Below are 55,891 nucleotides of genomic sequence, written 5' to 3' on the forward strand. Positions count from 1 at the left end.
GGCTGATGTTGCAGGGCCTCGAGGAGATCGAGACCGCCGCGACGCTGCACGCGATCAACCGCGGCTGCCGGCTCGTGTTCGCGGTCGGACTCGTGCTGCTCGGGTTCGGTGGAATCGGCGCGTTCGTCGGGTACATTCTGAGCCTCGCGATTACGGCCATTGGCGGACTGGTCGTGATCTACGTGCGGTTCTACCGGGAACACGAGGGATCGGCCGCGGCCGTCGACGGCCTCCGGCGCCGGATCGGGGAGTACTCGATCCCGCTGACCGCCACGAGTACGGCGAACGTGCTCGACAAACAGGTCGATACGATCCTCGTCGGCTACTTCATGACCCCGGTCGCCGTCTCCTACTACGTCCTCAGCAAGCAGATCGTCCAGTTCGTCGAGACGCCGGTCACCGCGCTCGGCTTCACGCTCTCGCCGACCTTCGGCGCACAGAAGGCCGACGGGAACGTCGAACGTGCCGCTCGTATCTACGAGACCGCGCTGACAAACTCGCTGCTCCTCTACATTCCCGTCGCGGCCGGCGTCATCCTCGTCGCCGAGCCGACCCTCGATCTGGTGTTCGGCGACGAGTACGCGGGAGCCGTCCCCGTCCTCCAGATTCTGGGCCTGTACGCGGTCCTGCAAGCGATCACGAAGATCACCAGTAACGGACTGGACTTCCTCGGTCGCGCACGCGAACGCGCCATCGTCAAGGGCGTCACCGCCGGCCTGAACGTCGTCCTCAACGTGCTCCTCATTCCGACGATGGGCGTCGTTGGGGCCGCGGTGGCGACGGTGATCACGTACTCGCTGTACACGTTCGCGAACGTCTACATCATCCACCAGGAGTTCGAGCTTCGGATCGGGTACCTCGCCCGGCACATCTCCCGAACCGTCGCTGTCACGGGCGTGATGGCGATGGTCGTCTTCGCCACCGTCGACTTCGTCGACGGCTTCCTGTCGCTGGCGCTGGTCGTCGGCCTCGGCGTCGCCGTCTGGAGTTCGCTTTCGATTCTCACGGGACTGCTGGACATCAACCGACTCGCCGCAATGCTCTGATCCATGTCACAGACACCACTCGAAACCGAGTTCGAACGATCCCGCGCCGCGGGGTCGGAACTGTTCGTCTGCCCGGACTGCTCGAGCCCGCTCTCCGTTCGCCCGCTCGAGTGTCGCCACTGCGCGTTCGAGGGGCGGATTCGAAACGGCATCCTCTCGCTTCGCTCGGCCACGACGCCGCCCGACCGGTCGCGGCGCCCGTTCGATGCCGACCTGCTCGAGCCGATCGCGGTCCGGACCGAGCGGACGTCGATCCGGGACGCGACGGCCACGTTGCGCGAGGACGAGGCCGATCACTCGCAGCTGCTCTCGGCGCTGTACGGGAGCGGACGCGACGCGTGGCGGACGTTTGCCGCCGAGGAGATCCGGGGGCGGTGTCTGGACGTCAACGCCGGGTTCGGCCGTCGATCCATGCTCCTGGCTGAACTCGCAGAGACGGTCTACGCCATCGAGCCGTCCCTGTCGTCGATCCGCATCGCGGCGGCCCGCGACGACTTCGAGAGCGGCGACCGCGTCGTCCCGATTCACACGACCGAGGATCGGCTGCCGTTCGCCGACGGCTCGTTCGACACGATCGTGGCCGACTTCACCGGTCGGCGGCCCCAGACGCTGGTTCCGCGGCTCGGTCTACTGGGCGACCTGCTCGCCGACGACGGGACGCTGCTCTTTCTGGCCGACGGTGCGACGACTCGGCTGGGACTGTCGGGCGGACTGGGTTCGTCGGCCGACGGACCGGCCTCGGGGCGCGACCTCCGCGGCGCGCTCCGCGGCACTCCCGACGGGTATCGGTCGCTGCTGTCCGCGGCCGGCCTCGCGTTCGACGACGTCGCCCTGTATTCGCTGTTCCCCACGGCGACGCGACCGCTGTACGTCTTCGACGTCGAGAGCGAGCACGCGGTCCGGAAGCTCTCCGAGATCGTGCTCGCGGAGCGCGGCCGCCTCGCGCAGGTCGCGAAGCCGTTCGTCTCGATCGGCGGGAAGACCGGCCTGCTCCGACGCGCCTACCCGAGCTACCTCGCGGTCTGCCGCAGTAGCGCCGACGCGTCGCCGGCACCGTTCGACGCGTCGGATCCGCTGCTGATTTCGGGTCGCTCGCGGTCCGTCGTGCTCGAGACCTCGAGCGACGGCGTCGACGGCGTGTGGAAGATTCCGAACCGGAACGACCACGTCTCGCTGACCGACAGGGAGCACTCGATCGTCGACCGGCTTCGGTCGAGCGACGCGCCGATCGTGGAGACGTTGCCGGCGGGAACCACGGTCGAAACCGGGTTCGGGCCGGCCCGGCGCGAGGAACCCGTTCCGGGGACTCCGCTCGCGGCCGAGCTGGACGGCGATCTCGACTCGTTCGACCGCGTGCTCCGAATCGGGTTCGAGTGGCTGACCGAGTTCCAGCGACAGTTCGGCGGCGAATTCGTCGAGCGATCGCCGGCCGCCGTCCGCGACGAGCTCCGGTTCGAGCCGACCGGGATCGAGCCGCCGGCGGTGAACGAGCCCGTCGAGACGTTCGAGACACCCGTTCACGGCGATTACCTCGCCGGAAACGTGCACGCACACGACGGCGAGGTGACGGGCGTCATCGACTGGGAGTACGGCGCGACCGACGCCTCGCCGATAATCGACGCCGGGTTCTTCGCACTCGACACGGCGACGCGAACGTTCGACGACTTCGAAACCGGGTTCGAGCGCGTCTTCTGTGACGACACCGAGTACGCCGACCGTGCGCGATCGATCGTCCGGCAGTACTGCGACGACCTCGGGCTGCCGTATCGAACGTTCGAACTCTACCTGCCGAGCGTCTATCTCCACCGCCTCGAGTTGGACTGGCGGTTCGGTGCCGCCAGTACCTACACGTCTCGAATGCACGAGCGAACGGCAGCCGTCGAGATCGTCTTCGACCGCCGGGAGTCGATCGACATCGCCTGAGTCGCCCGGCTCGAGTACCGATGCGGACGGAGTCGGTCGCGGGTAATTGGCTCTTACCTCGCGGTTCTTCGTTTCGTCGGATACGTTCCGGCGTAGAACGCACGCCGATTAGAATAAAAAGTACTGGGATAGATTCGATGAGTTCTCGAAAGATAGTCACGAAAAAGCGATAATCAGTTTATTTTATGGATTTTAAGGCGGAAAGCTTATGCCAGTAAGTAGGAGTTACCTGAATGCATGGCACGCGACTTTCCGGTATCGGATGACGGTGATTCCCGTGATAACAGCGCTGAAAACGCTGCTGACGGGAGTAATAGCTCATTACTCGACCGACGATCGTATCTGAAACTGGCCGGCACGGCGACGGTCGCGGCGACCGCCACCGGTGCTGCGAGCGCCGCCGGCGAGGAGTACGAAGTCATCGAAGCAGACAACAGCAATTACTTCCTCGACGACGGCGAGGTATTCGAAAACAAGATTATCGATTTCTCGAACGGGAACTGGTTTACCATCATCGCGAACGCGACGAACTGGACGATCCGGAACGTCGGATTCCGGGGCGTTCACGATCACGACCACAACGCGATCGTCGCTCGCGACGACTCCGGTGGAACGAGCACGATCGAGAACGTCTACCTCGGTGACGGCTGCGTTCGGCCGAGTACCTACAGCTCCCACGGGCAGTGTGGTATTTTCGTCCACCGCGACCACAGCGGCCACCTCGACATTCGCAACGTCTACACCGAAGACTGGCCGAACAACGGGATCTACGCCAGCGCGGCGGCCTACGACACGCCCGGGACGGTCACGATCGAGAACTGCTTCGGGAAGAACAACTACGTCGCCTCGCTTCGCGTCTCCGACGGCGGGAAGGTAATCGATAGCGTCGCGTACAACGACGGGAACGGCCGATACACCGGTCGCCCGTTCTGGGGCTGGGGCGACCAGGAGGTCATCGGCTGTGACCTCGACGGCGGTCCGTACGCCGGCGGCGACGCGATCTTCGGCCGCAGCGGCTCCAACACGTCCGTCGAGGACACTCGTCACACCGGCTACAACATGTCCGGCTCCGGAGGATACACCGAGGGCGCGAACGTCAGCACCAGCGGGACTCCCGACCACTCCGTCCCCGACGGCGTGCCGACCTCTCCCGAGGCGGCCGCAGGCGGCAGTTCGAACACCGACGTGCCCCCGCAGGACGAGTCGAGCGACGACACCGAGGAGCCGTCGCTCGCGAACACGATCGTCTTCGACGGGAACGGCACCGCCGACACCACGAGCTACGAGTTCGTCGTGAGCGAGGCGGTCGAGGCCAGCACCGACGAAGGTGCGACGATCGACGCGGCCGCGTCGGTCGACGGCGACCGCGCCAGCGGGACCGTCGCCGACTACCTCGACGCGTTCCGCTTCGACGGCCAACTCGAGCGCCTGACGGTCGACGGCGACGCGACCGTCCGCGTCAACGGCGTCGAAATCGATCCCGACGACATCGACGACGTGCTACAGGACGTCGTGCTCGTCGACGGGAGCCCCGAGGACGTGACTCGCTACGAATTCACCGTCAGCGGCGAGGCCGAGCGGAGCGGGTACGACGGCGCGTCGATCGACGACGAGGACGTCATCGAGGACGGGACCGTCCACGGCGTCGTCGCCGACTGGAAGGACGCCTTCCGCTACAGCGGCGAGATCGAGGAAATGACCCTCGACGGCCCCGGAACCGTCTCCGTCAACGGTGAACAGGTCGACCCATCGGACTTCGGCGTCGATCTCCCCCACGAACTCGAGGTGCGAGGTCCCGGCGTCCCGGTCGGCTTCGAGATCACGGTCGACGGCACGATCGAGTTCGACGGCGACGATAGACCGGAAGACGAGGCGACGACGATCTCGGGCTCGACGGTGCAGAGCACCGTCACCAGCGACACCCTCCGGTTCCGGTTCTCCGGCGCGCTGACCGACATCACGATGACCGGCGGCAAGGCCACGGTGACGGTCGACGGCGAGGAGGTCGACCTCGACGAGTACGGCGACCCCGAGCTGCTCCGCCACGCGCTCGTGATCGACGGAACCGACGCCTCCGGTCCGAGCACGTACTCGTTCCGCGTGGACGGGAAGGTCATCAAGTCGGAGTACCGAGACGCGTCGATCGACGACGGGGACGTCCTCGAGGACACGACGGTCCGCGGCGGCGTCGGCGGCTGGCTCGACGCCTACTGGTTCGAGGGCGACGTCGAGGACTTCACGCTCCTCGGCGACGCGGCAGTCGACATCCAGTACAACGCGCGCAAACAGTGATTCGGTCGCGGTTTCGGTGACCGTCTCGGTTCGTCTCCATCGTACGAGTCCTCTTTCTGCCGATTCTCGCCCCGTGAGAAGCTGATACGTCACGATTCTAGACCGGTGCCGATCGCTCTCGACGCGTCTCTCCCGGCCCGTCGTCCGGGCGTCCCCAGCCGGAGACGCCGCTCCGGTCGGACGGGGAGTTCGCCGTCGAACGGCAGGTTCCGCCGCCGGTCGATCGGGTCCCGTTTCCGAAACGACGGCTCGAGTCCCCGGCGGATCGCCGGGAGCGCAGCGCCGGTCGAAGTCGATAGCGAGCGGGGTCAGTCGGTGGCCAGCGCGGCGTCCCGAAACGGTCGGTATCTTCGTCGTTGGGTCACAGCTCCGTGACGGCGGTAGATTCGTCGACTCGCCGTTCCGGGGCCCGGCCGGACGCGCCACCGATCGGACGCGGCCACCGCCGACTCGCGGCCGCGATCGCTGTCGTCCGACCCGGCGGCTGGCGGTCTCGAGTCGCTTCGAGACCGACTCCCGCCTTTCGACGAGTGGACCGTCGCCGCCTCGAGGCCGCAACGGGCCGGCTCGACCGAACGCCGGGCACGGATTCCCTGGTGGCGTCGCCGTGGCGTACTCGGTTGCGAACTGTGGTGCCGTGTGCCGCGAGGCGACTATCGTCCGTCCGAGGTCGTCACTCGGCGGCGAACTCGGCGAGACGGACGGGCCGAGTGTCGTCACTCGGCGAAACGAAAACAGTGCCGGCAGAACGAGTACCGTAAACGGTCGCGTGCGGCGGTGGCCGCGCGACGAGCGTCGCGCGGGGAGGGACGCGTCAGCGGGGGACCGCGGTGTGCGGCGGGGAGGGGTGGAGAGCGTGCGTCAGCGGGATCGCGTCGGTCGCGTCGGTCGCGAGTTAGTTCTGCGAACCGGCCGCCGCTTCCTCGGGGCTGGTCGGGACGCCGTCGGGCATGAAGGCGTCGGGGTCGGTTCCGACGCCCTCGCCGAGTTGCACGGTCGAACCCGCGTGTTCGGCGATGCCGGCCTGTTCGTCGTAGTCGGTTTCCGTGACGACGACCTCCGTCGCGTTCCCGTTCGCACCGGCGTCGATGGCGGTGTTCTGGCCGTTCATCTCGATCTGGCAGCCCTCGACCTCGATCGTGCCGGGGGCCCACGCCCAGATACCGCGGCCGACGTAGCCCTCGCTGGCGTCGACGTAGACGCTGGAGTTCGTGACCTTGCTCCCCTCGGTACCCAGTCGGAAGTGCGAGACGTAACAGTTCGCGGCGAAGCTGCTGTCGATGTGGATCGTCCCGCCGCCCTTGTTGCCGGGCGCGGAGCCGTAGATCGCGTTGTCCGCGAAGTTCTGGATGTTGACGTTCTCGAAGTCGATGTGACCGTTGTGATCCGGGGCGACCCAGAACGCGGTCTGCCCGTGACCGTTCGGGTTGCCGTTGCCCGTGCTCGAGCCGTCGCCGAGATAGACGTTCTCGACGGTGCTGGTTCCGTTGCCCGTGTCGGAGATTCCGAACGTGGCGGTGCCGGTCCCGGCGGTGTTCTTCCCCTTGAAGCCGATGTTTCGGATCGTCCAGTCGCTACTGTGAGCGGTGACGATGATGTCCTGACCGGTCGTCATGTCGATGAGCTTGTTCTCCCAGGTTTCACCGGCGTCGAGGGAGATCGTCTGCCCCTCGGCTTCGATGACCTCGTAGTCGTCCTCGGCCGCTGCAGCGCCGGCGCCGCCGAGCGCGGTCGCAGCGGTCGCCACCGCGGCGAGCGAGCGAACGTAGTTTCGGCGGGTTAATCCGGTGTTGCGGCCTGTAGTCGGAGCGGATTCCGTCTCGGACGTACGGGGGTTCTGCGCCATACACTTGCGTAACATCGGCTTGTGCTCATAAACTTTTTCTTGCACTTGCGCTTTAAATTTACAGACTATATTTCTAACACTACAAAAAAGGGCACAATCTATGCGAATTCATTCACGAATATACGAACGTGTCGGCGGCGAAGAGGCGGACCGTAATACCGTATTTTCCGAGGAAACCAGGCAATATCGCGCGACGGAGCGCGTTCGACGCGCGATTCGACGCTGGTCGTCCACGCGCTCGAGCCAGGGGCGGAGCACTGTTTCGACTCCGACAGCCACGTGTTTCCCCGCTCGTAATACGCTATTACCCGGCGGGACGGCGGCTCACCGCCCGACTTGGTTCCCGTCCTCGAGTGGGCGATTCGTGTGGCGTCTCTCCCGGGTATTTTGTCGGTGCCATCCGGACACGATTCGCGGTGGTGGCGCTTCGCGCGTTCGACCGTCCGCGGAACGCCAGATCGATCCGAATTCGTGCGGACGAGCCGTCGAATCGGACGCGGTCGTCCGGCGACGAGCCGTTTCGACCGAAGCCGAACAAACGGTGCGACGCGAACGGCCGGGGCCGATCGGCGATCAGGCGTCGCTGACGGCGTACATCTCGAACTCGTCGTTCGAGATGACCTTGTTCGTGCCCCGGTCGGTATCGAGCCCCTCGAACGCGGCTCGCCGGTAGTTCAGTTCCTTGTAGACGGCGAACTCCTTGGTCTTGTCCCACTCGGTGACGACGAAGTAGTACTCGTCGGTGGGATAGGCGCCGCTGTAGTTGCCGTCCGAGAACCGAGTGGCGTTGACCGTCCCGGTCGACGCCGACGCGCCGCCGATGGTATCACCGCCGCCGGAGATCCCGTTGATCCCGTGATCGTACCGGTACGGATCGTATCCCATGCCCGCGTAGGGGGTCCCGTCGGCGCCGTGCTCCAACCCGTCTTCGTAGCCGCTCATCATCTCGGGCGTCACGTGCTGGCCCGGATTGTAGATCAGCGGCGACGCGAACACCGTCATCAGGCCCAGCACGAGACAGGTTCCGAGCACCAGCGCCGTGATCGCGTTCGCGCCGGGTCTCGAGATCGTCCGCGAGAGCCCGCCCGCGAGCTGTGCCAGCGCGACGCCGGCGAGGATCGTGATGAGCACGTAAATGAAGCCGATCTGTCGGAACGCCATCGTCGGGGTCCCGACGAAGTAGACCGCGAACAGGCCGCCGAGCGGAATGAGCCCGAGCGCCAGATAGTTGACGAGCGACCGGGCTTCACCGTCGAGACTCGTCCGACCGAGCCAGAGCGCCAGTACGAACAGGCCGACGACGAGACCGATGATCGCCGCGTCGAGAAACAGCTTCACGAACAGTTCGCTGAGACTGCCGCCGATGTCGGTCAGCGACGTCCCCCGCTGGTTGACCTCGGTCCCGGCACCGATGTCCTGTGCGAGCAGGCCGTACACGAGCCCCGACGCGGCGTTCCTGAACCGTTCGTTGCCCAGCGCCCAGAGTCCGAACATTCCACCAAGTGTGATCGTGTGCGCGTACGTCGTCGGGTGCTCGAGCATCGGATGGTCGTCGAACCGTCGACGGGCGAGGTACTGGACGCCGCTGATCGCGCCGACGAGGATGACGACGTTGAACATCTGCTGGGGGTGGACCAGCAGGAGCGCGAGCGCGGTCAGATAGACGAGCGCGCTGAACGGCGAGAGGCCGAGCGGGAGTCGCTCGGCCGTCGCCCGACGCCGGAGGTAGGCGACGATCGCGAAGACCACGGGCGGAACGAGAAACAGCGCGTTCGAGTTGGTGTGGATGCCCATGAACGTCGCGATGTTGTTGACTGGCAACACCATCCAGGAGACGATCGCGGCGAGCCCGACCGCCGCGCCGCCGCCGGCCACGTCGCGGACGACCAGCGGAACGAAGAGCAGAAACGGAACGAAGAGGACGACCATCCCGATCAGGAGTCCGCGCTCGATCGGGACCCCGCCGACGAAGTGGAGGACCGTCGCGATCGCGTGCAGCCCCGGATAGAACAGCTCGTGCGGGGCGGTTCCGCCGTTGACGATGTCCCGCGTCCAGCCGAGATGCGTGAGCGCGTCGCCCATTCCGGCGAACCGATAGTTCCGGATCACGGGGAGGCTCACGATGGCCGTGACCGTCGTCGCCCCCAGCGCGATTCCGAACACCTGCTGGCGGCCGCGACAGGAGAGCGATGTCCCGACCGCGATCGCGAGCGCGATCGCGAACCCGAGCCAGGTAGTCGTCGGCGGCCCGGCGTACGCCGACGCCTCGTAGGCGGTCGCCGGATTCGCCCTCGCCACCAGAATACCCGCTGCGAGCGCGAGAAATCCGATCGCGACCGTCACGTTGAGCGTCGATCGTCTCATGCGCTCTCACCGGACGCGTACGGACCAGTCTCGATGCCCATGTGTTGCTCCACTCGTCGGCCCTGTCGGGGTTTGTTATACGGAACCTACCCGCGAAACCACCAGCAGGGACCGGTTACGCGCCCGTCAGACCGACCGCCGAATCGAGCCCGATTACCGTCACGCTTCCCGCTCGAGTTGGCGAGTCGATCGCCGATCACACACGGACGGCGATTCCGAGGATAGTCCAGGATCGAGTATGCGTCCCCTATCGGCTCCGAACGGTCGTCTATGAATCGCTTTCTCGATTTCCGATCGATCAACGGTTCTGCCGGTTTTTGTAGCCGGTCGTGATCCGATCGTCCAACGAGGAATCCCGCTCGCATGTCATCGATCATCATCGACCGAATTGCAGTCGACGACGGAACCCTCGAGTGTTCGGTTCGGCCTTCGCCCGACCTCGAGCGGTTCTTCACGGACGAATCGTTCCGTACCAGTTACGACACGTCGATCGCGGACGTGCCGGAGGGTGTGCTCGCGATCCCCGTCCTCGCGCAGGTCTGTCCGGTCGCGTGGGCCAACGGGGCCGACGTCTACGTCGACGAGGTCGACGCGACGTTCGCTCGGGCGCTCGAGGACGTGAAAGCGTCGCTGTGCGAGATGCACGACTTCCTCGAGGGGGGGACACTCTACGCGCGGCGGACGATCGAGCCCGAGCCCGAGCCGAGCGACGAGAGCGGATTGCTCTTTACCGGCGGCGTCGACTCGACGTGTTCGTACGTCCGCCACCGCGAGGAGTCGCCGGCGCTGGTCAGCATCCGGGGCTGGACGATCAGCCCGGACCCCGCCGACGACGAGAAGTGGGACGCCCTCAGGACGCGCGTCGCCGACTTCGCCGACGACCACGGCTGCGAGACCGAGTTCGTCGACTCGAACATGCTCTCGTTCCTCGATCACCCCATGCTGTTGGCCCACTACAAGCGCTACGTCGACGGCGGCTGGTACAGCTCCGTCGGCCACGGGCTGGGGCTGCTCGGCCTCTGCGCGCCCGCGGCCTACGCGCGCGGGATGGAAGACCTCTACGTCGCCGCGACTCACTGGGAGGGGATCGACCTCGAGTGGGGGTCCCGCCCCGATATCGACGAGCACGTCCGGTGGGCCGGCACGCGGTGTCACCACGACGCCTACGAACTCACTCGCCAGGAGCGCCTCGACGTCATCGCCGACTACGTCCGCAGCGAGGACCCGACGCTCCAGCTCCAGACCTGTAACGACCAGATGGCGGGCAACTGCGGCGAATGTGAAAAGTGTTACCGCACTGCAGTCGGGCTCCGCCTCTCGGGGCTCGAGCCGGCCGAGCACGGCTATCCGTTCTCGGACGCGGACTACCCGCGACTCCGGCGCTCGCTCGAGCGCGGCGACTGGGTCCTCGGGCAAGACGAGCGCTACATGTGGGCGGACATCCGCGATCGCGCTCGCCGGACGGAGCCGGCCACGCCGGCCGAACGGACGTTCTTCGAGTGGCTCGAGGCCGCGGATCTGGACGAGCTCATCTCCGCGTCGGCGCCGCCGCTCAGCCATCGCCTCCTCCGGGCCGGCGCGAGAAACGCCCCCACGACCGTCTACAACGTCGCTTACCCGGCCTGGATCACGGCGAAGGCCGGCCTTCGTCGCGTGCGCTCCGATCGCTAGCACCTCTCGGCGACCCGTCCCGGTGGTCCCCCCACCGTCTTCCGCCCGGCACGCTTTTGCCGCCCTATGTTAACGGATACCAATATGGTGCGATGGACGTAGCATTCGACGATCTGGCTTCGGTCCTGCTCGAGCACGCCCAGGACAAACTCGCGATCGTCGACGAGGCGGGCGCGTACGTCTACGTCAACGAGGCGAGCCGCGCGCTCCTCGGATACGAGCCGGAGCGACTCGTCGGCGAGCACGGCCTCGACTACGTCCATCCGGAGGACAGGCGGACGGTCGCGGAGCGGTTCGAGCGGATCGGCGGGGCGTGCGCGTCGTCGGCGACGGTCCGGTATCGCCACGCGACCCGAAGCGGCGGGTGGGTCTGGCTGGAAAGTCGGTTCACGGCCCTGCCGGACGAGACCCTCGACGGCTACGTCGTCAGTTCGCGAGACATCACGGAGCTGGTGACCGCGGAGCGGGATCGCCGCGACGCCGAAAGTCGGCTTCGGACGATCGCCGGGGCGGTCGGCGATGTCCTGTGGATATTCGACGGCGACTGGAGCGAACTCCTGTTCGTCAACCCGGCCTACGAGGACGTCTTCGGGCAGTCCGTCGCGGAACTCGAGGCGGAGCCGCGGGGATTTCTGGCGGTCGTCCATCCCGACGACGTCTCCCGCGTCCGGAGGGCGATGGACCGCGCGTCGGCCGGCGAAGCCATCGACGTCGAGTACCGCGTCGACCCGGACGCGGACTACGGCCGCTGGGTCTGGGTCCGGGCCGAGCCGATCGTCGAGGACGGCGACGTCGTCCGGATCGTCGGCTTCTCGCGCGATATCACCGGCCGGCGGCGGCGGGAACGGCAACTCGCGGTCATGGACAACCTCCTTCGGCACAACCTGCGGAACGATCTGGCCGTCATCCTCGGCAACGCCGAGTGTATCGCCGGGGAGACCGGCGACCCGTCTCGCGGGCGCGCGGAGACCATCCGCCGACAGGGCCGAGAACTCCTCGAGAGCGCCGACAAGCAACGCGAGATCATCGACCTCCTCACGGCTCGACCGATTCCGTCGTCGATCGATCTCGCTGCCATCGTCGCCGACGCGGTCGAGACGATCGAGGAGCGACATCCCGACGCAGCGATCGAAACGACGTGTCCGGAGTCGGCGATCGCGCGGGGCCTCCACGAGATCGAGTCGGCCGTGACTGAACTGCTCGAGAACGCCGTGCGCCACGGAACGGACGATCCGCCGGCGCTGTCGGTCGCCGTGCGCGCCGACCGGGAGACGGTCGCGGTCGAAATTCGGGATCGGTGTCCGCCGATCCCGGAGGTCGAGTTTCGCGTCCTGACCGGCGACTGGGAGATGAACGACGTCTATCACACGTCCGGCCTCGGACTGTGGCTCGTCTACTGGATCGTCGACCTCTCGGACGGCGACATCTCGTTCGACCGATCGGAGACGGGGAACACGATTACCGTGACGCTCCCGCGAGAACAGTCGTAGGGTCGGGACGCGTCGTCGTTACTCCATGTAGCCGAGCCCCTTCAGCCGATCTTCGACGTCGTCGAAGTCCTCGTCCACCGTCTCGCTGTTCTCGATCTGCGTGACCGACGTGCGCTCGACCTTGGTCTCCGCGGGCGTCCCCGCCTCGTCGAAGGCGTCGAACAGCACGCGCCCGTCGGCGTTTTCCGGCACCGGTTCGCCGATCCCGTGAAGCAGGGTCGGGGCGATATCGACCACTCGAGCGCCCCGCAGCGTCGCGCCGGGCGCGACCGAGGGGCCGCGACAGAGGACGATCCCCTCGCTGCGGTGGCTCGCGTCGTACGTTCCGGTGTCGCCGAGCACCGTGTCCGACATCCCGCTTCGGGACTCGTACGCCCCCCGCCCGCCGACGACCAGGTCCGGCGACCGGTCGTCCGTCGGGAACAGGTCGTCCCCGTCGTGAACCTCGAGCAGCGGGTCGCCGTCCTCGCCGGTCGCCGACTCGAACGTGGCTCTGATATCGGCCTTTACCTGCGGCAGTTCGCTCGGCGAGACGACGCCGTTGTCGAAGCGCTCGGTGTCGTTGATGTAGCAGTTGCCCGTGTCGTGAACGAACGCGACGGTACGGTCGTAGTCCACGTCGTAGAGGGAGTGATCGCCGGGAATCTGTTCGGCGACCGAGTCGACCAGTCGACGAGGCAGCGACTGGACGAGGGTCTCTTCGGTGATCCCGACGCGATTGAGTGCGCCCGTGATGGAGTCCCGGGAGATCCCGAGGCTCGCGAGCGCGCCGCGAGTGCCCTCGTCCTCGCGGCGGAACAGGTACCCCTCCTGCTCGAGGATGCGATTGACGTAGACGAGCTCCTCGATCGGACCGAAGCCGTGGTCGGAGACGACGTAGAGATCCGCGTCGTGGTCGTCCGTGTACTCGATGACCTCGCCGAGCACCTGGTCGAGTTTCTTGTAGTGGGCGAGCAGGCGGTCCCCGTCCCAGATGAGGTGCTGGAACCGGTCGGGCGCGGTGTAGACGAAGAAGAACAGCTGCCAGTCGTCGCCGGCGCGGTCCATCTGAATCCGCATCAGTTCGCGCCGTTTCGCGAGCATGTCGTCGACGGCAGCCTCGAAGTCGTCCAGTCGGTCGGCGTACTCGGGATAGTCGAGGCTGATCTCGTAGTTCGGGATGCGGGATTCGATCTCGTCCTGGAGATCGGGCGGATGCGTGAACTCCCGATCCGTCGACGGCGTCATCATCCCCGTGACCATGGTGCCGTCGATCTCGCGGGCCGGATACGTCATCGGGACGTTGCCGACGTGGGCTGGCCCGAGCTGGTCCCAGAGGGCCGGCTGTGCGAGATCCCGGCTCGTGTACATCTCGTGGCTGTATTCCGAAGACAGGTTCTGGAACCCGTATATTCCGTGTTTGTCCGGCCAGACGCCAGTCGCGATCGACGGCCACGCAAGCGGCGTCGTCGGGGGGCGAGTGCTGTCGAGCGTTCCGGATGCGCCCTCCTCACGCATCCGGGCGATGTTCGGGAGTTCACCCTCGTCGCTCCATTGCTCGATGAGTCTCCACGGCACGCCGTCGAGTCCGAGCACGAACGCTCGCTCGGAGGGAGTCGTAGATCCGCTCATGATTGTGGTATGAGACGTCCGAGACGCCTGCTGTCCCGTTGGATGGCCGATGATCGCTTTGTTATAGAGAGGTTTCAGGCGACGTTCGGTCCTCGACAGCGCTGTTCGGTTCCGTTACTGCGCCGCTCGGCGCTCGTCTCTCTCCCGCCGCTTCGCGTCCGTCTCGTGCCCCTGACGGGACTCGACCACGGGTTCTACAGGGCGTCCATAACAAAGCCACTCAAACGCGACCGTCCGGATATGAAACGCGTTCAATCGTGGTGGGATCCGTGGGCAGCGTCGTAATTTCCCTCGACGCCGAGCTCGGCTGGGGCTTTCACGACCTCGCCGAGCCGCCGACGGAACGCGTCGAGGCCGGCCGCCGCGGCTGGTCGGTCATGGTCGAACTGTTCGAGGAATTCGACGTGCCGGCGACGTGGGCCGTGGTGGGGCATCTCATGCTCGAGTCCTGTGACGAAACCCACGCCGACCATCCGGCACCGGCGGGCTGGTTCGAACGCGAGCGGACCGACTGGGCCGCCCGCGACGACCTCCGGTTCGGTCCCGACCTCGTCGCCGATATCCTCGAGTCCGACGTCGACCACGAGTTCGCGAGCCACTCCTTTTCGCACGTGTTGTTCGGCCGCCCGGAGACGGACCGCGAACTCGCCGACGCCGAACTCGAGCGCAGTCGCGAACTCGCGGCCGAGTGGAACCAGTCGATCGACTCGTTCGTCTACCCGCGCAACGACATCGGGCACCGCGACGTGCTGGCCGACCACGGAATCGCGGCCTATCGGGGGGGCTCACCGACCCGAGACGGCGTCCGCGGCGTCTTCGACTCGACGATCCGCGATCGGTCGATGCTGGTCGACCCGGCCGTCGACGAACACGGCCTGGTCAACGTTCCGGCCTCGATGTTCCTCTTCGGGTTCGAGGGGCCGGCACGGACGGTCGCAGAGTCGATCTGGGAGGACCCGATGGTCGCCCTGGCCCGCCGCGGGATCGACGAGGCCGCGCACACGGACGGGCTCTTCCACATGTGGCTCCATCCCAACAACCTGACACACGAGCGGGACGACCGGCGGATGCGCGCGATCCTCTCGCACCTCGATAGCCAGCGATCCGCGACCGATCTCACCGTCGAGACGATGGCCGACGTCGCCCGCAGAGTCGCGGGACCTCTGTGCGTTGACGAACGGGCGACCGCGGGCTGGAGCGACGACTGAAGGTAGCCGCTACTCGCCCGCCAGCGCGGGTACGACGACGATAACAAAGCCCGCTGCCGGTCCGTTCTCGGACAGATGGCACCAACGCTTCTGAATCGATTGACCGACTCGAGTGCACTGTCCCTCGGGGTGCTCGGCGTCGGAAACATCGGCATGGTACACCTGAAATCGGCGGTCGCGATGCCCGGCGTCGAGGTAGCGGCGGCCGCCGACGCCGTTCCCGAGAACCGCGACCGCGCCGAACGAGTCGGCGCGTCCCGTACCTACGACGACTACGCGGCGCTGCTCGAGTCCGAGGAGCTGGACGCGGCGGTCGTCGCGCTCCCGCCGTTCCTCCACGCGGACGCCGTCGAGCGCGCCGCCGAGGTCGGCGTCAACGTCTTCGTCGAGAAACCGCTCGCCCGCTCGACCGCGGAGGCCGACGAACTGCTCGCGGCCGCCCGCGAGGCGGGGATCGCCGTCGGCGTCGACCACACGTTGCGCTACCAGCCCGACATGGCCGGTGTCAAGGAGGCCTACGACGAGGGCAGCGTCGGCCACGTCCCCTACGCCTCGATCACGCGGCTCAACGACGGCCCGCTCGGCCGGCCGCCGGCCGACGACGCGCCGCCGTCGTGGCCGCTGGACGCCGACGCGACCGGCGGCGGCTCCCTGCTCGAGCTGGGCGTCCACTGCTTCGACGTCCTCGAGTGGCTGTTCGGCGAGCTCGAGGTCCGGGACGCGTCGATGGGGCGGACCCTCGAGATCGACGTCGAGGACGCCGCGACCGTCCTCATGGACGCGCCGGAGACGGGAACGACGATCACGCTCCACTGCGGCTCCTACCAGTGGGAGCAGCTCCCGGAAGTCAACACCCGGCTGCGCCTCGAGGGCGTGACGGGGACGATCAGCAACCAGGACCACTTACCGGGGAACTTCTACGCGGGCGCGGCCACGTCGGCCCTCTCGAACGTCGCCAGTCGCCTCACGAGCGACGAGCCGGACGTCTTCGGCCCGACCTTCTACCTGCAGGCGCACTACGACGCGCTGGCGGACTTCTGTGACGCCGTCCGCGAGGGCGAGCGGCCGCCGGTCGACGGGACCGACGGTCGTCGCACGCTGGCCCTCGCCGAACGGGCCTACGACCTGGCCGCCGAGGCGGACGACGACGAGATCGACGGCCTCGAGACCCCGGAGGTGACCCTATGAGCGCGGCCCCGGTCCGGGCCGTCGGCGTCGACGCCGGCGACCGCCGCGGCGGCTGGGTCCCCGATATCGACGCCCGAATGGCCGCCCTCGAGTCCCCCGTTCGCGACGTCGTCGAGTCCGTGCGCGAGCCGCTCGCGGACGCCGATCGAATCACGCTCGTTCCGGACGCCCAGTACCCGTTCCACCCCTCGTCGGGGATGATCGCCGACCCCGCCGTCGTCGGCTCGCTCGTCGCTCGCCTCGAGCGCCGGACGGACGCCGCCGTGGCGGTCGCCGGACTGACCGACGATCGCATCGCTTTCGAGCGGACCGCCGAGTATCTGGGATACGCGGGCCTGCTCGAGCGGTTCGACGCGGAACTCGTCGATCTGGCGACCGAACCCTGGACGAACGACAGCTGCGAGGTCGACGGGAGTCCGGTCGCGGTGTCGGTACCGAACCGGCTCGCCGACGGGGCGGTCGTCGTCGTCCCGTCGCTGCGGCCGACCGAGGACGGGCCGGTCGCGGGCGCGATGCGAACGCTCGCGTCGGTCGTCGACTGCGACGACGCGCCCGAGCGCGTTCCGGTCGCGGCGACGCGCGTCGTCGACCCCGCGGCCGCCGTTCTGGACGCGACGACCGCCTACGGCGGGAAGCCCGCCGCCGGGAACGCGCTGTTCGCGGGGCCGGTTCCGGCCGTCGACGCCGTCGCCACGTCACTCCTCGGCCGATCGATCGAGACCGACGGCGCGCTCGAGATCGCCCGCGGGGACGAGGGACCGGTCACCGTCGAGGGGCGTGGCGTGGACTTCGACGGCCTTCGTGACCGCATTCCCGACGGCGAGTTGCCGTCGGCGGACGAGACCCATCCCGCCGTCTCGACGGCGTACCGCGTCTACGCTGCGATCGCCGGCGACGCCGTTCCGCCCCAGCTCGAGGGTGGTCGATGACCGCGACGACCGACTCCCCCACCGCGGCGGTCACCGGCGCGACCGGCTTCCTCGGCTCGCGGCTCTGTGACCGCCTGCTCGAGGAAGGATGGACCGTCCGCGGACTCAGCCGCCCGACTTCGGAGCGCGGCGATCTCGACGACGTCGAGTGGTACGTCGGCGACATCCTCGACGAGGAGACGCTGCGAGAACTCGTGGACGGAGCAGACGCCGTCTTCCACCTCGCGGGGATCGGCCTCTGGAGCGCCGGCCCCGGGACCGTCTGGGAAGTCAACCGCGACGGGACCGAGCACCTGCTCGAGGCCTGCCGCGACGGCGACGTGGGACGGGTGGTGTTCACCAGTACCTCCGGGACGCGCCGTCCGCAGGGAGACGACGACTTCGCGGACGAGACGGACGTGGCCGAACCGATCGGTGCCTATCAGGCCTCGAAAGCCGAGGCCGAGCAGTTGGTCGATCGGTACGCCGACGCGGACGGGGACGCCGTCACCGTCCACCCGACGTCGATCTTCGGCCCCGGCGACGAGGCGTTCACCGCCCAGTTGCTCTCGATGGGCGTCGAACGAACGATGCCCGCACACCTCCCCGGCGGCCTGAGCATCGTCGGCGTTTCGGACGTCGTCGACGGCCTCCTCGCGGCGTACGACCGCGGCACGACCGGCGAGCACTACATCCTCGGCGGCGAGAACCTCACCTACGACCGGGCGGTCTCCCGGATCGCGGACGCGGCCGACGGCTCGCCAGCCCGGATTCGCGTTCCCGCGGCCGCCATCCACGCCGCCGGCCCGGTCGCCGAGGTCGTCGACGCCGTCGCCGATCGGCGGATGTTTCCCTTCGACCGAGAGATGGCCCGGCTCGCGACCCAGCGGCTGTTCTACACCTCGCGGAAAGCCAACGAGGAGTTAGGGTACGAGTACCGGCCGCTCGAGGCCCACGTGCCCGAAGCGATGGAGTGGTACCGGGCGGAAGTCCGGTAGGCCAGTGAGACTCCCTCACCACCCGATCGAGTGCGAGCTAGCTGAAGCCGACTCCAACCGCTGCTCGACCGCACGGTTCGCCGATCCTTCCGAACGCTCCCGCTCGGTGGGCGATATCTGCTCGTCGAACTGGAAGCCGGCAGCGGGCTCGTGCTCGTACCGGACCGTTTTACTCGAGCCCGGCCGCGCTCTCCGTGCGCCGATTCTCCCCGTCGGTCTCGGCCTCGACCTCGACCTCGGCCTCGGCTTCGGTCTCGATGACCCGCCCGGCGACCCGCTCGTACACCTCGAGCATCCGGTCGGCCGTCCGGTCGATGCTGACCTCGCGGGCGGCGGCTCGGCCGTTCGATCGCTCGTCGCGCTCGAGGACGGCGAGCAGCCCCTGAATCAGTTCCTCGTCGTTCGCGGCGACGTACGAGGGGTCGACGCCGGCCAGCCGTTCGCGGACGTCGCCGACGTCGACGGCGACCACCGGCAGGTTACAGGCCAGGGCTTCCTTCACCGAGTTGGGCGATCCCTCGCTGTGGGAGGTCAACAGGAGCGCGTCGGCGGCGTTCATGTAGTCCGGAACGGCGTCGTGATCGACGCCGGAGACGGTCCGGAGCCTGACGGGTCGCTCGAGGAGATTGTCGACGACGGTCACGACGCGCTCGGCCCGCGGGTAATTTTTCACGTCCCGCGCGGGCGAGTAGGGGAAGAGTACCTCGCACGCGTCCTCGTCGTCGTCCCACCCGACGCTCGCCTTGGCACCGTCCTGCGGTTCGGGCCGAAACGTCTCCAGGTCGACGCCGTCCGGGATCACCGTACAGTCGCGGCCCAGAACGTCGCGCATCTCCGCGGACATGACGACGACCGCGTCACAGAAGGGCGCGGCGAGTCGGCTGATCGGGGCGACCGGACCGTGCACGTCCGATCCCCACAGCGAGAGGACGACCGGCGTGCGGACCTGTGCGAGCGCCATCGGTGCCGTCAGCCCGTAGTGGGCGTGGATCAGGTCGTAGCCGTTCCTCGCCTCCCGGACGACTCTCGGGACGGTCCGGACGTAGTCCGTCGGTCCACGAGCGGTGTCGGCGTCGACCTCGCCAGCGACCGACACCGTCGAAAAGGAGACGCCTCGATCCTCGAGCGCGGCCATCTGCTCGGTCATGAAGGGTGCGTCTTCGTTCGCCGTGACTGTGAGGACGTGCATCTCGAGCTACGGAACGCGACGCGCTGGGGCCGCTTTGTTATCCGCTGGCCCTCGCGAGTCATCTTCACGTACACCTAGATGTGCGATCCGTATACGGTGATTTCCGGCCGACGACCACCGTAGCGATGCTATTACAAAGGGTCGACGGCGGCTATCTGTAGCCGATGCGGATCCTCGTCTTGGCTAATACGCCCGCACACGTCCACCAGTATCGACACGCCGTCGACCGCCTCGAGCGAGCGGGACACGACGTGCTCGTCCTCACCCGCGAGTATGCCTGTACGACCGACCTACTCGACTACTTCGACATGCCCTACCGCGTGTACGGCGAGCACGCGACGGAGGCCTACTCGAAGCTCCAGTTCGCGCGCGAGCTCGGCGGCCAGTTCCGCACGATCGGCACCGAGGCGATCCGGTTCGGTCCCGACGTCGTCTTCGGCCGCGGCCCCTACGCGGCCTTCGCCGGCACGCTCACGCGGACGCCGGTCGTTCTGGTGCTCGACGACGAACCCGGGGACTTCAACCACACCGTCTCGCGTCCCTTCGCCGACTGCATCCTCTCGCCCGCGGTCACTCGTCGCGACCTCGGCGACGCTCACTACACCTTCGACGGCTTCAAAGAGTGCGCCTATCTCCACCCCGACGTCTTCGAGCCGAACGAAGACATCCGGGAGTACCTCGACGTCGATCGGGACGAACCGTACGTCCTCGTCCGGTTCAACGCGCTCGACGCGCTCCACGACACCGATATCGAGGGGTTCCGGCCGGAGCAGCGCCGGGATCTGATCGAACGCCTGAGCGAGTCGGCGACGGTCTTCGTCTCGGACGAGGGCGGCGAGATGGACCTCCGAACCCTCCCCGCGCGGCCGTACGACCTCCATCCAGCACTGATCCACGACGCGATGGCCGAAGCCTCGCTACTGGTCGCCGACACCGGCACGATGGCCACCGAGGCCGCCCTGCTCGGGACGCCGGCCTTCCGCTACCGCGGCACCGACGACCACGAGTACGGCGAGTTCCGGGAACTCGAGCGCGCCGGTCTGGCCGAGCAGTTCGACGAGTACGACGCCGTCCGGGATCGCTCGCTCGAGATCCTCGCCGACGAGGGCGCAGCAGAACGGTGGCAGGAGCGCCGGCGGGAGTACGTCGGCGACCTCGTGAACCTGACGGACCTTCTGGTCGACGTCGCCCGGTCCCGCGGCGAACTCGAGCGCCTGGACCGGTCGACGAAGCGAGTGCTGCAGCCGCGCTCGCAGTCGATCTAACGGCGTTGCTACCCGTCGCTCGATCCATAACGATCGATCCTGTTATATCTAAAATCACGAAACACTTTTACTGATCTTCGGAATAACGTCGACTACCCCCGTTCTATGAGTCTCTCCACACTGCTCAGTGAACTGTTCTCCGGTGCGGGTTCGGGAACGGAATCGCCCGAAACCGCGACCGAAAACGGAGACGATGTCTCGTCCGTCACGGTCGTCCACGAGTGTCGGAACTGCGGGACGAACGTCTCGGTCGGAACGTGCACGTGTCCGGCCTGTGAGAGCGAGGACATCGTGAGCTACTCGATCGAGTGACCGCCGCCTGGACTCGACGCGCATCGAGACGGCGTCTCGAGCGTCCGATAGCCGTCGCAAAATCGAATCGACACCGGCGCTGACCCGCTCCTCGAACGACGTCGCTACCGCACGCCCCGCTGCGCGGGCGCTCGATCGTCGCGGTCGCGGTCGTCGACCCGCTCGTCGTCCGGGTCTCCCTCCGCGCACGGCACCTCGAGTTCCTCGTTCGCCTCGGCGTCGAGCCTGATGGCAGTCCCGAGCGAGACGAGGCCGAGCAGGACGGCGACGAACGAGGAGACGCCGCCGGTGAACCCGTCCCGTCCGTTCGCCGCTCGAGCGGCCGACCCGAGCAGGCCCGCCGCCCCGCCGGCCAGGCCCGCCGCTCCGACGGCGTAGTAGACGACAGCCGGGTTGAACGAACGGACCAGGTATCTGGTCTTCAGTCGCCAGCAGAAACTCCGGAGCAACAGCAGCGAGACGAACCGAACGAACGGCACGTACTTGATGCTGCTCTCCTCGTCGCCGTACACGGCCGACATCGGGACGTCCGCGACCCGGAACCCCGCCACGTTGAGATGCGTCAGCAAGTGATTGAGGAAGCCGTACTGGTCGGTGATCGACTCGAGGTCGAGCGCCTCGATCGCCTCCCGCGAGATGGCGGTGTAGCCGTTCTGGGGATCGCCGATCGACCAGTAGCCGGAGGCGAACTTCGAGAGGCCGGTCAGCATGGCGTTGCCGACGAACCGGAACGTCGACATGTCCTCGCGGTCCGCCGGGCTGCGCAGCCGGTTCCCCTTCGCGTAGTCGGCCTCGCCGGTGACGACCGGGTCGACGATCCGATCGAGGATCGCCGGGTCCATCTGGCCGTCACCGTTCATCACGGCGACGACGTCCATCCCGTCCTCGGCGGCGCGGCGATAGCCGGTCTTGACCGCCGCGCCGTAGCCGTGGTTCTCCTCGTGGCGGATCGGCACGACGCGGCGGTCGTCGCCGCCGTCGGCCACCGCGAGCGTCGACTCCGCCGGTTCGTCCGCCGCGGCTTCGTTGACGTTCTCGGCGACCCGCTGGATCACGTCCCAGCTCTCGTCGGGGGAACGGTCGTCGACGGCGTAGATCCGATCGACGAAGTCCGGCACCGTCTCGATGACGCGGCCGACGAACGCCGCCTCGTCGTAGGCCGTAACGACGACGCCGATCCGGTTGCCCTTATACATCGTTTCCCCCGTCGGTGGTCGCGCTCATCGGTTCCGCGTCGCCGCGTTCGGTTCCGCTCCCGCGATCGTCCGCCCCCCGCGGCGATCGGCCGTCGCTCGAGCCCGCGAGGTCGTACTCGCGGTGGGCCGTCTCCGAGAGGTCGACCGCGTCCCGGCCGTCGACGACGACCATCGGCTCGAGCGCCGGCCAGTCGATCCGGTCGAACGCGGCGTGGGGTGTGACGACCACGGCGGCGTCGAACGCCTCGTCGGCCAACTCGTCGGCCGCGACCGGACGTGCGCCGTACGCCGCCGGATCCACGAGCGGATCGACGCCCGCGACGTCGGCCGCCCGCTCGCGCAGTTCGTCGATCATCGCCAGCGCGGGCGAGGCCCGCGTCTCCCTGACGCCGGGGCGGTACGTGAGCCCGAGGACGGCGACCGACGCGTCCGCGAGGTCGGTGTCGATTCCGGCGAGTTCGCGCTCGAGCCGGTCGACCACGACCGACGGCATCTCGTCGTTGACCCGGCGGGCCGTTCGCGTCACGGCCATGGGCTCGTCGGTCCGGCCGAGCAGGAAGTGCGGGTAGTAGGGGATGCAGTGGCCGCCGACGCCCGGACCGGGGTCGTGCAGCTGGCACATCGGCAGGTCGTTCGCCGTCTCGATCGCCTCGCGAACGGAGACGCCGAGTTCGTCCGCGAGCCGACCCAGCTCGTTGGCCAGGCCGATGTTGACGTCGCGGTAGATCCCCTCGAAGACCTTGACCGCTTCCGCGGTCGTCGCGTCCGAGACGGGGTGGACCGCGGCGTCCGAGAGCTCGTCGTAGACGACCGTCGCGGCTCGAGTGCTCTCGTCGTCGACGCCGCCGACGACTTTCGGGTACTCGCCGCGGATGTCCCGCAGCGCCGTCCCCGACGCGGTCCGCTCCGGACAGAACGCGAGGCCGAACTCGTCGGGCTCGAGGCCGCTCTCGCTCGCGAGGTGGGGTCGGAGGACGTCGCGACAGGTGCCCGGCGGGAGCGTGGACTCGGCGATCACCAGATCGCCGGGCGCGAGGCCGGTCGCGATGTCGTCGGCGACCGACTCGACCGTCGCGAGCGCCGGCTCGTTCTCGTCGTCCAGCAGCGTCGGGACGATGACGACGTGGACCCGCGCCGCGTCGGCCGCCGCCGCCCCGTCGGTCGTCGCCTCGAGCCGCCCGGCCGCGACTTGCTCGGCGACGACCTCGTCGAGGCCGGGTTCGCCGACGACGTGGCTCTCGCCGCCGGCGATCCGTTCGACGACCGTCGGATCGACGTCGACGCCGGTCACGTTCCCCGTCGTCTCCGCGTAGACTGCCGCGAGCGGGAGCCCCATCTTGCCGAGCCCGTAGACCGCGACCGGAACCTCGCCGCTCGTCAGCCGGTCGCGCTGTCGCTCCGGCGCGAGCGGCGAGCCGTAGAGCCCGTCGGTGTCGTCCGGCGAGCGCTCCGCCATCAGGCTTCCACCTCCCGTTCCCGCGACGGTTCGTCGTCTGCGTCGGTCGGCCCCGTCGCGAGCCGATCGATCAGTTGCACCGTCTCGAGGGCCCGGATGCCGTCCTGGGCGGTGACCTCCGGCTCGGTCCCGTCACGGACGGCCTCGACGAACGACTCGAGTTCGTATCGCAGCGGCTCGCCGGTGTCGACGTGGGGGCGCTCGACGACGCTCTCGTGGCGGTACCGGGGCTGGCCGTCGCCCGAGAGGTACTCGGGGTAGGAATCCCGGTGGATCAACACCGACTGCTCGAGGTAGTCGACCTCGACGAGACACTCGCGGGCGGTGACGGTGAGTTTCCGCACCTTCTTCTGGGTGACTCGGCTCGCCGTCACCGTCGCGACGGCGTCCTCGTACTCGATCGTCGCGGTGGCGTACTGGCCGCTCTCGGTCCCCATCGCGGCGACCGAGTGGGGTTTGTCGTCGAGAATCGAGCCGACGACGTCGACGTCGTGGACCATCAGGTCGTAGATGACGTTACCCGGGGCCATCCGGTCGATGGGCGGGCCGAGCCGTTCGGCCTGGATGCTGATCACGTCCAGGTCGTCGATCAGCTCCGCGACCGTCTGGACCGCCGGATTGAACCGCTCGATGTGGCCGACCTGCAGTACCAGCCCCGCTTCCCGAGCCTGCTCGGCCAGTCGCTGGCCCTCCTCGACGGACTCGGCGATCGGCTTCTCGACCAGCACGTGCACGCCCGCCTCGAGACAGGTCGAGACCACGTCGTAGTGGACGTGGGTCGGAACCGCCACCGTGACGACGTCACAGCGCTCCAGCAGCGTCTCGAGGGTGACTGGCTCGGTATCGAACTCGCTCGCGACTCGCCGGGCGAGGTCCTCGTCGCGGTCGGTGATGCCGGCCAGGTCGACGGTCGGTAGTTCGGCGTAGACCCGTGCGTGGTTCTCGCCCATCGAACCGACGCCGATGACGCCGGCACGAATCTGTTCCTCACTCGTCGCGTCCGTCCGTCTGTTCGTACTCATTGGGTGGTGTAGTGGTCGCGAACTGCTTCGACGACGGTCCGCCGGTCGCGCTCCGAGACGCCGGGATGGACGGGAAGCGAGAGGACTTCGTCGGCGGCCCGTTCGGCCTCCGGTAACGTCGCCGCCGCCGTACTGATCGTCTCGTAGGCCGGCTGGCGGTGAATCGGCGTCCCGTAGTAGATGCCGGTCCCCACGTCGCGCTCCGAGAGGCTCGCCTCGAGCGCGTCCCGCTCGTCGGTTCGTATCGTGTACTGGTGGTAGACGTGGCGGGACCCGGTCGGCTCCGTCGGCGTCTCGAGCGGGAGATCGGCGAACCGATCGTCGTAGAAGACGGCGATCTCTCGGCGCGCGCGGTTGAAGTCGGACAGGCGCTCGAGCTGGGTGCGGCCGATCGCCGCGCCGATGCTCGTCAGCCGGTAGTTGTGCCCGAGATCGACGTGGTCGTAGCCGCCGGTTCCGCTCACGTTCCGGCCGTGGTTGACGTAGCTCGCCGCGCGGTCGGCCACGTCGTCGCGGTCGGTGACGATCATCCCGCCCTCGCCGGTGGTCATGTTCTTCGTCGGGTAGAACGAGAAGCACGCGGCGTCGCCGAACGCCCCGACTCGCCGGCCGTCGACTTTCGCCCCGTGGGCCTGGCACGCGTCCTCGAGGACGAACAGCTCGTGTTCGTCCGCGATGTCGCACAGCGCCGGCATGTCCGCCGGCAGTCCGTAGAGATGAACGGGGAGGATGCCGACGATGTCGTCACGCTCGCCGAGGACCCGTTCGACGTCGGTCGGGTCCAGCGTGTACGTTTCCGGATCGATGTCGGCGAAGACGGGTTTGCCGCCGGCAAGCCGAATCGCGTTCGCGCTCGCGACGAACGAAAACGGCGAGGTGATCACCGCGTCGCCGTCCTCGACGCCGAGCGCCTCGAGCGCCGCGTGTAACGCGGTCGTCCCGTTGGCCGTCGCGACCGCTTCGTCGGTCCCGCAGTAGGCCGCGAACTCCTCCTCGAAGGCCCTGACTTCCGGCCCATCGGCGAGCCGCCCGTCCTCGAGGACCGATTCGACCCGTCGAACGGCGTCGGCGCTGAGTTCGGGGTCGGCGATCGGCACCGGCGTCGCCTCGCCCTCGAGGTCGGGCTCGGCGTCCGCCGCGTCGCCACCGGTGTCGATGCCGCCGTCGGTCTCCGGGTTCTGTTCGGTATCAGTCATGCGAGCTGATTCTCCCCGTCCAGCGGGTCCGGTAGTTCCCGAACGGTCGCGGGCGCGCCGACGGCCAGGCTGTCGGCCGGGACGTCCTCCGTGACGACCGCACCGGCCGCGACGAAGGCGTTCTCGCCGATCGTGACCCCCGGCAGCAGCGTCGCATTTGCGCCGACGGACGCGCCGTCCTCGATCGTCGGCCCCTCGAGTTCGGCGTCGGTCCGGACGGGGTACTCGTCGTTCGTCAGGACGGCACCGGGCCCGACGAAGACGTTACTGCCGATCGTCGTCTGCGTCGGGACGTAGACGTTCGTCTGGAGGCTGACGTGCGAGCCGATCGTCGTCTGGCCGTCGATAACCGTCTTGGTACCGACGAGGACGTCGTCGCCGATCGTCGTCGCTTCGCGGACGAGGACGTCGTGGCCCGTCGCGAACTCGTCGCCGATCGTCACGTCGCCGTAGACGATCGAACCGGCTCTGATCGTGGCGTCGTCCCCGATCCGGGTCGGCTCGTCGAACTCCCCGTAGCCGACCGTCGCGCCGTCGTCGATCGCACAATCGTCGCCGCGAACGACGTCGCGGACGGCTTCGCTCATCGCGAACCACCACCGCGGTCGCGAGGGTCGCCCCAGTTCTCGTTCGATCGACCGCGACGACGAGGTGTCGCCGCGCCCGTTCGAACCGCTAATCGAGATCGTTGTCGGTCGCGTATTCGTTTCATAGTGAATCGATACCCGCGTGGGCAGTCGTGCTGAAACAGCCGGTAACGAGGCTTTGTTATCCCCGGCTTGAGGGTTCCGTAGCCACGAACTACAGCGTCATCGAGGCCCGCGGGGCGCGTTCGGGAGGAGCCGACCGCTCGCAGCCGTGACCGAGTGCTCGACTCGGGTTAGATCGGTGAAACGTCGAATGTGCCGTCATTCACGGCCGCTAACTGGTATAATGCCCTTTCGAGGGGGTAGCCGAGTGATAGTAAAGTGTCACAGTCTGGCAGACGAGTCCGTGAGGTATCCGACAGCACCCGTGAGACGGGAACGGGATCCGATTCGACACGACGAGGGCATCCATGGCTGACAGCGAGCTCACACAGGCCGAACTGTTCGACGTATTCAGCAACGCGCGCAGACGACGGGCGGTCCAGTACCTGAAACGACAGGGCGGCACCTGTGATCTCGCGCCGCTCGTCGAACAGGTCGCCGCCTGGGAGAACGACACCGACCCCGACGACGTGACGCGGACGCAGCGGCGACGGGTCTACATCTCGCTGTACCAGACCCACCTGCCGATGCTCGAGGACCACGGCATCGTCGACTGGGACCCGGACGGTCACGAGATCGAACTCCTGCCGAGCGAGGACGAGTTCGAACCCTATCTCGATCGCCACCTCGAGGAGCAGCGACCGTGGCACCGACTCTACGCCGGGGTGACGGCGCTCGGCGCCGTCGCGTTCGGACTCTCGGTGTTGGCGGTCGGCCCGCTGACGGCCGCCACGGCACCGGCGGTCACACTGGGTCTCTGTGCCGTCGTTCTCTCCCTCTCGGTCGTCCAGCACGTCTCACGCCGGACGGATCTCGACCTTCCGTTCGGTCTTGCGAGTCGATAGCGTCAGTTACCGTCCGTGCTCGTTCCTGTCGCGTGCCACTGGTCGCACTGGTCGGCCGTCTCGCCGTCCCCGTCGCACGCTCTTCGTCGGGCCATCGCAGACGTTCTTCGCCAGCCGCACCCGTCGCCGTCCGACGCGTCTCGCGTTCGGTCCACTTCGACGCTCGAGTGACGTCTCTCTCGAGTCGTTCACGGGCGATCCGGGGCGATTGCCACGCGCTCGGCACGAGGCGGCGTCTGCGCCTTGGATCGGTGAGCGACGCTGGCGACCGCGGTCGCGCGTCGCCAGCCGCGTGGCCCAGCAGTGCTGCTCGTCGACACCGAAGACGACAGACGCAGTCGAGACGACCCGTCTCCGTCGACGCGCTATTCCCCGGTCACCGTCACCCAGAAGTGGGTCTCCTCCGCGGCGTTCTCGTTCGTCGGCGTGGCCGGCGGCTCGCCGTGATAGAGCAACACGCTGATTCTGACCGTTTCGTTCGCCGCCGCAGTCGGCGTCACCGACTGCTCTCCGGTGCCCGTCGCCCCGTCCGACACGGTCGCGTCGATCCGTCGTAACTCCGTCCGCTCGACGACCTCCCCGTCCTCGAGCGTCTGCTCCTGGACGACGACGGTGTAGTTCTGTTCGCTTCCCTCCTGGTTCTCCACCGCGATCGTGAACGGGATCGATTCGTTCGCCGCGACTTCGCTGGGGAGCGCGCCGGCGACGACTTCCCCGTCCTCGTCCTCGCTGTACAGTCCGAGCTCCGTGTACCCGCCCGCCGACACGGGCAGCAGGAACGCCACGACCAGCGCGCTCACCGCCGTTCCGATCGCGACCACGAGCAGCACCGACGACGCCGTCGCGACCGCCGACTCGTCCCGCCGGAGTCGACCGAGGCTCGCGATGGGGGCGACGGTGAACCGCTTCCCGCTTGCGGTTCGAAGCCGCCGGACGACGCCAAGCTGGGCGAAGACGATCGTCACGAGACCCACCGCGGCCGCGATCGACGTGGTCGTCAGTTCGGTCCCCACGAGCGGCAACGCCAGAACGACCACCGGAACGATCGCGAGCGAGAGGACGAACGCCAGTCCCACGCGTTCGGTGGCGTCGATCCCGCGGGGACGAGCGTCGGCCGTCGTCGCCGCCGTCTCGCGTGCGCTTCGCTCGCCGGCCGGAAACAGAATGGAAACGAGCGCGTAGCCCGGCAGAAACAGAGCGAACGGAACGGTTACGAACAGCCGAAGGGTACTATCGGCCCCGAAGCTCGTCACGACCAAATACGCGAGTATCGCACCGATCGAGACGGCCGCGAGATCGAACGGGTAGCGACGAACGAACCCGAACCGCGTCCAGGAACTCGTTCGATGACTCATCGGCGATCCACCGGCATTCGCCGCTCGGCGGTCGACCGCAGTGCGGACAATACGAGTGCCATTCTCGTCGGCTCATCTCACTCGTTCGTGCTTTGTTATGGCCGTGTTACCGACACGAACGGGCGGCTGTCCGCTCGACGACCGACCTCGGGGCCCCGCTGCTCGCGGCCGCCTCGTTCCGCGCGGCGCTCGAGCGCCTAGAAGTCGACGTACTGTGCCTCCCACTCTCGTCGCTCGTCGATCTGCTGACGGCCGGCATCGGTTATCGCGTAGTAGTTCGTGCGTCTGTCGAGTTGCCCCTTCTCGACCAGCTCCTTGTTGACGAGCGTGTCCAGATTCGGATACAGCCGCCCGTGATTGATCTCCGAACTATAGTACTTCTCGACCTCGTCTTTAACGGTCTGCCCCGACGGTCGGTCAGCACCTGCGATCACGTACAGCAGATCACGCTGGAAGCCGGTCAGATCGTGCATTGCTCAATCACACTGACCGTTCTATTGAGTAGATATTTGTTATCCGTATCATACAGCTTGCGGCGCTCTCAGTTACTTGCGATTACTCGAGCGAAAGTGACTGTTCGACGACCGAAACACGATTTCGAACGAGATACTCGCTCGGCCGCTCGCACGGGCCAGCAGCCGGCGTAATCCGATGGCGTTCACCGCGTCCGTTCGAGTACCAGCTCGCCGACACGCTCGGGACGGTTACTCCCCGGACTCCGAGACTGCGACGTCGATTCCGTCCGCGTCGATTCGCACGCGGAGGACATCGACGGTCGCTTCGTAGGCCGTCGTGTGCGACCCGTCGTCGTCGAACCGCACACACTCCGCCAGAAGATCGCTCTCGAGGAGGTTGTTGATTCGGCGGTAGACGGTCGCCGACGAGCTGTCCGTTCGTTTCGTCAGTTCCTTCGCCGTCTTCGGACCCTCGCTCGTGGCCATGAGGATCGTCCGAGCGCAATCGTCTCCGAGGACGTCGAGCTGGGCCGAAGGGTTGGCTGTCGACTCCGATCGAGTGTTACTCGCTTGCGTTGACATAGTCGTAGTCTCCCATCCGGGACGGGCAGGGGCCGTTCGCTCTCCGTGAGAGGTGACGATTCGAGAGGGCCGTGAGACCGACGGCTGCCGCGGGCTGCGGAGGTCGCCGTGACCGTCTCGCGACCCCTCCACGCGCGCTTCCAGCCGACGGTATCGTCGGACCACCACTGTCGGGGGTTCCACCATTACGTTCCGGCACGAAAATCGGTAAGCGATAGTGGTATTTTATAACGATGTACCTTATCCTCGGCCGCCACGTCGTTCCGCGACGTAAGATCGTATTTCGGTCCGGAAACTACGGCTTTCGACGGATCAGCGGACAGCTCAATCACCAGTTTGAGCGCCGAATGCGGCCCAACACAACTGAATTCGGATTGAGTACTACCGCCGTCTAATTCGGAACGTTGCGGTTTTGAAACGTCTCGCGACCGATATCGGCAGGAAAGCGCGAATTTCTCGGTTCTCAGGCCTGCTTCCCGGGTGAACGGTCAACCTCCTTTATTCACGTTTGCTCCCCTCGATACGATGATGCCCGGACGGGTATCGCGACGAATCGGTGGCGAGCCACCGAGTCGTGCGTCACAGCGGCGTGGATGAGTGCCGGTCGCCGGCGCGATCGATATCCGTCCGAGTACACCCCCACGAACCATGAACTCCACACAACACGATTGGAAGCCCATGGAATCGTCGACAGCCGGCGCTCGGTGTCGAAACTGCGGGACGCACGTCACACAGCAGTTCGCTCGCGTCTTCGGTGACAACGGCGACGTCGTCCACGGCTGTCCGTCCTGTACCACCTATCGCGAGATGCAATCCGGTGGCCATCTCCCCGGCGACTGAACCCCACTGCGGCGAGTTCCGTTTCCACTGCTGTCTACTGCTTTTCACAGCCGATCACAGCACCGTTCGCGGTGACCGCTCCCACTCGTCGACCGCCGGTCTCGGCCCGGCTCCGCTCGTCGGATCGGGTCGCCCTCGTCCTGCCTCGAGGGCGCAGCTGTCACTCGCGACTCGTGACTCGTGACGAATCGCCGTCGGCCTGATATATCACCGCTGGTGACGGCTGTACCGTCTCCTTACGGAGACGGACGAATCGCACCGCCGCTAGCTCCGAGCGGAGGCGGAGCGTACCCTGCAAAAGTTAAAGTTAGTGGTCAGTGAAGTGGGGGTACATGGTCACTGGTGGTGGATTGTCTCTCGAGACGCTGTTCCCCTTTTCACTAATCGATGTCAGTTCAAACGAACAGAACTGAACCGCTCGAGGAGAGCGAGGTGTTTCACATCCTCGGCAACGACAGGCGGCGGGCTATCGTCCAACTGCTCGCGGAGGAAGCCGGACAGGTCGACGTTTCCGACGTCGCGACCGAAATCGCGGCCACCGAGTCCGATACCACGCCCGTTCCGAACAACCTCTACAAGAGCGTCTACGTCTCCCTTCAGCAGACGCACCTCCCGCAGCTCCAGGAAGACGCCGTGATCGAATACGATTCCGACGCGAAGACGATCACGGCCGGTCGTCACTTCGACGACGTCTTGCAGTACGTCGACGGCCACACCGACGATCACTCGCAGGTCCTCCAGCTCCACCTCGGACTCTGTCTGCTCGGCCTCGCGGTCATCGCGCTGGCCGGGCTCGAACTGCCGGTCTTCTCGAGCATCGATCCGGTGCTCGCGAGCGTCCTCGTCTTTCTCGCCGTCGCCGCGAGCAGTCTCTATCGCCTGCTCGGCTGAGACGTCGTGACCGCTGTCGCCGGGGTGCTCGAGACGGCGACAGGACGGAATCGGCAATCCGGGCGCTCGCCGCTCCGTGCTGTGCCTCGTCGACGCTGTCGCGATTCCAGCGGTCGCTCGCGGATCGGGGATCGAGACACCGCACGGAAGAAATGAGTACGGGGACGAGATGCGTCCAGCCCGCACTGCCGCTGTCCGCCTCGCGACCACGCAAAAAGACGCGCTGTCCGTTGTCCGTTGGGTGCTCCTCGGTTAGGCCAGGACGCCGAGCATCGACTCGGTGTCGTTGGCCGTTAGATTATCGGTGCCGTTGTCGTCGGTGTCGTTGGTTTCGTTCTCATCGTCGAACTCGATCTCGTCCGACTCGTTGTCGTCGATTCCGGTGTCGGTCTCCTCGGTCAGTTCGAGGGTCGCGACCTCACCGGACTGGTCGGTGAGCACCATGTGGATGTACGAACCGGCCTGGAGATCGCTCGTATCGACTTCGAACTCGACCTCCTCGCTCGCACCGCTCTCGAGCGTGAGGCTCTGATTGTCGACGAGGTCACCGTCGAGGCGGAACTGCACGTCCTCGGTTCGCTCCTCGTCGGTGGGGTTCTCGACCGTCGCCGTCACGGTGATGGTATCGCCGACTGTGGCGCTCTCGGGCGCCTCGAGGTCGGTGACGTTGAACGATTCAGCGGTCACTTCCTCGGTTTCGTTGTCGTCGAAGACAGTCTCGTTGTCTTCGGTTTCGTTGTCGTCGAAGACAGTCTCGTTGTCTTCAGTTTCGTTGTCGTCGAAGACGGTCTCGTTGTCGTCGATGCCGTCTCCGATGTCGGTTTCGTTGTCTTCGGTTTCGTCGTCGTCGAAGATGGTCTCGTTGTCGTCGACGTCGTCACCGATGTCGGTCTCGTTGTCCTCGGTTTCGTTGTCGTCGAAGATGGTCTCGTTGTCGTCGACGTCGTCACCGATGTCGGTCTCGTTATCCTCGTCCGGGAGTTCGTCTTCAGTGATGTTTTCCATCCCGTCCGGGAGATCGTCAGCGCTGATATCTTCGCCGACGACGAGAACGTATACGGTCGTGTTCTCGAAGTTCACGTCTTCGACGGTGAGATCTTCGACAGTGACGAAGACCGGCTGTTGATCACCATCGATGGGGACGTCGTCCATCGGCGGTTGTTCGTCGTCGTCGACACCGTCCTCGACATCGTCGTCGACACCATCCTCGATGCCGTCGTCAACGTCGTCTTCGGTGTCGTTGTCGACATCATCCTCGAAGCCGTCGTCAACGGCGTCTTCGGTGTCGTTGTCGACACCATCCTCGAAGCCGTCCTCAACGCCGTCTTCGGTGTCGTCGTCGACACCATCGTCAACGCCGTCTTCGGTATCGTTGTCGACACCATCCTCGAAGCCGTCGTCAGCGTCGTCTTCGGTGTCGTTGTCGACACCGTCCTCGACACCATCGTCAACGCCGTCTTCGGTGCCATCGTCGACACCGTCCTCGACGCCGTCTTCGGTATCGTCGATAGTGACGATCGCTTCGTCGACGACTGGCTCGCCGCTCGCCGTGAGGAACGGCACGTCGTCCACGCCACCGCTCGTGACGAAGTCGTACGTCTGGTTGTCGTTCGTATCCCGATGCGGCATCGCGATCAGCGTCTCACCCTCCGCGGACGATTCGTTCCCGTCCGCCTCGAGCGACTCGTTCGCAGCCGCTCCGATCGGCTCGTCGAGGGTGATTTCGACCTCATCGTACGTGCCTGCCTCGAGATACGTCGAGACGCCGATGACGCTCCCGACGACGTTCCCCGTGAGGAGGCTACTGTCGTGAATCGCCACGAAGCCGGGGCTCGCGAGCGAAACGTTCTCGACGACGACCGTCTCGCCCTCGGTCGTCTGGTCTTCGAACGTCACGTACGCGCCTTGCTGGCCGTCGGACTCGTTATCGGACGGCGTTAGCTCGCCGTCACTGAGTCCGGCAGCCGCCTCGGCATGTTCCTGCATGTCGTCCGACTCGTTCGTCGTCTCGTTGTCCGTCTGGTCGTACTCGTCCTCGCTGACGTCGTTGCTCTGCTCGACGGTGTCGCCGCCTGTTGCGGCTGTCACCATCGCCCCGCTCGAGCAAACGAGCATCAGCGCGGTAAGTACGACGAGTAACTGTTTGCGTGCGTTCATGGTTGCCGTAATGGCATCCGTTTCGTCGTGGGTTCAGCGGATAAACTGGCAGAACCATTACGCCAAGAAACCGAATACTACGGCTCAGCGACGGGGATTCAGTGAGCGGTTCGCCTTCGGAAAACAACGATTGCTGATAGGAACGTTCCGTCAGTCGTCGTTGGTCTGTTCGGGCGATTTCGACGCCGTCGGCTCGTGTCCCGGCAGACAGACCAGGTTCTCCCGCCCGAGACGCAGTTTCGTGATCTGGCCGTCCTCCTCGAGGTCGGCGAGCAGTCGGCTGACCTTGGCTTTCGACCAGCTGACGGAGTCGACGATGTTCGACTGCTTCATTCGGCCCCCGTTCTCCCGGAGGAGCCGCTGGACTCGCTCCCGATCGGTCACGAACTCCTCCCGGTCCGTGTCCCCCTCGCTCCCGATCGAGTTCGGCTCATCGTACCGGTTGCGAGCGACGAGCACCCCGCCGAGCAGGGCGAGCGCGATCATACCGGCGAGGGCGGCGAGATGCGCGCTCCCCTCGAGTTGAAGGGGGCGGGCGGCCCCCGAGACGAACCCGGACCACGAACTCGCGGCGATTGCGGCCGCGTCACTGCTCGACACGCCGAGCGACTCGAGTAGCGTGGAAGGCCGTCGGATGCTCATAGCTGTGGAGCAGTCGTATTCGAGTGATTCATGTCCTGTACCGTCGTGACCGTTCTACAAATCGTTTTTTATAACTCATATGCTGTTAGTATATAACGAGTATCTCACGGGCTCCTCGAATTCACTCTCGTCGACCAGTTTCGGCTTCGAGACGGCCGCGAGCGGCCGATACTGTCCGGCGGCGGGACCGTGACGGTGCGGCCGGAACTCGAGCGGGTGAAACACTCGTCAGTCATGGTATAGACCGACTTTGCTCGACGGACCGAATAAACTCGACCGGACGTTCGAAACGGTTAGCGCGGATTCGCTCCGGATTCAGTCAGTAAAAGAATCTTGGAACGACTCTCCGTCGAACGGACACGAGACGGGCGGATACCGCGCTGGCCGGTTCCGTGGCGATCCCGAACCGGTACGGCGATTCGACGCGCCGCCGGCCCCGGTCTCGCGGGGTCGCAACGGACGGTTTCTTCGACTCAGCTGTACGACTCGCTCTCCCGGCTCGGTTCCGGCGCGGCGTCGGCTTCCTCACCGGTCAGCGCCACCCGTCCGTCGCCGACGAGCGATCGAATCCCCGACTCGAGGCCGACTCGCGCCTCGAACCCGAGGTCCCGCGCCGCCTTCGACGTGTCCGCGCCGCTGTGTCTGATGTCGCCGGCGCGGGGTTCGCAGTGGGCGATCGTCGACGACGAGTCGGTCGCGTCGCGGATCGTCTCGGCCAGTTCGCGGATCGACGTCCGCTGGCCCGTGCCGACGTTGTACGCCTCGCCGACCGCGTCGGTCGTCGCCGCTCGCAGGTTCGCCCGGACGATATCGCTGACGTGGACGAAGTCGCGGCTCTGCTGTCCGTCACCCTCGATGGTGATCGGCTCGTTCGCCCGCGCCTGCTCGAGGAACGTCGAGATGACGCCGCTGTAGGGGCCCTGCTGGCGGGGCCCGTAGGCGTTGAAGTATCGCAACGCGACGGTCTCGAGCCCGTACAGCTCCTCGTAGAGCCGGGTGTACTGGTCCAGGGCGAGTTTCTGGACGCCGTACGGCGAGGCCGGATTCGTCGACGCCGTCTCCGGCACCGGCAACTCGTCGGGGTGGCCGTAGACCGCCGCGCTCGAGGCGACGACGACCCGGGCGTCCTCCTGGCGGGCCTGCTCGAGGACCAGCAGGCTCGCCTCGAGATTCGTCCGATTGCTTTGCCGGGGCTCGTCGACGCTCTGGGAGACGCTGACGAGCGCGGCGTGGTGGAAGATCACGTCGACGCCGCGGGCGGCTTTCTGGAGGGCGATCGGGTCGCCAACGTCGCCCTCGACGACGGTCACGTCGTCGGGGAGGTGCGCGCGGTCGCCGGTGGTGAAGTTATCGAGCACTCTGACCTCGTTTCGGGGGGCGAGGGCGTCGACGAGGTGGCTGCCGATGAAGCCCGCACCGCCGGTGACGAGGATCGTGCTGTCGCGGATCGCTGGCGTGTTCATTGTCGGGCCGACCAGTCGCGCGCTGTTAAGTATCGCGCACGTACGCTCGAGCAGTGGCCGCTGAGACCGCGTAAAGCGCCGCTTATAGTCATGCCGTCACACTCGCGGACGGGCCTCGAGTCGCCGAAATAGCGCCCTCGTGTCTCGGGAATCGCGCCGACGGTCGCGACCGCGATCGAACTGTCGGTGAAAAATGCAGTACGGGAAACACGTTTGTGCGAGGCGCTCCACCGGTCGCGTATGATACGGACGGCGCTGTCGCGGCTCCGCGAGTGGATCGCCGTCGACGACCCCGAGGAGCGCATCGAGGGCTCGGGCGAGGCGATCGTCTCCCCCCAGCATCGACGGTCGGCGGAGGCGGAGCGCGAACTCGAGCGACTCGGCGACCCGCCCGACGGAACCGACCGCCGAAACCGGTGACGCGCGGGTCATCTCGAACTGGTCGCCCGCGGCTCGGCGGTCGGTGCTCGCGTCCCCGCTGCCCGGTCGCTCCGCTCGAGTAGGCGCTCCTTTCGGCATATTAGCAGTAGATATAAGTCACAATAGGTCAACGAGTAGAACGGAAGCCGGTCTCCTCGGGGACGGTATCGAAACGTCCCGGGTGGGGCAAGCACCCGAGACTGGCTTCCAAACCCGGAAGGGTTCAGGAGCCATGCTTACGTTCAAACTACCGGGATATAAACATCCCGCACGACAACGGAATCGCCCGACACGAGGAGCCTCGAGTCCGGTTTTCGAATTGCGAGGGATCGCGGAGGAGTCCGGATGAGCGACGGCGACGAAGCGGGCGACGACACCAACAAGGCGGGCGACGACACCGACGAGGTGGCCGTCTTCGTCGAGCCGGCACCGGTCTCCGTCTGCCCGCGCTGTGGCGATCCGGTTTCCTTCGCCGTCGTCACCCCTCCGGAGAGCGGGACGCTCGAGCCGTGTGGCTGTGGGATGCCGCCCGACCTGCTCGAGCAGGTTCGCGGGGGCTGATCGGGGCTCGCTCGAGGGCGGCCCCGCTATCGGCGCGACCGGTTTCGGGAAGCTATATGCGCCGCCCGCCGCAACTCCACGCCAATGACCGTCGACCTCGTGGTGCGCAACTGTACCGTCGTGACGCCCGCCGGGCGGACGCCCGACGCGGGCGTCGCCGTCGAGGACGGTGAGATCGTCGCCGTCGGCCGGAGCGACCGCCTCCCCGACGCGGATCGCGTCCTCGACGCCGAGGGGAACGTTCTGGTCCCCGGAATCGTCGACTGCCACATCCACAACCGCGAACCCGGGCTCGAGTACAAGGAGGACTGGGAGTCCGCGACGCGGGCGGCGGCCGCCGGCGGCGTGACGACCGTCGTCGGAATGCCGAACACGGACCCGGTCATCGACCGGCCCGAGCACCTCGAGCTCAAGTTCGAGCGCGGCGAGGCGTCGGCCCACGTCGATTTCCAGAGCTACGCCGTCGTCACCTCGGAGAACCTCGAGTTGATCCCCGAGATCGCCGAGGTCGGCCCGCTCGGGTTCAAGATCTTCCTCGGCTCGACCGTCGGTGACGTGCCGCCGCCGAACGACGGCGAGATACTCGAGGCGATGGAGCGCATCCGCGAAACGGGCAAACGGCTCGGCTTCCACGAGGAGAACGGCGAGATCATCGACTACTACACGGAGCGGTTCAAAGCCGCGGGGCGAAACGAGCCGATCGACCACTCCCACTCCCGTCCCGTGATCGCCGAGCGGGAAGCCGTCGAGCGGATGATCACCTTCGCCGAGGAGACCGGCGCGAAGATCCACATGTTCCACGTCTCGTCGGGGTCGGCCGCCGAGGCCGTCGCCCGCGGGAAGTCCCGCGGCGTCGACGTCACCGCCGAGACGACGCCCCACTACCTCTGGTTCACCGAGGACGTCGTGCGCGAGAAGGGCAACGTCGCCCGCGTCCAGCCGCCGATCCGGGACGCCGCGGAGCGCGACGCGCTCTGGGACGCGGTCGACGACGGCACGATCGACTGCATGGCGACCGACCACGCGCCCCACACCCCGGAGGAGAAAAAGGTCGACGACCCGTTCGGCAACACCTGGGACGCCATCTCGGGGTTCGTCGGCCTCGAGACCGAAGTGCCGGCGATGCTCACCTTCGTCGATCGGGGTCGGTTCACGCTCGAGGAGTGGGTCCACCGACACTCGACGCGCCCGGCCCAGGTCTGGGGGATGTACCCGCAGAAGGGATCGCTGCAGGTCGGTACCGACGCCGACTTCACGATCGTCGATCCGGATCGGGAGTGGACGCTCGAGGACCGGACGGACTTGCACTCGAAGAACTGCGTCACGCCGTTCGAGGGCGAGTCCTTCACCGGCAAGGCGGTCGCGACGGTCGTCCGCGGCGCGGTCGTGGCCGAGGACGGCGCGGTCGTCGGCGAGTCGGGACACGGAACGCGCGTGGACGTCGACTGAGACGGCCACCGGCCGAGTGCGAGTCACCGCCGCGCTGATCGATGGCTCGAGGGGGCGGGCCGTCCTGCATAATGATGCCGTTCCGTGATCGTTCTCAGTTCGTGAAAGTCGCGACGGGTTTATATTCGGCTGCCGTCCATCCGGCCCGGGTGAGGATCGCTCGCAATGACCGAGACAGATTCCACGGCGGACGAGAGCGAGGAACCGAACGAGCAGACGGGGACGGACAAGACCGAACGGTTACGGTCCGTGTTCCTCTCCGTCACCGACGGTGAGACGGAGCCGATGGTCGAATCCCAGCGAGAGGACTCCCAGACCCGGGAGATCCGCGAGGAGCGGACCGACGACGTCGTCGGCCCTGCGGAACACCACGGACTCGGCGACGCGATCGACGATCCCGAACCCGCCGACTGAACGGTCACGGTGACCGATCGGGTCGTCGCCGCTTCCGGCGGCCGCTCTTCGATTGCGGGTCGTATTCGGTGGCCGCTCCGTTTCGCTTTGTTCTTGTGCTGCTCTATTTCACACGAACGTATATTATATATGCTCGAACTAGAAAAACCATAATTAATAGCATATGGTACTTGGTTCGTACAATGGTCGATCGACCTGCTTCCTCGGAGGGACGGACTAACCGCTCGCGACGAACCGTACTGAAGGCCGTCGGCGGAACTGGACTCGCGGCGGCGACCGTTCCCGGCTTCGGTGCCGCGTCGACCGGTGACGGGTTCCTCTGTTCGGTTTCCTTCCCGACGTTGTTCCGGAAGGACAACACGCCGCTCGACCCCGAACAGGTCGGCGTCGTCAACGGGCAGTGGAACGCTGACGGGATCGTTATGCACCGGAACGAAACCCTCCGTGGCTGTGGCCTGTTCGGCGGGAACTGCGACTCCTACGAGGTCGATCTCCCCTTTGTTATCAGCTGGGCCACCGACGCGGACCCGGACGACATCGGCGACGTGTACGTCCGACTCAACGTCGACACGCCCGCGACCTCCTACGAGAACACGAACTGGAGCTGGATCATCGAGAGCACCCAGACCACGGTCGAAAGCCAAAACGCCACCGGCACGCTCATGGCCGAGTATCACACCGAAACCGGCATGCCCGGAAACCTGTTCAGACCGACAGCTCTCGAACTCGAGGTCGACTTCAGCGACTCGAACATCCACGACGGCGTCGAACGACACGAAGTCGAGTTCGCGACCCCGAACGAGGGGCTGCTCGAGGCCCAAAACCTGATCGGGACGACGGATACCATCTACGACAGCGGCGTCACGATCGCGAACCGCCTCGTCAACATCAACCTGAATACGCTGCGCAAGGCGGTCCGGCTCTGGGCGTACGCGCCGAACGCCGGCGGCGTGGACATGATCGATCCGGACGGCCTCCCCGAAAACGCGGTCGTCTCGGGGATTTCGGCGTTCGAAGAGCCGATCGAGGAACAGCAGGAACGCGACGTCTGGGCGGGTGAAGACGCGGTTCCAACCCTCGCCGGCCCCACGGTCGTCCGTCGGTCCTGAGGCCGACCGGACCGACTCGGCCCGCCGTTCGTCGGTCGATCACTCGTCGAGGTCCGCACCGACCGCCGCGTCGACCGACGAGAACCCGTCGCGCTCGAGCAGCGCCGCCAGCCCGCGATTGATCCGCTTGGCGGTCGAGGGACCTTCGTAGACGAACCCGGTATACAGCTGGACGAGCGAGGCACCGGCCCTGATCTTTTCGTACGCACTCGCCGGGGAGTCGACGCCGCCGACGCCGATAATCGGCAGATCGCCGTCCGTGTACTCGGCGAGGGTGCGGATGACGGCCGTCGATCGACTCTCGAGCGGGTCGCCGCTGAGGCCGCCCCACTCGTCCCGTCGGGGCGACGCGAGCCCCTCGCGGCTCGTCGACGTGTTCGTCGCGACGATGCCGTCGAGATCGAACTCGGTGACGATGTCGACGAGGTCGAGGATCGATTCGTCGGGTGAGTCGGGGCCGATCTTCACCAGAATCGGGACGTCCCGATCGTTTTCGGCCTCGAGCGTCTCGAAGATCGCCCGGAGGTGCTCGGGCGAGCCCTCGTCGAACTCGTCGGGGGTGTTCGGACAGGAGACGTTCACGACGACGTAGTCGGCAAAGGGCGAGAGCCGGTCGAAGACGCGCCGGTAGTCCTCGACCGCCTCCCGTTCGGTCGAGGAGTTCATCTTGCCGACGTTGACGCCGAGGGGGATGGTGGGAGTCCCCTCGTCCTCGAGTCGCGATTTGACCCGCTCCATCCCCTGGCCGTTGAACCCCATGCGGTTGATCATCGCGTCGTCCTCGCGAAGGCGAAAGAGCCTGGGGCGGTCGTTACCGTCCTGCGGATAGGGCGTGACGGTCCCGATTTCGACGAAGCCAAAGCCCAGCGCCGCGAGCGCGTGGGTCACTTCGGCGTTCTTGTCGAAGCCGGCGGCGACGCCGACCGGGTTCGGAAACGTGGTGTCGAACAGGTCGACTTCGAGGGCGGGATCGTCGTACCGGTAGGCGTACGAGAGCGCCGTCCGCGTCGGCCACGTCGACTGGGCAGCCCGGAGCGTCAGCTTGCCGAGATCGTGGGCCGTCTCGGCTGGGAGTTTGAACGCGAGGGGGCGGACCCGCGAGTACAGCGTCATTGTGATTATGACTACGTCGGGACGGCGGAAAGGTAAACGTCTCGAAGCCGACGAGAGCGGGCCGCTCTCGAGGCCGGCTACACCGACTCGAGGACGTCGCTCACGTCGGAGACCGACCGCAGGTCGTCCAGCGCGGCCAGCGCGTCGTCGGTGGCGACCGACGTCGGCGCGTGCGCGGCACACATCCGGAACTTCTCGTGCAGTTCGTCGTCCGAGAGCGGATCGTCGTGCGTGCCCGGCGGTCGGTCCTGCGTGCGCTCGTACACGTCGCCGGCCCGGGTCGTCACCGCGACGCGAGCCGCGTTCGAGTCGTACGGCAGGTCGTCGTCAACCGTCAGCGAGACCCGTTCGCGGACGGTCTGGACCGCCGGTTCGTCGATACTGTCCTCGTCGAACGCGTCGAGTCCGACCCGCTGGCGGGCGATCGCGCTCCCGATCAGATACGGCATCGAGAACTTCGCCTCGAGTCCCGTCGCGGGATCGTCGTGCGCGAGCGCGTCGGCCGCGCCCTGCGAGGCCGTCACGACGACCGCGTCGACGTCGTCGGGCGTGAGCTCGTGCGACTCGGTGAGCCGAATCGCGGCGTAGATCGCGGCGTGGGTGTAGTAACAGCAGGGATACTTCTTGACGTCGATGCCGTCCTCGCACAGCGCCCAGCGGGTGCCGAGGTCGGGCAGTCGCTCGAGGGCCGGTTCGCCGTCGCCTCGGTAGAGATCGAAGAACCCGCGTTCGCCGTCGACCGCCGCCGAATCCGCCGTCGCGCCCTCGGCGGCGAGCAGGGCCGCGGTGGTTCCGGAGCGGGCGGCCTGTCCCGCGTGGACCGGTTTGGTCGTCGTTCCGAAGTTGCGCTTGAGCCCGGCCGGCATCGAGGCGGCGACGTTGAGGGCGTGCGCGGTGCGTTCCGGGGAGAGTCCGAGCAGGTTCGCGACGGCCGCGGCGGCACCGAAGACGCCGACGGTCGAGGTGGCGTGCCAGCCTCCCTCGTAGTGGCCGGGGCTGATCGGTCTCGAGAGGTAGTTCTGGGTCTCGAATCCGGCGACGAACGCGGTGAGCAGCTCTCGGCCCGTCGCACCCTCGCGCTCGCCGACGGCCAGCAGCGGGGCGACCATCGGGACGCTCGGGTGCCCGTCCATCGCCGCCAGCGCGACGTCGTCGAAGTCCAGCGCGTGGCCGGCGGTCGCGTTGACGAAGACGGCGTCGGAGAGCGGGAGCCGTTCGTCTCGGCCGAGGAGCGTCGCTTCGCCGCCACCCCCGCCGCCACCGCTTCCGACCGTACTCGCGGCGATATCTCCCGCTTCCGCGCCCGCTCCAGCGAGGGTCACGCCGACGGTATCGAGGATGGCGCGTTCTCCCAGCCGACGTGCGGCGTCGGGGACGTCCTCGCTCTCGAGCGAGGACGCGAACGCCGCGAGTTCGGCGATACCCCTGCTCGTGTCTGCGTCTGTCATGGCTGTTCGTCTACCGGGGAGCGGTATAATCGTGCTCCCCGCGTCGCCCGGTGTCCCGATCCGTTCGAGGCGGTCAGTACTGCTCGAGCAACGCCATGATCGCGCCACCGCCGCCGACGCTCATGCCGACGAGGCCGCGAGCGACGTCCGAATCGTCGCGCAGCTGATAGCCGAGGCTCGCGGCGAGCATTCCGCCCGAGGCGCCGATCGGGTGCCCGAACGCGACCGCGCCGCCGCGGGGGTTCATCTTCTCGCGCGGGATACCGACACGGTCCATGACGTACACCGACTGCGCGGCGAACGCTTCGTTGATCCAGAACGCGTCGACGTCCGCGACCGCCAACTCGTTGCGCTCGAGCAGGCTCTCGACGACGTCGCCGACGGCCTCGTTGAACGCGTCGGGGTCGCGATAGACCACGTCGTAGTCGACCAGCGTCGCCAGCGGCGCGAGGTCGCGATCGGCGGCCACGTCACCGTCGGCCAGCAACACTGCGCCCGCGCCGTCGCTGAGTTTGGACGCGTTCCCCGGGGTGATCGTCCCGTCGTCGCGAAACGGCGTCGGCAGTCGGGCCAGATCCGACAGCGTCGAATCGGGCCGCGGGCCCTGATCCCGGTCGACCGCGTCGCCGTCGTCTGCCCGGTTCGTCTCCGACGCACCGCTGGTCTCGACCGGAACGATCTCCTCGTCGAACGCGCCCGATTCGATCGCCTCGGCCGCCAGTCGGTGGCTCTCGAGGGCGTACTCGTCCTGGGCCTCCCGAGGGATCTCCTCGCGGTCGACGAGCCCTTCGGTGATTTCGCCCATGTGAACGTCGAGGGACACGTCCCACAGCGAGTCCAGGATCATCGAGTCCTTGAGCTCGACGTCGCCGTACCGACGACCGCTCCGGTAGTCCGGGAGGACCCACGGCGCGTTCGACATGGATTCGAACCCGCCAGCGACCGCGATCTCGGCGCGGCCGGCCGCGATCCGATCCGCCGCGAGCGCGATCGCGCGCAGTCCGGACCCCGACGCTTCGTTCACGGTCGTTACCGCGGTCTCGTTGGGAACCGACGATTCGACGACGGCCTGCCGGCCCGGGGCCTGTCCGATCCCGGCCTGAATGGCGTTCCCGAGGCCGACCCAATCGATTTCCGCGCCGGCGATCTCGACGCGCTCGAGCAGTCCGTCCAGCGCCGTTCGCCCCAGCTCGACCGGCTCTATTCCCGCGAGCGAGCCCAGCAGCGTGCCGTGTGGCGTTCGCGCACCGTCGACGAGAACCAGGTCGGTATCAGTGTCGGGCATGCGCGATCGCACCACGCGGAATCGAATCAAGGTTGGCGATGACTCGCGTTCGCCGGCGGGTCCACCGTCCGCGTCCGATCGGAACCATCGAGCGCTCGCCGAACCGTCGCTTGGGCCCGCGCGCTCGTTCCCGGTCCGCTACCGCGGTCTCGCGTCCCCGCGGCTCCGGTTTCGCACCTGTCGCTACGGGACGAATAATGACAACTTCCAAAATAAAACCACAAATGTCTAGTTCTAGGCCAATATCTTCTACATATATCCACAAAGTATTTGCCAGGACGACCTGCAGAACTCATTCGAAGTCACGAATGTCCGTTCTCGACGAACTCATCGACAGAATCGGAATCCCCCGCGAGCCGGCCGACCGATCGTCCGTCCACTACGAGTGCCGCCGGTGCGGGACGACGCTCTCGAAACGCGACGCCTCCTGTCCGAGGTGCGGCTCCGCAGACGTCGCGGCGATTCCGCTGTAACGGTATCGCCGTTCCGCCGACGGCTCGTGCGAGCCGTCGGTCGACGGTACGGGATCGCGGACCCGAGGCCGTACTCGCGGCCCTAGATCGCGCCCGACTCGCGCAACGCCTCGCGTTCCTCGCTCGAGTAGCCCAGCGCGTCGAGCACGTCGTCGGTGTGCTCGCCGAGGTCCGGCATCGGTGCCGCCGCGAACTCGAGCGAATCGGAGTCGATCGGGTTGTCGATGTACGGCACTGGCCCGTCCTCGGTCTCGAGTTCCTTCACGAGGTCCAGATGCTCGGTCTGCGGGTGGTCGAGCACGTCGTCGAGTCGGTTGACGTCGCCCCACGGAATGCCCGCCTCGGCGAGCCGCTCGGCCCAGTAGTCGCGGGGCTCGTCTGCGATGCGGGACTCGATCATCGGCTCGAGGGCCCCGCGGTTCTCGACGCGCTTCTCGTTGGTCGCGAAGCGCTCGTCGGCGAGCAGGTCGGGGCGCTCGAGAACGGCCTCACAGAGCAGTTCCCAGTGGGCCTCGCTGAGGACGGCGAAGTTGACGTACTGGTCGTCGGCCGTCTCGTGGGGGCCGTACGGTGTCAGCAGGTGGTGGCGCATCCCGATGCGTTCGGGGAGTTCGTCGCTGTGCCAGTACTTCTGGGGGAAGTAGCCGAGCCACGAGAGCATCCCGCCGAACATCGTGACGTCGAGTTCCTGGCCCTCGCCGGTGCGCTCGCGGTGGAACAGCGCGAGCAGCGCGGATATCGTGCCGTAGGTCGCGGCGTTGATGTCGCAGACGCTGAGCGGAATCTTCGCGGGGGCGTCCGGCGAGCCGTTCATCAGTATCAGTCCGGTCTCGCCCTGCATGACCATATCGTACGCTTTGCGGTCGCTGTAGGGGCCGTCCCGACCGTACCCCGAGACGTTCAGGTAGATCACGTCCTCGTTGATCGCCGCGACGTCGTCGTAGCCGACGCCGAGCCGTTCGACCACGCCCGGCGAGTAGTTCTGGACGACCACGTCGGCCTCCGCGGCGAGTTCGCGAAAGAGTTCGAGACCCGCGTCGGACTTCAAGTTCAGCTCGACGCTCAGCTTGTTCCGATCGACCCAGACGTGGGCCGAAGAGTCGCCGTACACGACCGAGTCCCAGTGGCGGTTGACGTCGCCCACGTCCGGGCGCTCGACTTTGATCACCTCCGCGCCGAAGTCGCCCAGCATCCGCGTACAGAGTGGCGCGCTGATCCCGCTCTCGAGGCTCACGACCGTGATGTCGTCGAGTGCGAGCACGGTTAGCGGTCCCCCATTCGGTCGACTGTCGCGGTCATTTCAGCAATCCTCCGGCTGCGTGCCGATCCCGTCCGGCCAGCCCGGCGGTGCCGCGGCCGAGGGCTCGGCGTACTCGCGTTTCAGTACCATCGGCGTGCGCTCGAGGCTCAACACGAGGTCGTCGTGCTGGTTGTACGCCCGGAGTTCGGTCTCGACGATGCCGACGTGGTCGCGGGACTCGAGTTCCCGCTTGCGCAGGACCTCGCTCTCGGCGAAGATGGTATCGCCATGGAAGACCGGGCTGTGGTGACGAACGTCGTCGTAGCCGAGGTTCGCCGTCGCGTTGACCGAGACGTCGATGACGCTCATCCCGACGGCCAGCGCGATGACGACGGTGCCGTTGACGAGGCGCTCGCCGAACTCCGTCTCCGCGGCGTAGGCCTCGTTGAAGTGCATCGGGTTGAGGTTCATCGTCACGTTGGTCATCCAGACGTTGTCCGTCTCGGTGACGGTGCGGCCGAACGGATGCTTGTAGACGTCGCCGACCTCGAAGTCCTCGTAGTAGCGGCCGTGCCATCCTTCGACGAGCTGTTTGTCCGGCGATTCCTCCGTGTCGTCCGTGTCGTCGGTCGTGTCCGTCATGATTCTGAGTCGCGTATTGCGGGTCGCGGATCGCGCGTCGATCAGTACGAGCGCGGCAGGCCGAGTACGTTCTCGCCGAGATAGTTCAGCGCGAGCTGTTGGGTGATCGGCACCAGCCGCGTCAACCGGGCCTCGCGGAAGTAGCGCTCGACGTCGTACTCCGTCGCGATGCCGAACCCGCCGTGGGTCTGGACCGCCGCGTCGGCCGCCTCGTAGGCCGCGTCGGCCGCGAGGAATTTCGCCGCGTTGGCGTACGCACCGAGGTCTACGTCCTCGTCGGAAGCGGCTCGGTCGGCGGCGTTGTACGTCAACTGCTTGGCCGCCTGCAGCCGCGCGTAGGCCTCCGCCAGCGGGTGCTGGATCGCCTGGTTCTTCCCGATCGGGCGGTCGAACACCTCCCGGTCGTTGGCGTACTGGACCGCGCGCTCGAGCGCCAGCCGTCCGAGGCCGATACATTCGGCGGCGATGACGAGCCGCTCCTCGTTGAGTCCGTCGAGCACCTGGTAGAACCCGTCGCCCTCGCCGCCGATCAGGTTCTCCGCGGGGACGCGCAGGTCGTCGAACCAGAGCTCGAACGAGTGGACGAAATCGCTCGCCGACTTGGGGATCGCCTCCATCTCGAGTGCACCCTGTTCCATCGCGTCCTCGAGGTCGACGAGGAACATCGAAATGCCCCGCGTCCGTTTGTCGACGTCCTCGAGCGGGGTCGTGCGCGCGACGAGAACGATGTAGTCGGAGACGTCGACGCGGGAGGTCCAGATCTTCTGGCCGGTGACGACGTACTCGTCCCCGTCTCGTTCGGCGCGCGTCTCGATCGCCGGCGAGTTCGACCCCGCGTTGGGTTCGGTGAGGCCGAACGCCTGGATCGACGCTTCGCCGTCGGCGACCTTCGGGAGCAGGTCCCGTTTGAGCTCCTCGCTGGCGTACTCGACGATTGGGACGGAGTTGTAGACGCCGCCGTGGACCGCCTGCGCGGCGCTGAACCCGCCGCCGTTGGCGGCGATCTCCTCCATCATGACGACGGTCTCCTGGGTTCCCATTCCCGCGCCGCCGTACTCCTCGGGCAGGAGGACGCCCATCCAGCCGTGGTCGGTCAACGCGTCGACGAACTCGCGGGGGTACGTCCCGTCGGCGGCTCGCCGACGCCAGTACTCGTGGTCGAAGTCGGAACAGATATCGCGGACGCTGGAGCGAACGAGCTGTTGGCTCTCGGTGAGCGCGACTGCGTCGCTCAGGAGTCGGGCCATTGGCTGCCCCTCATCAGGTCGGGAGAAAAACGTTGTGCCCAGCGCTCGAGTTTCCGGTGACGGCGGCCGGGTTTCACGCCTCGAACCGATCCGCGACCCGTTCGCGTAGCACCGTCTTCTGGACCTTCTCCCCGTTGGGCCCCTCCGTCGTCGGGAACCCGTCGACGAACTCGAACGCCTCGGGGACCTTGTAGTCGGCCACGCGGTCGTCGAGGAACGCCTCGAGATCCGCGGCGATCAGGCCGCCATCCGCGGGAACGACGAACGCGACCGGTACCTCCCCGTGGCGCGGGTGGGGTGCGCCGACGACCTCGCACGAGCGGACGTCGGGGTGGTCCGTGACCGCCGACTGGATCTCCCGCGGCGCGACGAGGAAGCCGCGCACCCGTAACGCGTCGTCGAGCCGCGAACGGTAGTAGACGTAGCCGTCGTCGTCTCTCTCGGCGAGATCGCCGGTGTAGAACCATCCCGAATCGTCGACGGCCGCGGTGGTCGCCTCGGGGTTGCCGAGGTAGCCGTCGGCCAGCAGGTAGCCCCGGATCGCGAGTTCCCCCTCCTCGCCGGCCGGTCGTTCTTCCCCGGTCTCCGGATCGACGATCTTCGCGTCGATCGCCGGGTGGATCGGCGGCCCGCCGACGCGCTTCCGTCGCTCGGCGGGGTCCGACGGCTCGCCGACGAAGATCTGACTGTTGGCCTCCGAGAGACCGTAGGGCTGGACTACCGGGAAGCCGAACGTCGACTCGATGCGGTCGAACAGGGCCTCGTCGTACCCCTTGCTGATGAACCCGACGACTCCCCGCTCGACCGTCTCGACGCGCGACGGGTCGAAGATCTCGTGCTCGAGCAGCCGCTCGAACATCACGCCTAGCCCGGTGAGGTACGTCGCGTCGTACTCGTCGACCAGCCGGATCGTCTCCCCGGGGTCGAAGTGCGTCTGCGCCACGAGCGTTGCCCCAGTCGCGAGGACGCTGAAGAGGGTGTTGTACCCCCAGATGCCACAGAACGGCAGCGTCGCGACGGCGACGTCGTCCGCGGTCACGCCGAGATGATCCGCGACGTGGGCGGAGTGGTTCAGCAGCGACCGACTCGACTGCAGACAGCCTTTCGGGTCGCTCGTCGTCCCGCTGGTGTAGAAGATCGCCGCCGGAGCCTCGGGGTCAGTCGCGGGCTCGAGTTCGCCCCGGTCACGCTCTCGTCCCGTCTCGAGCACGTCGTCGTAGCCCCGCAGCGCCGGCAGGTCGGCCGACGGCTCGAGACTCACCACCGCCTCGAGCGCGGGGGCGGAGTCGGGATCGAACGCGGCCGGCGACTGCGCCGTGACTTCGGGGACGGCGGTCGCGATCATCTCGTGATAGTCCCGCCCGAGCAGTTCGTCCTCGCTGACGAGAACGCTCGCGCCCGAATCCGCGAGCATGTACTCGAGTTCGTGGGGCCGATAGCGGGTGTTGACGGCGACCGTCGCCGCGCCCAGCGACGACGCCGCGAGTTGGCAGGCGATCCACTCCGGCCGGTTGCCCAGCCAGACCGCGACGACGTCGCCCGCCGAGACGCCGAGATCGGCGAGTCCGCCGGCGAGCGCACGGCTTTGGGTTAGCAGCTCCTCGTAGGTCCACGTCGTTCCCTCGAAGACGACGGCCCGGCCGTCGGGGCGGTCCGCCGCGACCGACGCGATCCCCTCGTACATCGTTTCGTCCGGCCACGCGAGCATCGGCAATACACGTGGTAACGAAGACCACGATAAAAACGGTTGGGTCGCCGCCGGGCCGCCCCGGCTCAGTCTTTGCCCCGGATTCGCTCCGCGTTCGGCCCGAACGCCGACTCGAGCAACTCGGGAACGGACTCGGGCGTCACGTCCGAGTACCAGCTGTTATGGGGCTGGATCGACACCGCGGTGCCGCCCTCGCTACAGAGCCCGAGACACGAGGTCTCGCTGACGGAGACTGCGGTCCAGAAGGCGTTTCGCTCCCGCAGCCAGTCTTTGATCGCGGCGACCGTCTCCTCGGCACCGACCGCACCGCAGCTCGCGTGCTCGGAATCGCGGTCGTTGGTACAGACGAAGACGTGCGCGTCGAGGCGCTCGCGGTGTTCCTCGGTTCGATTCTTCATGGGCTGGCCAGCAGTTCCTCGCGTCGGTCGGCGGCCGACCGGACGCCGGCTCGAGCCTGTAGCCAGCCGAAACAGCCGGCGACGAGCGCCCAGAGCGCGGCCTGGCTCAACGCGGTCAGTCCGCGGAACGCGGTCACGAGCTCGGCCGGCATCGCGCCGGGCTCGACGACCGTCGGGGCCGCGATCGCGGTGACCGCGACGAGCGCGACGATCGGAACCGCCGCCGTAGCACATCCGAGTGCCCGGCTTCGAGCCGACACGCGCCGGTAGCCGTAAATCGACGCTGCGGCGACGAGCGCGCCGACGGCCATCAGTCCGACGTAGATCGCGATCCGGATCGTGGGATCGAACGCCTGCTCCGCACCCGGCGTCGTCGGCGGGAGCACCAGCCACGGCGCGAGCGAGACGCTGAGGAAGCCGGCACCGGCCAGGACGGCGATCTTGCGCCGCCCCCGACCGGGCAGCGCCGGCTCGAGGAAGTAGAACGCGAGCGCGAGGGCCCCGCCGAGCAGGATGCCCCAGAGGACCCCGCTGCCGACGCTCACGGCAGCGGTCGTCGCTTCGTTCACCGCGTGAGCATGCTCGCCCGCGGCGTGTGCGTGTTCGCCGGCCTCGTGTGCGTGGGTTCCGTGTTCGGCACCCTCGGCGACGGTTTCCATATACCCGATCAGCGGGTTCGCGACGAGCGCTATGTAGGTCCCGTAGGCGACGCCGGCGATCGCGCCGGCGAGCACGCCCCGTTCGAGGTAGTCGACGAGCATCGGTATCAGTGACAGACGACGCCGGCCGCGTGCCGGAAGTTGTGCATCGCGTCGTGAGCGAGGGGCTCCTGAAGGAAGAGCAGCGCGAACGTCATCGCCGCGACGAACGCAAAGACGGCCAGTAGCTGTGCTGTCGTGAGATCGTCACGTGCGGTCCCGATTCGATCGTGAACGGTTTCGGTCGTCATGCAAGTCAACTTTTCCTACTGAAAGTGTGATTGTAAAGCTACCGATCGAACGGTGACGGCTCCGAAATCCATCCGTGCCGAACGACCAGCGGAACGGACTCCCGACTGTCACGAACGCCCCGACGAGTGCGCCGAAATGGGGGACGACTGGCGGATAACGAAATCGTTTTCCTACGGCTACCGTTTGATTCGAGTAACAACGAGAGCCATGAGTATCCAACGACGGTCGCCAGGAGGGAGACGTCGTGGCGGCTAAACGCCTGCTCGTCCCGCTGTCGGACACGGTGACCGTCCGGCAGACGGTCGGCTACGCCGTCCAGTCCGGGCTCGAGGGGGCCGACTCGCTCGAATGCCACCTCGTCGTGGCGCTGCCGTACGACGCCGACGTGCCCGAGAGCGAGCAGTACAGCGAGGACGCTGCTGGATTACTCTCGCGGGCGCGAAACTGGATCGAAGAGGACGCCGGCGACGCCGACGTGACGGTGGAAACGGCGACGCTCGGTGCCGACGAGTACCTCTTCGGCCCGCGCGACTACGCCGAAATATTCGACACCTACGCCGACGAGCACGGGATCGACCGCGTCGTCCTCGATCCCGAGTACCAGCCCGGCGTCACCGCCCAGCTGCTCCAGCCGCTCGAGCGCGAACTCGAGCGCATCGGGCTCGCCTACGACGAGGCGCCGGTCGAGCGGTCGGCTCGCCGCGGACGCCTCACCGGCGGGACCGAGGATTTCGATCGCCTGTTCGCGACCTTCATGATCTCCTACGGCTTCTATCTCGTGCTCGGCGATCCGACCTACTGGTTCGATCTCGTCACCGGCGCGGCGGTCGCCGGCATCGCCGCCGTCTCGCTCGCACAGGTGACGTTCACCGTCCCGCTCGACCGCGTTCAGTCACCGATCCGGGTCGTTCGATTCATCGTCTACGTCCCGTACCTGCTCTGGGAGATCGTCAAGGCCAACATCGCCGTCTCGGCCGTGATCCTCCGGCCGTCGATGCCGATCGAACCCACGCTGACGCGGGTCAACTCCCGCGTCAGGAGCGGGCTACCGCTGACCGCGCTGGCCAACAGCATCACGCTCACGCCGGGGACGCTGACCGTCCGGGCGAACAACCAGCAGCTGCTCGTCCACACGCTGATCCCCGCCGCCCGCGAGGACCTCTTCGACGGCGGGCTCGAGCGGGGGATCCGCTTCGTCTTCTACGGCCGCGACTCGGCGGCGATCCCCTCGCCGCGCGAACGCGACGACGCCGAAATCGTCGGAGGTGACGAGCTGTGATACCGGCGTCCCTCGACGAGCTCTTCCTCGCCGCGGCCGTACTGTTCGTCGTGCTGGCGGTCGCGTTGTTCTATCGCGCCGTCGTCGGGCCGACGACGCAGGATCGGCTGTTAGCCGTGAACGTTCTCGGGACGAACACGGTCGTCATCCTCGCGCTGTTAGCTGCGGGGCTCGACCAGGCGTGGTTCCTCGACGTGGCGCTGATCTACGCCCTGCTGAACTTCCTGATGTCGATCGCCATCTCGAAGTTCACCGTCGAACGGGGTGGGGTGCTGTGATCGAGGCCGCCCGGTTCTGGGCGATCGTCGTCCTGCTGGGACTTGGCGTGTTCTTCACGTTCGTCTCGACGGTCGGCGTCATCCGCCTCCCGGACATCTACGCGCGGGCCCACACCGCCTCGCAGGCGGACACGCTCGGCGCGGGCTTCGCACTCGCCGGCGTCGCAGTGGCGTTCGGCTGGAAACAGGGGGCGATCTACACCGTCCTCCTGTTGTTCTTCATCTTCATCACGAACCCGACGGCGGCCCACGCGATCGCCCGCTCGGCCGCGGAGACGGGCGTCGAACCGATCCTCGCCGAAGAGGACACGGACGCGGACGAAACCGACGCACCCACCGAAACGGACGGTGAGCTGACATGAGCCTGTTCGCCTACACGCTCGCGGTCTTCATCCTCGCGACGGCCGTCGCGACGGCGCTGTTCCGCGACATCCTGTCGGTGATCATCGTCTTCGGGGCGTACAGCCTCGGCATGGCGATCCTCTACACGTTCCTGCTGGCCCCCGACGTGGCGATGACCGAGGCCGCGATCGGTGCCGGCGTCACGACGCTCCTGCTGTTGCTGACGATCGCCCGCACGACGCGACCGTCGACCGACCGGCTCAGAGAACGGATTCACGTCCCGGGAGTCGTCGTCGTCGGTGCGTTCGTGCTCCTGCTCTGTACCGCTGTCCTGCCCGAGATGTACGCAGTCGGCGGGACGAATACGCCGGTCTGGTCGAATCCCGAGGTGACTCAACACTACATCCAGGAGACGTACCATCAGACGAAGGTCCAGAACGCTGTTACGTCCGTGCTCGCCGCCTACCGTGGGTTCGACACCTTCGGCGAGGCGGTCGTCGTCTTCGCCGCTGGCGTCGCGACGCTCGTCGTCCTGAAACGCGAGGTGTTCGCCTAATGTCCGGCTCCGTCGACGATACCTACACCGAGAGTCAGGTGATCATGACCGCCGTCAAGATCATCGCACCGTTTACGCTCACCTACGGACTGTTCATGACCTTCCACGGGGGCGACGCCCCCGGTGGCGGCTTTCAGGGCGGAACCATCGTCGGGGTTACGGTCCTCATGCTCGCCTTCGCCTTCGGCATCGAACCGACCCGACAGTGGCTCCGGAACTCCTTCCTCGTCGGCATCGTCACCGGCGGCGTCGTCATCTTCGGGGCTATCGGCCTCGCGATGGTCGCCCTCGGCGGGGGGTTCCTCGAGTTCACGATGCTCAAAGAGGCCTTCCACATCAAGCCCAAATGGGGACTCGAGGCCGTCGAGATCGGCGGTATTTCCCTGATCGTCACGGGAACCATCATCAGCCTCTTCTTCACGATGGCAGCAGGCTTCTCGCCCGAGCGGCCCAGCGGAACCGGTGGCCGCGAGGAGCGCGGTGAATCGGGCGATCGGGAGGTGAGCGACGATGATTGAGTATCTGTTCAGCCACTACACGTACGTGCTGATGTTCGTCCTGCTGGGTACCGGGATCTACATGGTGATCGCCAGCGAGAACCTCGTGAAGAAGCTGATCGGCGTGAACCTCTTCCAGACTGCCATCTTCCTGTTTTTCATCTCGATGGCCTACATCGACGACGAGGGTGCATCGGCACCGATCGTCCCCGCGACGAAGGACCCCGGCGAACTCATGGTCGCGAGCCCGCTGCCCCAGGTCATCGTGCTGACCGCCATCGTCGTCGGCATCGCCCTGACGGCGGTCGGACTGGCGCTGATCATCCGCATCTACGCGGAGTACGGGACGCTCCGCGAGGACACGCTCAGGGAGGTGCGGGCCGATGAGTAGTGTCGACCTGCTGTTGCCGCTGTTGATCGTTGCGCCGATCCTCGCGGCGACGCTCCCGATCGCGCTGGGCCTGTGGTTCGACCGGACCGGCTGGTCCGTCGCCGCGCTCACGACGCTCGGCCTGCTCGGCGCGGCCCTCGCCCTCGCACGCGCCGTTTACACCGGTGGAGAGGAGGTAACTCACCGGCTCGGCGGCTACGATCCCGAGTACGGGATCCAGCTCGTCGCCGACGAGTTTTCGATGCTGATCGTCCTGCTCGTGACCGCCGTCGCCGCCGGCGTCCTCGCCTACACCCGGCGGGGCGGCCCGCGCGGGAACACGTTCTACACCACCTACCTGCTGCTGGTCGGCGGCCTGCTCGGCATCTCGCTGACCGGCGACGTCTTCAACCTCTTCGTCTTCCTCGAGATCACGAGCCTGGCGACCTACGCGCTGGTCGCCAGCGGCGACGGCCCCGAGGCGGCCGTCGCCTCCCTGAAGTACCTGATCCTGGGGACCGTCGCCGCGTCGATGTACCTCATCGGCGTCGCCTTCGTCTTCATGGCGACCGGGACGCTCAACATGCTCGAGCTCGCGGCGGCGATTCCGGACGCGGAACGCCAGGTCCTGATCCACACCGGCTTCGCGTTCATGGTCGTCGGCTTCGCCGTCAAGGTCGCCCAGTGGCCGCTCCACACCTGGCAGCCGAGCGCCTACCAGCAGGCCCCCGACGGCGTGACGCCCCTGATCGCGGCGCTCGTCTCGACCGCCTCCGCGTACGCCTTCGGCCGCCTGATCGTCACCGTCTTCGAAGTCGACTACCTCGCAGCCGTGCCGAACGCGGCCGCGATCGTTCTCACGATCGGCTGCGTGAGCGTCCTCGCGGGCACGGTGCTCGCCGTCATCCAGACCGAAGTCAAACGGATGCTCGCGTACTCGTCGGTCTCCCAGTTTGGGCTAGTGATTGCCGCCTACGGGGTCGTCATCGCCGGCAGCTCCGAGACGGCGCTGATCGGTGCCGCGATCCACCTCGTCGGCCACGGCCTGCTGAAAGCCGGTCTCTTCCTCGGCGTCGGGCTCGTGGCGGCGAGTTACGGTGCCCGGACCGTCGACGAGTACGCCGGCCTCGCCAAGCGGCGACCGATCGCCGCCGGTGCCATCGCCGTCCTCTTGCTGGCGCTGGTCGGCGTCCCGCCGGGTGTCGGCTTCGTCGGCAAGTGGTACATCGCCCTCGGTGCCGTCGAATCCCAGCTCTGGCCGGTCGCTGCCGTGATCTTCCTCAGTACCATGCTCACCCTCGCCTACGTCGCCCGCCTGCTCGAGAAGATGTACTTCACGCCGCCGACGGCGGCCGAACGACCCCGCGCGCCGGGCGCGGTGGCGACGGACGGCGGCGACGCTGACTCCGACGAGTCCACCGCCGCTGCGCCCGAGTTCGGCGGTCCCGACGCCGCCGCAGCCATCCACGGGACGGACGCCCGCGACGCCGTCTCGACCGGGATGGTCGCCATCGTCGTCGTCGCCGCGCTCGGTGCCGTCGCCCTCGGCTTCGCCGGCGGCGCGATCGCCGACTTGCTCTGGCCGTTCCTGACGGAGGTGTTCAACTGATGGTCGCAGATATCCGCCCGCTCGCCGCCGTGTTGGTGTCGGCGGTCGCCATCGTCCTGATCGTCGCGTCGCATCGCCGGCCGAACCTCCGCGAGGGCTGGTCCGTGCTGGCCGCCCTCGCGAAGTTCGGCATTATCGTCAGTATGCTTCCCGCGGTCATGTCCGGCACCGTCTTCCGGTGGAGCCTCGCCGATTCGACGGGGATTCAGTTCCTCGAGGGGATCGACTTCGCCCTGCGCGCCGATCCGCTGGGGATCTTCTTCGCGTTACTCGCGAGTTTCCTCTGGATCTTTACGTCGTTTTACGCGACGGGGTACATGCGCGGGCTCGACGAGCACGCCCA

At 67.0% G+C, this 55,891-nt stretch carries 53 protein-coding genes (2 of these 53 only partly in view); 28 read left to right on the forward strand and 25 right to left on the reverse strand.

Going from position 1 to position 55,891, the window contains the following annotated elements:
• The 3 genes from BMX07_RS01405 to BMX07_RS01415 form a co-directional block, all read left to right on the forward strand.
• Window positions 1–1,046 carry the 3' portion of a flippase gene (locus BMX07_RS01405; RefSeq protein ID WP_090612435.1) on the forward strand. Its footprint begins 418 nt before the window's first position, so the window shows 1,046 of its 1,464 coding nt (coding positions 419–1,464); its start codon lies beyond the left edge, outside the window; it ends in the stop codon at window positions 1,044–1,046.
• A 3-nt stretch (window positions 1,047–1,049) separates the two neighbouring features.
• Window positions 1,050–2,969, forward strand: coding sequence for a phosphotransferase (locus tag BMX07_RS01410; protein ID WP_090612440.1), 1,920 nt, complete (start codon window positions 1,050–1,052; stop codon window positions 2,967–2,969).
• Between the two features lie 237 nt (window positions 2,970–3,206).
• Window positions 3,207–5,261 carry a hypothetical protein gene (locus tag BMX07_RS01415; RefSeq protein ID WP_090612444.1) on the forward strand — a complete coding sequence of 685 codons (2,055 nt, stop codon included), beginning with the start codon at window positions 3,207–3,209 and terminating at the stop codon, window positions 5,259–5,261.
• 895 nt (window positions 5,262–6,156) lie between these two features.
• Here the strand turns inward: BMX07_RS01415 and BMX07_RS01420 are convergent.
• Both BMX07_RS01420 and BMX07_RS01425 read right to left on the reverse strand, forming a co-directional pair.
• On the reverse strand, window positions 6,157–7,107 hold the full coding sequence (locus BMX07_RS01420; protein WP_090612447.1) for a hypothetical protein: 951 nt from the start codon (window positions 7,105–7,107) through the stop codon (window positions 6,157–6,159).
• 573 nt (window positions 7,108–7,680) lie between these two features.
• The gene (locus tag BMX07_RS01425) at window positions 7,681–9,471 is read right to left on the reverse strand and encodes a hypothetical protein (RefSeq protein WP_090612450.1); all 1,791 of its coding nucleotides are present in this window, start codon (window positions 9,469–9,471) and stop codon (window positions 7,681–7,683) included.
• Window positions 9,472–9,834: 363 nt separating this feature from the next.
• Here BMX07_RS01425 and BMX07_RS01430 point away from each other — a divergent pair, with 363 nt between their 5' ends.
• Both BMX07_RS01430 and BMX07_RS01435 read left to right on the forward strand, forming a co-directional pair.
• Window positions 9,835–11,142 (forward strand): hypothetical protein, encoded by a 1,308-nt coding sequence (locus BMX07_RS01430; RefSeq protein WP_090612453.1) that lies wholly within the window; start codon window positions 9,835–9,837, stop codon window positions 11,140–11,142.
• Window positions 11,143–11,234: 92 nt separating this feature from the next.
• Window positions 11,235–12,632 carry a PAS domain-containing sensor histidine kinase gene (locus BMX07_RS01435; RefSeq protein ID WP_090612457.1) on the forward strand — a complete coding sequence of 466 codons (1,398 nt, stop codon included), beginning with the start codon at window positions 11,235–11,237 and terminating at the stop codon, window positions 12,630–12,632.
• An 18-nt stretch (window positions 12,633–12,650) separates the two neighbouring features.
• Here BMX07_RS01435 and BMX07_RS01440 read toward each other — a convergent pair whose 3' ends face one another.
• Window positions 12,651–14,243, reverse strand: coding sequence for an alkaline phosphatase family protein (locus BMX07_RS01440; protein ID WP_090612461.1), 1,593 nt, complete (start codon window positions 14,241–14,243; stop codon window positions 12,651–12,653).
• A 269-nt stretch (window positions 14,244–14,512) separates the two neighbouring features.
• On the opposite strand from BMX07_RS01440, the gene BMX07_RS01445 reads away from it, so the two are divergent.
• The 4 genes from BMX07_RS01445 (at window position 14,513) to BMX07_RS01460 (ending at window position 18,545) form a co-directional block, all read left to right on the forward strand.
• On the forward strand, window positions 14,513–15,451 hold the full coding sequence (locus tag BMX07_RS01445) for a polysaccharide deacetylase family protein (protein ID WP_090612465.1): 939 nt from the start codon (window positions 14,513–14,515) through the stop codon (window positions 15,449–15,451).
• 75 nt (window positions 15,452–15,526) lie between these two features.
• A complete protein-coding gene (locus BMX07_RS01450; protein ID WP_090612468.1) occupies window positions 15,527–16,639 on the forward strand; it encodes a Gfo/Idh/MocA family protein in 1,113 nt (370 codons plus the stop codon).
• Window positions 16,636–17,568, forward strand: coding sequence for a DUF362 domain-containing protein (locus tag BMX07_RS01455; protein ID WP_090612476.1), 933 nt, complete (start codon window positions 16,636–16,638; stop codon window positions 17,566–17,568). Before BMX07_RS01450 ends, BMX07_RS01455 begins: the two co-directional genes overlap by 4 nt.
• A complete protein-coding gene (locus BMX07_RS01460; protein ID WP_090612480.1) occupies window positions 17,565–18,545 on the forward strand; it encodes an NAD-dependent epimerase/dehydratase family protein in 981 nt (326 codons plus the stop codon). The genes BMX07_RS01455 and BMX07_RS01460 overlap by 4 nt, the downstream gene beginning before the upstream one ends.
• Window positions 18,546–18,714: 169 nt before the next feature.
• Here the strand turns inward: BMX07_RS01460 and BMX07_RS01465 are convergent, their stop codons facing one another.
• Complete coding sequence (locus BMX07_RS01465) at window positions 18,715–19,734, reverse strand: glycosyltransferase (protein WP_090612484.1); 1,020 nt, start codon at window positions 19,732–19,734, stop codon at window positions 18,715–18,717.
• Window positions 19,735–19,898: 164 nt separating this feature from the next.
• Between BMX07_RS01465 and BMX07_RS01470 the strand changes: the two genes are divergently transcribed.
• Both BMX07_RS01470 and BMX07_RS01475 read left to right on the forward strand, forming a co-directional pair.
• The gene (locus tag BMX07_RS01470) at window positions 19,899–20,999 is read left to right on the forward strand and encodes a DUF354 domain-containing protein (protein ID WP_090612489.1); all 1,101 of its coding nucleotides are present in this window, start codon (window positions 19,899–19,901) and stop codon (window positions 20,997–20,999) included.
• 105 nt (window positions 21,000–21,104) lie between these two features.
• On the forward strand, window positions 21,105–21,311 hold the full coding sequence (locus BMX07_RS01475; RefSeq protein WP_090612492.1) for a hypothetical protein: 207 nt from the start codon (window positions 21,105–21,107) through the stop codon (window positions 21,309–21,311).
• A gap of 104 nt (window positions 21,312–21,415) precedes the next feature.
• On the opposite strand, the gene BMX07_RS01480 is transcribed toward BMX07_RS01475, so the two are convergent.
• The 5 genes from BMX07_RS01480 to BMX07_RS01500 are packed head-to-tail and all read right to left on the reverse strand — an operon-like array spanning window position 21,416 to window position 26,768.
• Window positions 21,416–22,507 carry a glycosyltransferase family 2 protein gene (locus tag BMX07_RS01480; protein ID WP_090612496.1) on the reverse strand — a complete coding sequence of 364 codons (1,092 nt, stop codon included), beginning with the start codon at window positions 22,505–22,507 and terminating at the stop codon, window positions 21,416–21,418.
• Entirely contained in the window at window positions 22,500–23,963 is a 1,464-nt protein-coding gene (locus tag BMX07_RS01485) for a nucleotide sugar dehydrogenase (RefSeq protein ID WP_090612499.1), read from the reverse strand. Before BMX07_RS01485 ends, BMX07_RS01480 begins: the two co-directional genes overlap by 8 nt.
• Entirely contained in the window at window positions 23,963–24,985 is a 1,023-nt protein-coding gene (locus BMX07_RS01490) for a Gfo/Idh/MocA family protein (RefSeq protein WP_090612503.1), read from the reverse strand. The genes BMX07_RS01485 and BMX07_RS01490 overlap by 1 nt, the downstream gene beginning before the upstream one ends.
• Window positions 24,982–26,181 (reverse strand): DegT/DnrJ/EryC1/StrS family aminotransferase, encoded by a 1,200-nt coding sequence (locus BMX07_RS01495; RefSeq protein ID WP_090612506.1) that lies wholly within the window; start codon window positions 26,179–26,181, stop codon window positions 24,982–24,984. The genes BMX07_RS01490 and BMX07_RS01495 overlap by 4 nt, the downstream gene beginning before the upstream one ends.
• Window positions 26,178–26,768, reverse strand: a complete 591-nt coding sequence (locus BMX07_RS01500) for an acyltransferase (protein WP_090612511.1) — start codon at window positions 26,766–26,768, stop codon at window positions 26,178–26,180. The genes BMX07_RS01495 and BMX07_RS01500 overlap by 4 nt, the downstream gene beginning before the upstream one ends.
• Before the next feature lie 470 nt (window positions 26,769–27,238).
• Between BMX07_RS01500 and BMX07_RS01505 the strand changes: the two genes are divergently transcribed.
• Window positions 27,239–27,775, forward strand: a complete 537-nt coding sequence (locus tag BMX07_RS01505; RefSeq protein WP_090612514.1) for a DUF7344 domain-containing protein — start codon at window positions 27,239–27,241, stop codon at window positions 27,773–27,775.
• A gap of 365 nt (window positions 27,776–28,140) precedes the next feature.
• On the opposite strand, the gene BMX07_RS01510 is transcribed toward BMX07_RS01505, so the two are convergent.
• From BMX07_RS01510 to BMX07_RS01520, 3 genes are all read right to left on the reverse strand, one after another.
• Window positions 28,141–29,130, reverse strand: coding sequence for a DUF1616 domain-containing protein (locus BMX07_RS01510; RefSeq protein WP_090612517.1), 990 nt, complete (start codon window positions 29,128–29,130; stop codon window positions 28,141–28,143).
• Window positions 29,131–29,327: 197 nt separating this feature from the next.
• Window positions 29,328–29,603 carry a PadR family transcriptional regulator gene (locus BMX07_RS01515; protein WP_090612520.1) on the reverse strand — a complete coding sequence of 92 codons (276 nt, stop codon included), beginning with the start codon at window positions 29,601–29,603 and terminating at the stop codon, window positions 29,328–29,330.
• 231 nt (window positions 29,604–29,834) lie between these two features.
• On the reverse strand, window positions 29,835–30,167 hold the full coding sequence (locus BMX07_RS01520; protein ID WP_090612524.1) for a winged helix-turn-helix domain-containing protein: 333 nt from the start codon (window positions 30,165–30,167) through the stop codon (window positions 29,835–29,837).
• 678 nt (window positions 30,168–30,845) lie between these two features.
• Between BMX07_RS01520 and BMX07_RS24110 the strand changes: the two genes are divergently transcribed.
• Both BMX07_RS24110 and BMX07_RS01525 read left to right on the forward strand, forming a co-directional pair.
• Window positions 30,846–31,007, forward strand: a complete 162-nt coding sequence (locus tag BMX07_RS24110; protein ID WP_162834899.1) for a DUF7563 family protein — start codon at window positions 30,846–30,848, stop codon at window positions 31,005–31,007.
• A gap of 387 nt (window positions 31,008–31,394) precedes the next feature.
• The gene (locus BMX07_RS01525; protein WP_090612529.1) at window positions 31,395–31,898 is read left to right on the forward strand and encodes a DUF7344 domain-containing protein; all 504 of its coding nucleotides are present in this window, start codon (window positions 31,395–31,397) and stop codon (window positions 31,896–31,898) included.
• Window positions 31,899–32,150: 252 nt separating this feature from the next.
• Here BMX07_RS01525 and BMX07_RS01530 read toward each other — a convergent pair whose 3' ends face one another.
• The 3 genes from BMX07_RS01530 to BMX07_RS01540 form a co-directional block, all read right to left on the reverse strand.
• Window positions 32,151–34,055 (reverse strand): DUF7282 domain-containing protein, encoded by a 1,905-nt coding sequence (locus tag BMX07_RS01530; RefSeq protein ID WP_090612534.1) that lies wholly within the window; start codon window positions 34,053–34,055, stop codon window positions 32,151–32,153.
• Between the two features lie 150 nt (window positions 34,056–34,205).
• Entirely contained in the window at window positions 34,206–34,697 is a 492-nt protein-coding gene (locus BMX07_RS01535) for a helix-turn-helix transcriptional regulator (RefSeq protein WP_090612538.1), read from the reverse strand.
• 473 nt (window positions 34,698–35,170) lie between these two features.
• On the reverse strand, window positions 35,171–36,160 hold the full coding sequence (locus BMX07_RS01540) for an NAD-dependent epimerase/dehydratase family protein (RefSeq protein WP_090612541.1): 990 nt from the start codon (window positions 36,158–36,160) through the stop codon (window positions 35,171–35,173).
• A gap of 240 nt (window positions 36,161–36,400) precedes the next feature.
• Here BMX07_RS01540 and BMX07_RS01545 point away from each other — a divergent pair, with 240 nt between their 5' ends.
• The 5 genes from BMX07_RS01545 (at window position 36,401) to BMX07_RS01565 (ending at window position 40,113) form a co-directional block, all read left to right on the forward strand.
• Window positions 36,401–36,580 carry a hypothetical protein gene (locus BMX07_RS01545; RefSeq protein WP_090612545.1) on the forward strand — a complete coding sequence of 60 codons (180 nt, stop codon included), beginning with the start codon at window positions 36,401–36,403 and terminating at the stop codon, window positions 36,578–36,580.
• Window positions 36,581–36,925: 345 nt separating this feature from the next.
• The gene (locus BMX07_RS01550) at window positions 36,926–37,141 is read left to right on the forward strand and encodes a hypothetical protein (protein WP_090612550.1); all 216 of its coding nucleotides are present in this window, start codon (window positions 36,926–36,928) and stop codon (window positions 37,139–37,141) included.
• An 84-nt stretch (window positions 37,142–37,225) separates the two neighbouring features.
• Window positions 37,226–38,590 carry an allantoinase AllB gene (allB, locus tag BMX07_RS01555; RefSeq protein ID WP_090612553.1) on the forward strand — a complete coding sequence of 455 codons (1,365 nt, stop codon included), beginning with the start codon at window positions 37,226–37,228 and terminating at the stop codon, window positions 38,588–38,590.
• 165 nt (window positions 38,591–38,755) lie between these two features.
• On the forward strand, window positions 38,756–39,004 hold the full coding sequence (locus BMX07_RS01560; protein ID WP_090612557.1) for a hypothetical protein: 249 nt from the start codon (window positions 38,756–38,758) through the stop codon (window positions 39,002–39,004).
• A 182-nt stretch (window positions 39,005–39,186) separates the two neighbouring features.
• Window positions 39,187–40,113, forward strand: coding sequence for a hypothetical protein (locus BMX07_RS01565; RefSeq protein WP_090612559.1), 927 nt, complete (start codon window positions 39,187–39,189; stop codon window positions 40,111–40,113).
• A 39-nt stretch (window positions 40,114–40,152) separates the two neighbouring features.
• On the opposite strand, the gene BMX07_RS01570 is transcribed toward BMX07_RS01565, so the two are convergent.
• From BMX07_RS01570 to BMX07_RS01580, 3 genes are all read right to left on the reverse strand, one after another.
• On the reverse strand, window positions 40,153–41,226 hold the full coding sequence (locus BMX07_RS01570) for a quinone-dependent dihydroorotate dehydrogenase (RefSeq protein ID WP_090612562.1): 1,074 nt from the start codon (window positions 41,224–41,226) through the stop codon (window positions 40,153–40,155).
• A 77-nt stretch (window positions 41,227–41,303) separates the two neighbouring features.
• Window positions 41,304–42,674: an MmgE/PrpD family protein gene (locus BMX07_RS01575; protein WP_090612566.1), complete on the reverse strand. Its 1,371-nt coding sequence runs from the start codon at window positions 42,672–42,674 to the stop codon at window positions 41,304–41,306.
• Window positions 42,675–42,747: 73 nt separating this feature from the next.
• Entirely contained in the window at window positions 42,748–43,959 is a 1,212-nt protein-coding gene (locus BMX07_RS01580; protein WP_090612569.1) for a thiolase family protein, read from the reverse strand.
• Window positions 43,960–44,267: 308 nt separating this feature from the next.
• Between BMX07_RS01580 and BMX07_RS24115 the strand changes: the two genes are divergently transcribed.
• Window positions 44,268–44,432, forward strand: coding sequence for a hypothetical protein (locus BMX07_RS24115; RefSeq protein ID WP_175480012.1), 165 nt, complete (start codon window positions 44,268–44,270; stop codon window positions 44,430–44,432).
• Window positions 44,433–44,514: 82 nt separating this feature from the next.
• Here BMX07_RS24115 and BMX07_RS01585 read toward each other — a convergent pair whose 3' ends face one another.
• The 7 genes from BMX07_RS01585 to BMX07_RS01615 all read right to left on the reverse strand — a co-directional run bounded on the left by BMX07_RS01585 (window position 44,515) and on the right by BMX07_RS01615 (window position 50,616).
• Window positions 44,515–45,693: a CaiB/BaiF CoA transferase family protein gene (locus BMX07_RS01585; protein WP_090612574.1), complete on the reverse strand. Its 1,179-nt coding sequence runs from the start codon at window positions 45,691–45,693 to the stop codon at window positions 44,515–44,517.
• Window positions 45,694–45,732: 39 nt separating this feature from the next.
• Window positions 45,733–46,314, reverse strand: a complete 582-nt coding sequence (locus BMX07_RS01590; RefSeq protein ID WP_090612577.1) for a MaoC family dehydratase — start codon at window positions 46,312–46,314, stop codon at window positions 45,733–45,735.
• A 41-nt stretch (window positions 46,315–46,355) separates the two neighbouring features.
• A complete protein-coding gene (locus tag BMX07_RS01595) occupies window positions 46,356–47,561 on the reverse strand; it encodes an acyl-CoA dehydrogenase family protein (protein WP_090612580.1) in 1,206 nt (401 codons plus the stop codon).
• Between the two features lie 73 nt (window positions 47,562–47,634).
• Window positions 47,635–49,269, reverse strand: coding sequence for a class I adenylate-forming enzyme family protein (locus BMX07_RS01600; protein ID WP_090612584.1), 1,635 nt, complete (start codon window positions 49,267–49,269; stop codon window positions 47,635–47,637).
• Window positions 49,270–49,334: 65 nt separating this feature from the next.
• Window positions 49,335–49,667, reverse strand: coding sequence for a (2Fe-2S) ferredoxin domain-containing protein (locus tag BMX07_RS01605; RefSeq protein WP_090612587.1), 333 nt, complete (start codon window positions 49,665–49,667; stop codon window positions 49,335–49,337).
• The gene (locus tag BMX07_RS01610) at window positions 49,664–50,428 is read right to left on the reverse strand and encodes a CbtA family protein (protein ID WP_090612591.1); all 765 of its coding nucleotides are present in this window, start codon (window positions 50,426–50,428) and stop codon (window positions 49,664–49,666) included. Before BMX07_RS01610 ends, BMX07_RS01605 begins: the two co-directional genes overlap by 4 nt.
• 5 nt (window positions 50,429–50,433) lie before the next feature.
• Window positions 50,434–50,616: a CbtB domain-containing protein gene (locus tag BMX07_RS01615; RefSeq protein ID WP_090612596.1), complete on the reverse strand. Its 183-nt coding sequence runs from the start codon at window positions 50,614–50,616 to the stop codon at window positions 50,434–50,436.
• Window positions 50,617–50,861: 245 nt separating this feature from the next.
• Here BMX07_RS01615 and BMX07_RS01620 point away from each other — a divergent pair, with 245 nt between their 5' ends.
• The 8 genes in view from BMX07_RS01620 to BMX07_RS01655 are tightly spaced (each overlapping or abutting the next) and all read left to right on the forward strand, a layout consistent with a single transcriptional unit that may run on beyond the window.
• Window positions 50,862–51,896: a monovalent cation/H+ antiporter subunit E gene (locus BMX07_RS01620; RefSeq protein ID WP_090612601.1), complete on the forward strand. Its 1,035-nt coding sequence runs from the start codon at window positions 50,862–50,864 to the stop codon at window positions 51,894–51,896.
• Window positions 51,893–52,174, forward strand: coding sequence for a cation:proton antiporter (locus tag BMX07_RS01625; protein ID WP_090612604.1), 282 nt, complete (start codon window positions 51,893–51,895; stop codon window positions 52,172–52,174). Before BMX07_RS01620 ends, BMX07_RS01625 begins: the two co-directional genes overlap by 4 nt.
• A complete protein-coding gene (gene mnhG, locus BMX07_RS01630; protein WP_090612608.1) occupies window positions 52,171–52,536 on the forward strand; it encodes a monovalent cation/H(+) antiporter subunit G in 366 nt (121 codons plus the stop codon). The genes BMX07_RS01625 and mnhG overlap by 4 nt, the downstream gene beginning before the upstream one ends.
• Window positions 52,533–53,072, forward strand: a complete 540-nt coding sequence (locus BMX07_RS01635; RefSeq protein ID WP_090612611.1) for a DUF4040 domain-containing protein — start codon at window positions 52,533–52,535, stop codon at window positions 53,070–53,072. Before mnhG ends, BMX07_RS01635 begins: the two co-directional genes overlap by 4 nt.
• Window positions 53,072–53,590 (forward strand): MnhB domain-containing protein, encoded by a 519-nt coding sequence (locus tag BMX07_RS01640; protein ID WP_090612619.1) that lies wholly within the window; start codon window positions 53,072–53,074, stop codon window positions 53,588–53,590. The genes BMX07_RS01635 and BMX07_RS01640 overlap by 1 nt, the downstream gene beginning before the upstream one ends.
• The gene (locus BMX07_RS01645) at window positions 53,583–53,960 is read left to right on the forward strand and encodes a cation:proton antiporter subunit C (protein WP_090612622.1); all 378 of its coding nucleotides are present in this window, start codon (window positions 53,583–53,585) and stop codon (window positions 53,958–53,960) included. Before BMX07_RS01640 ends, BMX07_RS01645 begins: the two co-directional genes overlap by 8 nt.
• Entirely contained in the window at window positions 53,953–55,548 is a 1,596-nt protein-coding gene (locus tag BMX07_RS01650) for a proton-conducting transporter transmembrane domain-containing protein (protein ID WP_090612626.1), read from the forward strand. Before BMX07_RS01645 ends, BMX07_RS01650 begins: the two co-directional genes overlap by 8 nt.
• Window positions 55,548–55,891, forward strand: the 5' portion of a protein-coding gene (locus BMX07_RS01655) for a proton-conducting transporter transmembrane domain-containing protein (protein WP_090612631.1). Its footprint extends 1,591 nt past the window's final position; 344 of the gene's 1,935 nt are visible here — the first part of the coding sequence; it begins with the start codon at window positions 55,548–55,550; its stop codon lies off the right edge, out of view. Before BMX07_RS01650 ends, BMX07_RS01655 begins: the two co-directional genes overlap by 1 nt.

It is taken from the genome of Natrinema salaciae (assembly GCF_900110865.1).
GTDB classification, from domain to species: Archaea; Halobacteriota; Halobacteria; order Halobacteriales; family Natrialbaceae; genus Natrinema; species Natrinema salaciae.

What these genes read in the sequence shown, in the direction of transcription:
- BMX07_RS01565 (WP_090612559.1), top strand. Translation starts at nt 39,187, where the DNA reads ATGGTCGATCGACCTGCTTCCTCGGAGGGACGGACTAACCGCTCGCGA.
- BMX07_RS01455 (WP_090612476.1), top strand. Translation starts at nt 16,636, where the DNA reads ATGAGCGCGGCCCCGGTCCGGGCCGTCGGCGTCGACGCCGGCGACCGC.
- BMX07_RS01505 (WP_090612514.1), top strand. Translation starts at nt 27,239, where the DNA reads ATGGCTGACAGCGAGCTCACACAGGCCGAACTGTTCGACGTATTCAGC.
- BMX07_RS01490 (WP_090612503.1), bottom strand. Translation starts at nt 24,985, where the DNA reads ATGAGTACGAACAGACGGACGGACGCGACGAGTGAGGAACAGATTCGT.
- BMX07_RS01470 (WP_090612489.1), top strand. Translation starts at nt 19,899, where the DNA reads ATGCGGATCCTCGTCTTGGCTAATACGCCCGCACACGTCCACCAGTAT.
- BMX07_RS24115 (WP_175480012.1), top strand. Translation starts at nt 44,268, where the DNA reads ATGTCCGTTCTCGACGAACTCATCGACAGAATCGGAATCCCCCGCGAG.
- BMX07_RS01495 (WP_090612506.1), bottom strand. Translation starts at nt 26,181, where the DNA reads ATGACTGATACCGAACAGAACCCGGAGACCGACGGCGGCATCGACACC.
- BMX07_RS01465 (WP_090612484.1), bottom strand. Translation starts at nt 19,734, where the DNA reads ATGCACGTCCTCACAGTCACGGCGAACGAAGACGCACCCTTCATGACC.
- BMX07_RS01650 (WP_090612626.1), top strand. Translation starts at nt 53,953, where the DNA reads ATGAGTAGTGTCGACCTGCTGTTGCCGCTGTTGATCGTTGCGCCGATC.
- BMX07_RS01615 (WP_090612596.1), bottom strand. Translation starts at nt 50,616, where the DNA reads ATGACGACCGAAACCGTTCACGATCGAATCGGGACCGCACGTGACGAT.
- BMX07_RS01440 (WP_090612461.1), bottom strand. Translation starts at nt 14,243, where the DNA reads ATGAGCGGATCTACGACTCCCTCCGAGCGAGCGTTCGTGCTCGGACTC.
- BMX07_RS01500 (WP_090612511.1), bottom strand. Translation starts at nt 26,768, where the DNA reads ATGAGCGAAGCCGTCCGCGACGTCGTTCGCGGCGACGATTGTGCGATC.
- BMX07_RS01540 (WP_090612541.1), bottom strand. Translation starts at nt 36,160, where the DNA reads ATGAACACGCCAGCGATCCGCGACAGCACGATCCTCGTCACCGGCGGT.
- BMX07_RS01530 (WP_090612534.1), bottom strand. Translation starts at nt 34,055, where the DNA reads ATGAACGCACGCAAACAGTTACTCGTCGTACTTACCGCGCTGATGCTC.
- BMX07_RS01430 (WP_090612453.1), top strand. Translation starts at nt 9,835, where the DNA reads ATGTCATCGATCATCATCGACCGAATTGCAGTCGACGACGGAACCCTC.
- BMX07_RS01475 (WP_090612492.1), top strand. Translation starts at nt 21,105, where the DNA reads ATGAGTCTCTCCACACTGCTCAGTGAACTGTTCTCCGGTGCGGGTTCG.
- allB (WP_090612553.1), top strand. Translation starts at nt 37,226, where the DNA reads ATGACCGTCGACCTCGTGGTGCGCAACTGTACCGTCGTGACGCCCGCC.
- BMX07_RS01570 (WP_090612562.1), bottom strand. Translation starts at nt 41,226, where the DNA reads ATGACGCTGTACTCGCGGGTCCGCCCCCTCGCGTTCAAACTCCCAGCC.
- BMX07_RS01560 (WP_090612557.1), top strand. Translation starts at nt 38,756, where the DNA reads ATGACCGAGACAGATTCCACGGCGGACGAGAGCGAGGAACCGAACGAG.
- BMX07_RS01605 (WP_090612587.1), bottom strand. Translation starts at nt 49,667, where the DNA reads ATGAAGAATCGAACCGAGGAACACCGCGAGCGCCTCGACGCGCACGTC.
- BMX07_RS01600 (WP_090612584.1), bottom strand. Translation starts at nt 49,269, where the DNA reads ATGCTCGCGTGGCCGGACGAAACGATGTACGAGGGGATCGCGTCGGTC.
- BMX07_RS01610 (WP_090612591.1), bottom strand. Translation starts at nt 50,428, where the DNA reads ATGCTCGTCGACTACCTCGAACGGGGCGTGCTCGCCGGCGCGATCGCC.
- BMX07_RS01425 (WP_090612450.1), bottom strand. Translation starts at nt 9,471, where the DNA reads ATGAGACGATCGACGCTCAACGTGACGGTCGCGATCGGATTTCTCGCG.
- BMX07_RS01415 (WP_090612444.1), top strand. Translation starts at nt 3,207, where the DNA reads ATGGCACGCGACTTTCCGGTATCGGATGACGGTGATTCCCGTGATAAC.
- BMX07_RS01515 (WP_090612520.1), bottom strand. Translation starts at nt 29,603, where the DNA reads ATGCACGATCTGACCGGCTTCCAGCGTGATCTGCTGTACGTGATCGCA.
- BMX07_RS01575 (WP_090612566.1), bottom strand. Translation starts at nt 42,674, where the DNA reads ATGACAGACGCAGACACGAGCAGGGGTATCGCCGAACTCGCGGCGTTC.
- BMX07_RS01435 (WP_090612457.1), top strand. Translation starts at nt 11,235, where the DNA reads ATGGACGTAGCATTCGACGATCTGGCTTCGGTCCTGCTCGAGCACGCC.
- BMX07_RS24110 (WP_162834899.1), top strand. Translation starts at nt 30,846, where the DNA reads ATGGAATCGTCGACAGCCGGCGCTCGGTGTCGAAACTGCGGGACGCAC.
- BMX07_RS01635 (WP_090612611.1), top strand. Translation starts at nt 52,533, where the DNA reads ATGAGCCTGTTCGCCTACACGCTCGCGGTCTTCATCCTCGCGACGGCC.
- BMX07_RS01525 (WP_090612529.1), top strand. Translation starts at nt 31,395, where the DNA reads ATGTCAGTTCAAACGAACAGAACTGAACCGCTCGAGGAGAGCGAGGTG.
- BMX07_RS01410 (WP_090612440.1), top strand. Translation starts at nt 1,050, where the DNA reads ATGTCACAGACACCACTCGAAACCGAGTTCGAACGATCCCGCGCCGCG.
- BMX07_RS01460 (WP_090612480.1), top strand. Translation starts at nt 17,565, where the DNA reads ATGACCGCGACGACCGACTCCCCCACCGCGGCGGTCACCGGCGCGACC.
- BMX07_RS01510 (WP_090612517.1), bottom strand. Translation starts at nt 29,130, where the DNA reads ATGAGTCATCGAACGAGTTCCTGGACGCGGTTCGGGTTCGTTCGTCGC.
- BMX07_RS01480 (WP_090612496.1), bottom strand. Translation starts at nt 22,507, where the DNA reads ATGTATAAGGGCAACCGGATCGGCGTCGTCGTTACGGCCTACGACGAG.
- BMX07_RS01645 (WP_090612622.1), top strand. Translation starts at nt 53,583, where the DNA reads ATGATTGAGTATCTGTTCAGCCACTACACGTACGTGCTGATGTTCGTC.
- BMX07_RS01535 (WP_090612538.1), bottom strand. Translation starts at nt 34,697, where the DNA reads ATGAGCATCCGACGGCCTTCCACGCTACTCGAGTCGCTCGGCGTGTCG.
- BMX07_RS01485 (WP_090612499.1), bottom strand. Translation starts at nt 23,963, where the DNA reads ATGGCGGAGCGCTCGCCGGACGACACCGACGGGCTCTACGGCTCGCCG.
- BMX07_RS01420 (WP_090612447.1), bottom strand. Translation starts at nt 7,107, where the DNA reads ATGGCGCAGAACCCCCGTACGTCCGAGACGGAATCCGCTCCGACTACA.
- BMX07_RS01595 (WP_090612580.1), bottom strand. Translation starts at nt 47,561, where the DNA reads ATGGCCCGACTCCTGAGCGACGCAGTCGCGCTCACCGAGAGCCAACAG.
- BMX07_RS01580 (WP_090612569.1), bottom strand. Translation starts at nt 43,959, where the DNA reads ATGCCCGACACTGATACCGACCTGGTTCTCGTCGACGGTGCGCGAACG.
- BMX07_RS01590 (WP_090612577.1), bottom strand. Translation starts at nt 46,314, where the DNA reads ATGACGGACACGACCGACGACACGGACGACACGGAGGAATCGCCGGAC.
- BMX07_RS01520 (WP_090612524.1), bottom strand. Translation starts at nt 30,167, where the DNA reads ATGTCAACGCAAGCGAGTAACACTCGATCGGAGTCGACAGCCAACCCT.
- BMX07_RS01450 (WP_090612468.1), top strand. Translation starts at nt 15,527, where the DNA reads ATGGCACCAACGCTTCTGAATCGATTGACCGACTCGAGTGCACTGTCC.
- BMX07_RS01545 (WP_090612545.1), top strand. Translation starts at nt 36,401, where the DNA reads ATGATACGGACGGCGCTGTCGCGGCTCCGCGAGTGGATCGCCGTCGAC.
- BMX07_RS01640 (WP_090612619.1), top strand. Translation starts at nt 53,072, where the DNA reads ATGTCCGGCTCCGTCGACGATACCTACACCGAGAGTCAGGTGATCATG.
- BMX07_RS01550 (WP_090612550.1), top strand. Translation starts at nt 36,926, where the DNA reads ATGAGCGACGGCGACGAAGCGGGCGACGACACCAACAAGGCGGGCGAC.